General features: G+C 55.1%; 52 protein-coding genes, 1 tRNA gene and 1 pseudogene (2 of these 54 running past the window's edge). 21 read left to right on the top strand and 33 right to left on the bottom strand.

The window, feature by feature from the left end:
• The 3 genes in view from MWU61_RS14820 to MWU61_RS14810 are tightly spaced (at most 2 nt apart) and all read left to right on the top strand, a layout consistent with a single transcriptional unit that may run on beyond the window.
• Positions 1-230, top strand: partial view of a TRAP transporter small permease subunit gene (locus MWU61_RS14820; RefSeq protein WP_247129158.1) — the 3' portion only. The gene continues 463 nt to the left of window position 1, outside the view; 230 of the gene's 693 nt are visible here — the last part of the coding sequence; the start codon falls outside the window, past its left edge; its stop codon occupies positions 228-230.
• The gene (locus MWU61_RS14815) at positions 227-1,528 is read left to right on the top strand and encodes a TRAP transporter large permease subunit (RefSeq protein WP_247129157.1); all 1,302 of its coding nucleotides are present in this window, start codon (positions 227-229) and stop codon (positions 1,526-1,528) included. Before MWU61_RS14820 ends, MWU61_RS14815 begins: the two co-directional genes overlap by 4 nt.
• A 2-nt stretch (positions 1,529-1,530) precedes the next feature.
• On the top strand, positions 1,531-2,202 hold the full coding sequence (locus MWU61_RS14810) for an aspartate/glutamate racemase family protein (RefSeq protein WP_247129156.1): 672 nt from the start codon (positions 1,531-1,533) through the stop codon (positions 2,200-2,202).
• Here MWU61_RS14810 and arsJ read toward each other — a convergent pair.
• From arsJ to MWU61_RS14785, 5 genes are all read right to left on the bottom strand, one after another.
• On the bottom strand, positions 2,199-3,455 hold the full coding sequence (gene arsJ / locus MWU61_RS14805; protein WP_247129155.1) for an organoarsenical effux MFS transporter ArsJ: 1,257 nt from the start codon (positions 3,453-3,455) through the stop codon (positions 2,199-2,201). The two genes, MWU61_RS14810 and arsJ, sit on opposite strands and share 4 nt — an antisense overlap.
• On the bottom strand, positions 3,452-4,450 hold the full coding sequence (locus MWU61_RS14800; protein WP_247129154.1) for an ArsJ-associated glyceraldehyde-3-phosphate dehydrogenase: 999 nt from the start codon (positions 4,448-4,450) through the stop codon (positions 3,452-3,454). Before MWU61_RS14800 ends, arsJ begins: the two co-directional genes overlap by 4 nt.
• Positions 4,447-5,298 carry a helix-turn-helix domain-containing protein gene (locus tag MWU61_RS14795; protein WP_247129177.1) on the bottom strand — a complete coding sequence of 284 codons (852 nt, stop codon included), beginning with the start codon at positions 5,296-5,298 and terminating at the stop codon, positions 4,447-4,449. The genes MWU61_RS14800 and MWU61_RS14795 overlap by 4 nt, the downstream gene beginning before the upstream one ends.
• An 88-nt stretch (positions 5,299-5,386) precedes the next feature.
• The gene (locus MWU61_RS14790; RefSeq protein ID WP_247129153.1) at positions 5,387-6,160 is read right to left on the bottom strand and encodes an L-iditol 2-dehydrogenase; all 774 of its coding nucleotides are present in this window, start codon (positions 6,158-6,160) and stop codon (positions 5,387-5,389) included.
• A gap of 87 nt (positions 6,161-6,247) precedes the next feature.
• Positions 6,248-7,159, bottom strand: coding sequence for a LysR family transcriptional regulator (locus MWU61_RS14785; RefSeq protein ID WP_247129152.1), 912 nt, complete (start codon positions 7,157-7,159; stop codon positions 6,248-6,250).
• Positions 7,160-7,255: 96 nt separating this feature from the next.
• Here MWU61_RS14785 and MWU61_RS14780 point away from each other — a divergent pair, with 96 nt between their 5' ends.
• From MWU61_RS14780 to MWU61_RS14770, 3 genes are read left to right on the top strand one after another with little or no spacing between them, the layout of a single operon-like run.
• On the top strand, positions 7,256-8,035 hold the full coding sequence (locus tag MWU61_RS14780) for a CmcJ/NvfI family oxidoreductase (RefSeq protein WP_247129151.1): 780 nt from the start codon (positions 7,256-7,258) through the stop codon (positions 8,033-8,035).
• A 59-nt stretch (positions 8,036-8,094) separates the two neighbouring features.
• On the top strand, positions 8,095-8,898 hold the full coding sequence (locus MWU61_RS14775; protein WP_247129150.1) for an SDR family NAD(P)-dependent oxidoreductase: 804 nt from the start codon (positions 8,095-8,097) through the stop codon (positions 8,896-8,898).
• A gap of 16 nt (positions 8,899-8,914) precedes the next feature.
• Positions 8,915-9,826: a 2OG-Fe(II) oxygenase gene (locus MWU61_RS14770; protein ID WP_247129149.1), complete on the top strand. Its 912-nt coding sequence runs from the start codon at positions 8,915-8,917 to the stop codon at positions 9,824-9,826.
• Between the two features lie 75 nt (positions 9,827-9,901).
• Here the strand turns inward: MWU61_RS14770 and MWU61_RS14765 are convergent, their stop codons facing one another.
• Together MWU61_RS14765 and MWU61_RS14760 are read right to left on the bottom strand one after the other, a co-directional pair.
• Positions 9,902-10,606 (bottom strand): hypothetical protein, encoded by a 705-nt coding sequence (locus MWU61_RS14765; RefSeq protein WP_247129148.1) that lies wholly within the window; start codon positions 10,604-10,606, stop codon positions 9,902-9,904.
• A gap of 156 nt (positions 10,607-10,762) precedes the next feature.
• The gene (locus MWU61_RS14760) at positions 10,763-12,052 is read right to left on the bottom strand and encodes an ammonium transporter (RefSeq protein ID WP_247129147.1); all 1,290 of its coding nucleotides are present in this window, start codon (positions 12,050-12,052) and stop codon (positions 10,763-10,765) included.
• 92 nt (positions 12,053-12,144) lie between these two features.
• Here MWU61_RS14760 and MWU61_RS14755 point away from each other — a divergent pair, with 92 nt between their 5' ends.
• A complete protein-coding gene (locus tag MWU61_RS14755) occupies positions 12,145-12,318 on the top strand; it encodes a hypothetical protein (protein ID WP_247129146.1) in 174 nt (57 codons plus the stop codon).
• 54 nt (positions 12,319-12,372) lie between these two features.
• Here MWU61_RS14755 and MWU61_RS14750 read toward each other — a convergent pair whose 3' ends face one another.
• From MWU61_RS14750 to MWU61_RS14700, 11 genes and pseudogenes are all read right to left on the bottom strand, one after another.
• Entirely contained in the window at positions 12,373-15,537 is a 3,165-nt protein-coding gene (locus tag MWU61_RS14750) for a Hint domain-containing protein (protein WP_247129145.1), read from the bottom strand.
• Positions 15,538-15,943: 406 nt separating this feature from the next.
• Complete coding sequence (locus MWU61_RS14745) at positions 15,944-16,633, bottom strand: SGNH/GDSL hydrolase family protein (protein ID WP_247129143.1); 690 nt, start codon at positions 16,631-16,633, stop codon at positions 15,944-15,946.
• A 234-nt stretch (positions 16,634-16,867) separates the two neighbouring features.
• Positions 16,868-19,099, bottom strand: a complete 2,232-nt coding sequence (locus MWU61_RS14740) for a response regulator (protein ID WP_247129142.1) — start codon at positions 19,097-19,099, stop codon at positions 16,868-16,870.
• Entirely contained in the window at positions 19,099-19,947 is an 849-nt protein-coding gene (locus tag MWU61_RS14735; protein WP_247129141.1) for a phosphate/phosphite/phosphonate ABC transporter substrate-binding protein, read from the bottom strand. The genes MWU61_RS14740 and MWU61_RS14735 overlap by 1 nt, the downstream gene beginning before the upstream one ends.
• Before the next feature lie 161 nt (positions 19,948-20,108).
• Positions 20,109-20,975 (bottom strand): Hint domain-containing protein, encoded by an 867-nt coding sequence (locus MWU61_RS19885; protein ID WP_348645588.1) that lies wholly within the window; start codon positions 20,973-20,975, stop codon positions 20,109-20,111.
• Positions 20,976-20,984: 9 nt separating this feature from the next.
• A pseudogene (locus MWU61_RS14725) lies at positions 20,985-21,611 on the bottom strand (choice-of-anchor L domain-containing protein); the annotation flags it as partial.
• A gap of 455 nt (positions 21,612-22,066) precedes the next feature.
• Positions 22,067-22,141: transfer RNA gene (locus MWU61_RS14720), tRNA-Gln, on the bottom strand.
• Positions 22,142-22,203: 62 nt separating this feature from the next.
• Complete coding sequence (locus MWU61_RS14715; RefSeq protein ID WP_247129140.1) at positions 22,204-23,496, bottom strand: mechanosensitive ion channel domain-containing protein; 1,293 nt, start codon at positions 23,494-23,496, stop codon at positions 22,204-22,206.
• 74 nt (positions 23,497-23,570) lie between these two features.
• Positions 23,571-25,199, bottom strand: a complete 1,629-nt coding sequence (locus MWU61_RS14710) for a capsule biosynthesis protein (protein WP_247129139.1) — start codon at positions 25,197-25,199, stop codon at positions 23,571-23,573.
• A complete protein-coding gene (locus MWU61_RS14705) occupies positions 25,177-25,836 on the bottom strand; it encodes an ATP-binding cassette domain-containing protein (RefSeq protein WP_247129138.1) in 660 nt (219 codons plus the stop codon). The genes MWU61_RS14710 and MWU61_RS14705 overlap by 23 nt, the downstream gene beginning before the upstream one ends.
• 160 nt (positions 25,837-25,996) lie before the next feature.
• Positions 25,997-26,596 carry a uracil-DNA glycosylase family protein gene (locus tag MWU61_RS14700; RefSeq protein WP_247129137.1) on the bottom strand — a complete coding sequence of 200 codons (600 nt, stop codon included), beginning with the start codon at positions 26,594-26,596 and terminating at the stop codon, positions 25,997-25,999.
• Between the two features lie 98 nt (positions 26,597-26,694).
• On the opposite strand from MWU61_RS14700, the gene MWU61_RS14695 reads away from it, so the two are divergent.
• Positions 26,695-27,471, top strand: a complete 777-nt coding sequence (locus tag MWU61_RS14695) for an SseB family protein (protein ID WP_247129136.1) — start codon at positions 26,695-26,697, stop codon at positions 27,469-27,471.
• Here the strand turns inward: MWU61_RS14695 and MWU61_RS14690 are convergent.
• From MWU61_RS14690 to MWU61_RS14660, 7 genes are all read right to left on the bottom strand, one after another.
• On the bottom strand, positions 27,468-28,400 hold the full coding sequence (locus MWU61_RS14690) for a glyoxylate/hydroxypyruvate reductase A (protein ID WP_247129135.1): 933 nt from the start codon (positions 28,398-28,400) through the stop codon (positions 27,468-27,470). The two genes, MWU61_RS14695 and MWU61_RS14690, sit on opposite strands and share 4 nt — an antisense overlap.
• Positions 28,400-29,539, bottom strand: coding sequence for a rod shape-determining protein RodA (gene rodA, locus MWU61_RS14685; RefSeq protein WP_247129134.1), 1,140 nt, complete (start codon positions 29,537-29,539; stop codon positions 28,400-28,402). Before rodA ends, MWU61_RS14690 begins: the two co-directional genes overlap by 1 nt.
• Positions 29,536-31,482, bottom strand: a complete 1,947-nt coding sequence (mrdA, locus tag MWU61_RS14680) for a penicillin-binding protein 2 (RefSeq protein ID WP_247129133.1) — start codon at positions 31,480-31,482, stop codon at positions 29,536-29,538. Before mrdA ends, rodA begins: the two co-directional genes overlap by 4 nt.
• 13 nt (positions 31,483-31,495) lie before the next feature.
• Positions 31,496-32,035 (bottom strand): rod shape-determining protein MreD, encoded by a 540-nt coding sequence (locus tag MWU61_RS14675; RefSeq protein WP_247129132.1) that lies wholly within the window; start codon positions 32,033-32,035, stop codon positions 31,496-31,498.
• Entirely contained in the window at positions 32,028-32,927 is a 900-nt protein-coding gene (gene mreC, locus MWU61_RS14670) for a rod shape-determining protein MreC (protein WP_247129131.1), read from the bottom strand. The genes MWU61_RS14675 and mreC overlap by 8 nt, the downstream gene beginning before the upstream one ends.
• Before the next feature lie 51 nt (positions 32,928-32,978).
• Entirely contained in the window at positions 32,979-34,016 is a 1,038-nt protein-coding gene (locus MWU61_RS14665; protein WP_247129130.1) for a rod shape-determining protein, read from the bottom strand.
• Between the two features lie 310 nt (positions 34,017-34,326).
• On the bottom strand, positions 34,327-35,883 hold the full coding sequence (locus MWU61_RS14660; protein WP_247129129.1) for a 2-isopropylmalate synthase: 1,557 nt from the start codon (positions 35,881-35,883) through the stop codon (positions 34,327-34,329).
• A gap of 369 nt (positions 35,884-36,252) precedes the next feature.
• On the opposite strand from MWU61_RS14660, the gene MWU61_RS14655 reads away from it, so the two are divergent.
• The 3 genes from MWU61_RS14655 to MWU61_RS14645 are packed head-to-tail and all read left to right on the top strand — an operon-like array spanning position 36,253 to position 38,975.
• On the top strand, positions 36,253-36,915 hold the full coding sequence (locus MWU61_RS14655) for an SDR family NAD(P)-dependent oxidoreductase (protein WP_247129128.1): 663 nt from the start codon (positions 36,253-36,255) through the stop codon (positions 36,913-36,915).
• A complete protein-coding gene (locus MWU61_RS14650; RefSeq protein ID WP_247129127.1) occupies positions 36,909-38,435 on the top strand; it encodes a cryptochrome/photolyase family protein in 1,527 nt (508 codons plus the stop codon). The genes MWU61_RS14655 and MWU61_RS14650 overlap by 7 nt, the downstream gene beginning before the upstream one ends.
• A 24-nt stretch (positions 38,436-38,459) precedes the next feature.
• Positions 38,460-38,975, top strand: coding sequence for a redoxin domain-containing protein (locus MWU61_RS14645; RefSeq protein ID WP_247129126.1), 516 nt, complete (start codon positions 38,460-38,462; stop codon positions 38,973-38,975).
• 55 nt (positions 38,976-39,030) lie between these two features.
• Here the strand turns inward: MWU61_RS14645 and MWU61_RS14640 are convergent, their stop codons facing one another.
• A complete protein-coding gene (locus MWU61_RS14640) occupies positions 39,031-40,413 on the bottom strand; it encodes a 2-isopropylmalate synthase (protein ID WP_247129175.1) in 1,383 nt (460 codons plus the stop codon).
• Positions 40,414-40,647: 234 nt separating this feature from the next.
• Here MWU61_RS14640 and MWU61_RS14635 point away from each other — a divergent pair, with 234 nt between their 5' ends.
• From MWU61_RS14635 to gltX, 4 genes are all read left to right on the top strand, one after another.
• Positions 40,648-42,309, top strand: coding sequence for an NAD+ synthase (locus MWU61_RS14635; protein WP_247129125.1), 1,662 nt, complete (start codon positions 40,648-40,650; stop codon positions 42,307-42,309).
• Positions 42,306-42,497: a hypothetical protein gene (locus MWU61_RS14630; RefSeq protein WP_247129124.1), complete on the top strand. Its 192-nt coding sequence runs from the start codon at positions 42,306-42,308 to the stop codon at positions 42,495-42,497. The genes MWU61_RS14635 and MWU61_RS14630 overlap by 4 nt, the downstream gene beginning before the upstream one ends.
• Before the next feature lie 105 nt (positions 42,498-42,602).
• On the top strand, positions 42,603-43,031 hold the full coding sequence (locus tag MWU61_RS14625; protein WP_247129123.1) for a DUF1801 domain-containing protein: 429 nt from the start codon (positions 42,603-42,605) through the stop codon (positions 43,029-43,031).
• Positions 43,032-43,082: 51 nt separating this feature from the next.
• The gene (gltX, locus tag MWU61_RS14620) at positions 43,083-44,402 is read left to right on the top strand and encodes a glutamate--tRNA ligase (protein ID WP_247129122.1); all 1,320 of its coding nucleotides are present in this window, start codon (positions 43,083-43,085) and stop codon (positions 44,400-44,402) included.
• Here the strand turns inward: gltX and MWU61_RS14615 are convergent.
• From MWU61_RS14615 to MWU61_RS14605, 3 genes are read right to left on the bottom strand one after another with little or no spacing between them, the layout of a single operon-like run.
• Complete coding sequence (locus MWU61_RS14615; RefSeq protein ID WP_247129121.1) at positions 44,399-44,920, bottom strand: gamma-glutamylcyclotransferase family protein; 522 nt, start codon at positions 44,918-44,920, stop codon at positions 44,399-44,401. The two genes, gltX and MWU61_RS14615, sit on opposite strands and share 4 nt — an antisense overlap.
• Positions 44,917-47,424, bottom strand: coding sequence for an FtsX-like permease family protein (locus MWU61_RS14610; protein WP_247129120.1), 2,508 nt, complete (start codon positions 47,422-47,424; stop codon positions 44,917-44,919). The genes MWU61_RS14615 and MWU61_RS14610 overlap by 4 nt, the downstream gene beginning before the upstream one ends.
• A complete protein-coding gene (locus MWU61_RS14605) occupies positions 47,421-48,107 on the bottom strand; it encodes an ABC transporter ATP-binding protein (RefSeq protein WP_247129119.1) in 687 nt (228 codons plus the stop codon). Before MWU61_RS14605 ends, MWU61_RS14610 begins: the two co-directional genes overlap by 4 nt.
• Here MWU61_RS14605 and MWU61_RS14600 point away from each other — a divergent pair.
• The gene (locus MWU61_RS14600; protein WP_247129118.1) at positions 48,106-48,792 is read left to right on the top strand and encodes an arylesterase; all 687 of its coding nucleotides are present in this window, start codon (positions 48,106-48,108) and stop codon (positions 48,790-48,792) included. The two genes, MWU61_RS14605 and MWU61_RS14600, sit on opposite strands and share 2 nt — an antisense overlap.
• Positions 48,793-48,843: 51 nt before the next feature.
• Here MWU61_RS14600 and MWU61_RS14595 read toward each other — a convergent pair whose 3' ends face one another.
• Positions 48,844-49,053 (bottom strand): cold-shock protein, encoded by a 210-nt coding sequence (locus MWU61_RS14595; protein WP_247129117.1) that lies wholly within the window; start codon positions 49,051-49,053, stop codon positions 48,844-48,846.
• Between the two features lie 249 nt (positions 49,054-49,302).
• Positions 49,303-49,509: a cold-shock protein gene (locus tag MWU61_RS14590; RefSeq protein WP_090195363.1), complete on the bottom strand. Its 207-nt coding sequence runs from the start codon at positions 49,507-49,509 to the stop codon at positions 49,303-49,305.
• Between the two features lie 224 nt (positions 49,510-49,733).
• Between MWU61_RS14590 and MWU61_RS14585 the strand changes: the two genes are divergently transcribed.
• Positions 49,734-50,252 (top strand): alkylphosphonate utilization protein, encoded by a 519-nt coding sequence (locus MWU61_RS14585; protein WP_247129116.1) that lies wholly within the window; start codon positions 49,734-49,736, stop codon positions 50,250-50,252.
• A gap of 34 nt (positions 50,253-50,286) precedes the next feature.
• Here MWU61_RS14585 and ettA read toward each other — a convergent pair whose 3' ends face one another.
• Entirely contained in the window at positions 50,287-51,942 is a 1,656-nt protein-coding gene (ettA, locus tag MWU61_RS14580; protein WP_247129115.1) for an energy-dependent translational throttle protein EttA, read from the bottom strand.
• A 30-nt stretch (positions 51,943-51,972) separates the two neighbouring features.
• Positions 51,973-53,811 (bottom strand): EAL domain-containing protein, encoded by a 1,839-nt coding sequence (locus MWU61_RS14575; protein WP_247129114.1) that lies wholly within the window; start codon positions 53,809-53,811, stop codon positions 51,973-51,975.
• 156 nt (positions 53,812-53,967) lie between these two features.
• Between MWU61_RS14575 and mgrA the strand changes: the two genes are divergently transcribed.
• The 4 genes in view from mgrA to dacB are tightly spaced (at most 51 nt apart) and all read left to right on the top strand, a layout consistent with a single transcriptional unit that may run on beyond the window.
• The gene (mgrA, locus tag MWU61_RS14570; RefSeq protein ID WP_247129113.1) at positions 53,968-55,002 is read left to right on the top strand and encodes an L-glyceraldehyde 3-phosphate reductase; all 1,035 of its coding nucleotides are present in this window, start codon (positions 53,968-53,970) and stop codon (positions 55,000-55,002) included.
• Positions 54,956-55,828: a hypothetical protein gene (locus MWU61_RS14565; RefSeq protein WP_247129112.1), complete on the top strand. Its 873-nt coding sequence runs from the start codon at positions 54,956-54,958 to the stop codon at positions 55,826-55,828. The genes mgrA and MWU61_RS14565 overlap by 47 nt, the downstream gene beginning before the upstream one ends.
• A complete protein-coding gene (locus tag MWU61_RS14560; protein ID WP_247129111.1) occupies positions 55,829-56,422 on the top strand; it encodes a nicotinate-nucleotide adenylyltransferase in 594 nt (197 codons plus the stop codon). It begins immediately after the preceding gene.
• Positions 56,423-56,473: 51 nt separating this feature from the next.
• On the top strand, positions 56,474-57,671 hold the 5' portion of the coding sequence (dacB, locus tag MWU61_RS14555) for a D-alanyl-D-alanine carboxypeptidase/D-alanyl-D-alanine-endopeptidase (protein ID WP_247129110.1). Its footprint extends 305 nt past the window's final position; only the first 1,198 of its 1,503 coding nucleotides appear in the window; its start codon is at positions 56,474-56,476; the stop codon falls past the right edge of the window.

Below are 57,671 nucleotides of genomic sequence, written 5' to 3'. Positions count from 1 at the left end.
ATGACCGGACACAGGGGCAAGACCAAATCCCGCAATGGCTCGTCTCATTGTTCCAACTGGATTTTGCAGGTGCCGCGGCGGGCGATAGCACGTTGGTCTACACGCCCGTCTGGATCCCACAATTGGCCATGTCCATCGGCACCGTCCTGTTGGCAGTCGCCCTTTGGGACACGCTTTACCGGATGCTAATCACCGGCGTGAACCCCATCGTGTCGGAGGCAGTCGAATGACCGAAGCCTACGCCACCATCGTTTTTCTCTTTGTTCTCTTTACCTTACTCGGTTCATCCATTTGGATTGGCCTCGCATTGATGGGCGTCGCGTGGGTCGGGATGGAACTGTTCACAACCCGCCCAGCAGGCGACGCGATGATCACCACGATCTGGACAGGGGCCAGCAGTTGGACCCTGACCGCACTGCCGCTGTTTATCTGGATGGGCGAAATCCTGTACCGCACACGATTATCCCAAGACATGTTCCGCGGCCTTGCCCCATGGATGCGGTTCCTGCCGGGTGGCCTGTTGCATACCAACATTGCGGGCTGCACAATTTTCGCAGCGGTTTCAGGGTCTTCGGCGGCGACGCTGACCACCGTCGGTAAAATGTCGATCCCCGAACTGCGCAAACGCGGCTACCCAGAATACATGATTGTGGGCACATTGGCGGGGGCGGCAACGCTTGGCCTGATGATCCCGCCGTCGCTGACGCTGATCGTCTACGGCGTCTCAATCAACGAAAGCATCATCAAACTCTTCATGGCGGGCATCCTGCCGGGCCTCGTGCTGGCGGGCCTATTCATGTCCTACATCATGGTCTGGCATTTCGTGAAACCGGACCAACGCCCAGCGCCAGAACCCGCGATGCGCTTTGGTGAAATGCTCGCCGAAAGCCGGTTCCTGATCCCCGTGCTCTGCCTCGTCTTCGCGGTCATCGGGTCGATGTATTTCGGCTGGGCGACAGCAACAGAGGCGGCGGCGGTCGGTGTTCTCGGATCGCTCATCCTTGCGATGTTCCAACGATCCCTGACACTTAGCGCATTCTTCGAAAGCCTGATGGGGGCCACACGTACCTCCGCCATGATCGCGCTCATTCTAATGGGGGCGGCGTTCTTGTCGCTGTCGATGGGCTTTACCGGCCTGCCACGTGCCTTGGCCGCTTGGATCGACGAAATGCAGCTATCGCCCATCACCCTGATTGCGGCGCTCACCCTTTTCTACGTCATCCTCGGCATGTTCCTTGACGGTATTTCATCGGTCGTTCTGACCATGGCCATCGTAGAACCGATGATCCGCCAAGCAGGTATCGATGTCATCTGGTTCGGCATTTTCATCGTTGTGGTCGTGGAAATGGCGCAGGTCACACCGCCCATCGGGTTCAACCTGTTCGTCCTTCAGGGCATGACGCGGCACGAAATCGGCTATATCTCGAAAACTGCTATCCCGATGGTTGGACTGATGTTGTTGATGGTTGTGATCCTCGTCGCGTTCCCACAACTGGCGACGTGGCTGCCCAACAATATCAGGCAATAGATATGCGGCCCGCTGTCACGATCTTACAGCTCGACACGCATTTTCCGCGCATACCAGGCGATGTAGGATGTCTGCAGACCTATACGGCAATGGCCGAAATCATCCGTATCCCCCAAGCGACGGTCGCGGGTATCGTCACGGACAAGCCCGACCAGATCAACATCGCGCCATTTGCGGAAGCCAGTCAGCACGCAAAAGGCGACGTCATCGTCACGTCCTGCGGTTTTCTATCGTTCTGGCAGGATCATCTTGCGGGCCTGACATCTAAGCCTTTTATCAGTTCGGCCCTGATCGGCCTAAACGATTTGGCACAGCGTTACGCACCCGCCGAGATCCTGATACTGACATTCGATGCGGACAGTTTGACGCCCGCCCATCTAGGCGCGTTCGCGGATCATGAGACCAACATCGTTGGCTTGCCAAAGGATTCGCATCTGCGGCAGGTGATCGCGGGCGATCAGCCTAATCTTGATCCTGATGTGGCACGTGCAGACGTCGTGGAAACCGTGCGCAGGGCCTTAACTCCGCACCACAAACATATCCTGCTCGAATGCACCAATCTGCCGCCCTACAAGGCGGCGCTGGTGGCCGCCTTTGGGCTTCCGGTGATGGACATACTGAGCTTGATCGAAAATGTCCGCCCAAACACCGTGCATCCGGATTTCTTAGGTTAAGCCATTTGCGGAGCTGGGCGCGCCCGCAATTGTCCTGCACAAAGCATGCTCAACAAAATCATGACCGCCGCCGTTCCCAGACAGAGGGACAAGCCGCCGATCTGATAGGTAAGCCCTGATAGAACCGTACCAATCAATCGGCCCGCCGCATTCGCCATGTAGTAAAACCCGACGTCCATTGTGACCCGTCCCGTGTCGGTGAAGCTGAGGATCAGGTAAGAATGTAACGCGGAATTCACGGCAAAGATGGCGCCAAAAACAAGCAATCCCAGCACAACGCATATCGTCAACGCGGGGCTTGGCGGCATCCAGACGAAAACGGCCAAGACAACTGGTACAACGGCCAAAAAACCGACCCAGCGTCGCGCCAAACCCAGCATATCCGTCTCGGACCGTGATGCAGCTTTCAGGATGCGGGGGGCCGCGCCTTGCACAATCCCATACAGGATCGTCCAGACCGCCATAAACGACCCGATCATAAAGAACGCGGCGCGGTTGCCTGCTTCGCTACCATCGGACAGCACGGCATAGAAATAGATCGGAATGCCGACCACGAACCAGACGTCGCGTGCCCCAAACAGAAAGACGCGGGCGGCGCTCAGCCAGTTAATATTGCTGTTCTTCGATAAAACCTCGGAAAACTTCGCGTCCTTGCGGCCCACGGGCAGCCCCTTGGGCATTGTCAGGACAACTACAATTAAGATCAGGAACAGGATCGCGGCCATGCTCAAAACGGACGGAATGAACCCGAACACCCCAAGCACCACAGCACCCAGTAAAAATCCGCATCCTTTCACCGCGTTCTTTGATCCGGTCAGCACCGCGACCCAGCGGAAAAGCCCAGCGCCTTCGGTCGGGGCGAGGATTTTGACGGCACTTTTCGAACTCATCTTCGCAAGGTCTTTGGCAACGCCAGACAGCCCTTGCACCAACATCACAAAAACCACGGATGCGGTGATGGTCCAAGCGGGGTCAAGCTGCGTCAGGGCGAGCAGGGCAATCACTTGCAACGACAGTCCCGCGTATAGCGTCGACGTTAAACCGAACCGCGCGGCGAACCAGCCAGCGGACAGGTTCGTCACCACGCCCGCTATTTCGTACAGGACGAACAGATAAGCCAGTTGAACAGGTGAAAATCCGATCGTGTGAAAGTGCAAAAGCACCAGCATCCGCAACGCGCCATCGGTCAACATAAAGGCCCAATAGGCCGCCGTGACCGTGACGTAGGCCGCAAACCCCGCGGGACGTGTCATAGCTTGCCGCCCACCATCAACGCCACGTCCACCAAACGGTGCGCATAGCCATATTCGTTGTCGTACCACGCGTAGACCTTCAGCTGCGTGCCGTTCACAACCATTGTGGATGGCGCATCAACGATGCTGCTGCGTTTGTCATTGGTGTAATCGGACGACACGAGCGGCCGAGTCTCATACCCCAAAATACCTTTCAGTGGGCCTTCTGAGGCGGCTTTGAAAAGGCCGTTCACTTCTTCGACGGTTGTCTCGCGGGCCATTTCGAATACGCAATCCGTGATGGACGCGTTCAACAGCGGGACGCGCACAGCATGGCCGTTCAATTTACCCTTCAATTCCGGATAGATCAGCGTGATCGCCGTGGCCGATCCGGTTGTCGTGGGGATCAGGTTCGTCAGGGCAGATCGCGCGCGACGCAAATCTTTTGCGGGGCGGTCCACAATGGTCTGCGTGTTGGTCACGTCGTGGATCGTCGTGATCGATCCGTGTTTGATGCCGATCCCATCAAGAAGAACTTTGACGACAGGGGCTAAGCAGTTCGTCGTGCAGCTTGCTGCGGTGACGATGTCGTGCTGCGCGGGATCATAGATATCGTCGTTTACGCCGTAGACAACATTTGCGGTCGGGCCGTCCTTCACAGGGGCAGATACGACCACCTTTTTGATGCCAGCGGCGAAATAGGGGGCCAGCGCGGATTCTGTCTTGAACGCCCCGGTGCAGTCGATCATGACGTCAACGCCATCTAGCGGTAGGTCGTCCAGATTGCGGGTCTTGGTCACGGGGATTGTTTGGCCGTCAATCGTGATCGATTGGTCATCTGCGGCAAATTCCGCAGGCCACCGTCCGTGAACAGAATCGAATTCCAACAGATGGGCGTGCATTTCGGGATCACCCACAGCGTCGTTGATAAACGCAATCTTCGCACCGCTTTCCAACAATGGGCGCAGCGCCAGTTTCCCGATACGGCCGAGGCCGTTCAATGCATATGTGGTCATTGGTTTTCGTCCTGTTTAATAATGTCTGCGCCGATCTGATCGACAGTTTTTTGCAGTGATCCGCGATCCAAAGACGCGAACGATAATGATGTGAACGCGCGCAGCCGGTGGTGCAACGCGCCATATGTTTCATGAAAAGCGAGCCGTTTTTCCGCGTCCGTTCCCACAGCTTTCACGGGATCAGGCATGCCCCAGTGACCGGACACAGGCTGGCCGGGCCAAGTTGGGCAATCTTCATTCGCAGCGTGGTCACAAACTGTGAACACAAAATCCATCTGCGGCGCGTCAGCACCTTGATAAACGGACACGTTCTTGGACCGTAACTGTGTGGTGTCGTGGCCTTTGCCATTCAGCATCTCTACCGCAATCGGGTTCAGGTCCGACCGATGGGCCGTGCCTGCGGAATAGGCGTTAAACCGATCACCTGCGATATCGCGCAGAATAGTTTCAGCAATGATCGAACGGGCAGAATTGCCGGTACAGACAAAAAGTACGTTGAATTTCTGGTCATTGGGGCGCGGTTGGTCTGCATCCGTTTGCGGAAATCTGGGCGGGCACAGATCAGCGCGACCACGACAACAGTCCATAAAGAGGCCAGACACAACGTCACGGGCGGCATCAAGGTTCACGGCATACAGCAAACTCGTGCCGCGCCGTTGTTGTGTGATCAAACCCGATTGGGTCAGGGCAGACAGATAAACGGATGCAGTGCTGGCCTTTAACTCTAAAACGTCGGCAATCTCACCTGCGGGCAGGGCGTCCGGACAACGCCGCATCAGCAGACGAAAGACGGCCATCCGTTGCGGATGGCTTAGGGTCGAGAGGCGCGTGATCAGTATATCTTCCATAATTTCATGAATATTGGAAATAAAGATTCGGTCAATCAATTTCGACGCCTTCAGCGGAGGTTGGTTTAAACTGACAGACGGGCGTCTATCAGCTCATCCATTGTCCACCATCAACGTTATAGGTTTGTGACACGACATAATCTGAATCCGATGAGGCAAGAAAAACAGCCATTGGCGCCAGATCATCGGGCACGGCGAACCGACCAGCAGGCACGCTCGCCGCGACCTCGGCTTTTTTCTGGCCAAGCGGTTTACCTTCCAACTTGGCGAACATCGAATCCACGTGTTCCCAATGCGCCCCGTCCACAACACCGGGGGCGATTGCATTCACGTTGATCCCGTGGCGGATCAGATCAAGCCCAGCCGACTGCGTCATCGAAATCACGGCCGCCTTGGTCGAACAATAGACCAGCACCAACGGTTCACCCCGTCGTCCTGCCTGCGACGCCATGTTGATGATCTTGCCGCCATGTCCCTGTTTGATCATCTGTGCGGCGGCAGCCTGCATCGTGAACAACGTCCCCGCAACGTTCACGGCATAAAGCTTGTCATAGGTCGTCCGCGTTATGTCGACGGTTTCGCTGGCATCAAACAGGGCAGCGTTGTTCACAAGGATATCCAGCTTTCCCGCATGATCCACGACACGTGCAATCGCGGCATCAATACTGTCTTGCTGGCTGACATCAATCTGAACGGGGTAGGCGGCTTCGCCCAGCTCTTTCGCAGTCTGGCTTGCCAGATCGTAGTCGATGTCAGCAATCCCGACGGTCGCACCTTCCGCGATATAGCTTTCCGCAAAGCCGCGCCCAATTCCGCGCCCGGCCCCTGTGATCAGAGCAGATTTTCCAGTAAGTCGTGTCATGAATTTATATACCTTGTTGGTCGCCAGCGCGTTTCGCGTGATCGATGTAACCACGCGAAACGGGATCGGGCAAACACTATCGCAGCGCTATTGATCAATGCGCCAGACGGGCGCGTTGCCGATATGCTTGATCAGGAAATCCATAAACACGCGGACCTTGGTCGAGACGATATTGCTTTTCGGATAGATCAGCCAAAGCGCGGGTTTTCGGGCGACTTCGTAGTCGGGCAGCACGCGGATCAATGTACCATCCGCAATCGCGTCGTGCACAAGCCACATCGAATTGATCGATATCCCGGCACCGTCCAACGTGGCCCGCTTTTGGGTCAAGCCGTCGTTCAGAACCAAACGGTGCGCCGCGCGTTTCGGTTCGAATTCAGCCTGCGTGCCATCCGCCGCGATCAACCCTTTGGGATCGAGGTTTTGAAACGCGATCAGCCGATGCGCCACAAGGTCGTCCGCATTTTGCGGCACGCCGTACCGGTCCAGATATGCTGGAGAGGCGCACAAAACGCGCGCATCGTCAGCCAATTTGCGCGCGGTCAAGCTGCTGTCGGCCAAAACCGCGTTGCGCAGGGCCAGATCGTAGCTGCCTTCGATCAAGTCGAATTGCGCGTCTGACAGGTGCAAATCCAGCGTCAGGTCGGGGTGTTGGTCCATGAATTCGGGCAGCAGGGGTGCGATGTATCTTTGTGCAAATGTACTGGGTGCGGTAAAACGCAATGTGCCGCTGATCTGCGCCTGACCTTTCCCAAGGGCCGCGACGGCGGCTTCTTCTTGGGCGATCATCTCACGGGCATATGGCAGGAAATCCTGTCCCTCTACGGACAAAGACACCTTGCGGGTTGATCGGTGCAGCAACTCAACTCCCAAGAAACGTTCGAGTTTGGCAATGCGTGTACTCGCCACAGCAGGCGCCATCCCCAAGGTGCGCCCGGCAGCGCTGATGTTCAGGGTCTCACTGGCAAGCACAAACAGACGCAGGCTTTGTGTGTCCATTGTATTCATTTCCTGAATAGTGAATTCATTTACGGCTAGTTTTTATATTTTTTAGAAAGGGTATGTCAAAGGTCAAGACGCACAAAGGAATATCCCATGACCCAGACAGCGACAGTAAACTATCATGTCCACAAACCGGAACGGCAGGCGTTTGAACTGGACGCAGGTGGGATCGTGGGTAACCTAATTTCGCCTGAACTCGCACCAACGCAGGTGATTGTTTTTGACGAACGCGCAGTTGGCGTTGATGCAACTTTCGACGATGCGTCGGTCGGTTTCACCAATTACCCAACGGTTGTGCGGTCATTTGACGACAGCGTCGATTGGCGGCCCGCATACGATGCTGAATTGACGGAGCTTCTAAAGACCGAAGTCGCCGCGAAAGAGGTTATCATTTTCGATCACACAGTGCGTGTGGACGACCCCGACGCCGATCGTAAACCGGCACGCAACGTGCACAGCGACTATAGCCTGCACGGTGCCAAGCAACGGTTGGTTGATATCTTGGGCGAAGACCGCGCCGCCGACTGGAGCGCTGGGCACTATGCCTTCATCAACGTTTGGCGGCCCGTTGGCGCAGCCATCAACTCTGCGCCGTTGGGCTTCATCCTGCCTGAAAGCGTGGCAGACGAAGACTGGATACTGCTCGACCTGATCTACCCTGACCGAAAAGGGCAGATCATGGGATTGGCTGCAAACGATGATCACGAATGGATTTACATGTCCAAAATGACGCCGGACGACGTGGCCTATTTCAACATCTTTGACAATCGCGGGCGACCGTCCGTCGCGCATAGCGCCTTGGATATGGTCGAAGACCCGACAATTCACACGATCCGCAAAAGCATCGAGAGCCGCACATTGGTGCGCTACTAAAATTCGAAACAGAACAAAAACATGCAGTTGCGTGATGCGCTGCGTTGAGAGGAACGATCATGACCAAGACTATTCTTATCACAGGGGCCACTGACGGCATCGGCCTGTTGACCGCACAAACACTGGCTGCCGAAGGCCACACGATCCTGCTGCACGGGCGCAGCACCGCCAAACTCGAAGCGGCAGCACAGAAGGTGGGCGGCAAAAACGAAACATATGCGGCGGACCTGTCGCGCATCAGCGATGTGCAAGCGTTGGCTAATGACATTCGCAAGAACCACGACCAGATTGATGTGATCATCAACAACGCTGGTGTGTTGAAAACCAAAGACGTGATGACCGCTGACGGCTACGACGTGCGTTTCATGGTAAACACGTTTGCACCTTACGTTCTGACAACTGACCTGTTGGATTTGCTGCCAAAAGACGGACGCGTCGTGAACTTGTCGTCAGCCGCCCAAGCACCGGTTGATAACGATGCCATGTATGGCCGCACGCAGCTGGACGACATGGGTGCCTATGCGCAAAGCAAACTGGCGATCACGATCTGGACACGCGAACTGGCGAAAACCCGTCCGGATGGACCGGTAATTGTTGCGGTGAACCCCGGATCGCTGCTGGCCTCCAAAATGGTCAAAGAAGGATTTGGCGTGGCGGGCAATGACCTGCAAATCGGCGCGGACATTCTGAAAGAAGCCGCACTTGGCGCGCCCTTTGCCGATGCCTCTGGCAAATATTTCGACAACGACGCCCAGCGCTTTGCGCTACCTCATGCGGCGGCACTTGATGCGCAGCACAGCGCTGCCGTGATGGCGGGTATCACAGATATCACAACACAGCTCACCGCCAGCGACGGCGTTTGAAAAGAGAGATAAGACAATGACAAACCTCGCACTTGATCAGGCACGCACGGTGGAAAGACCATCCCGCGCGCAGATGCTGCAACGCGATTTCACGGTCCAACGGTTTTGGGACGAAAATCAGGACGTGTTCGCAAACGCTTGGGCGGAATGGGAACAAACCCAAGCCGGCAAAGTCAACCAGTTGGACGCATCCCTGTACGATCCGAAACTACGCGCAGCAGTGGAACAGGCTTGGGCGGACCCAAGTCAGGAAGCCGCAGTTCACGACCTTTGGACCGAAGTCTTCCCCGGCGTTTATAAAACCCAGTTTTTCGATCCGGAAAAGCTGTCGACACTGCGCAACTACATGGCTGCGACCGCGGATGCGGGCATTCCGTTACGTCCACCATATGGCATTTCGTTGAACCGTGGCGGTGCGATGCTTGACCCGCGATCAGAAGGGTACCTAGCGGCACCGAATTTCCAAGACTTCTACAAGGGGTTGATGGATAGCTACATGCGGCCGATTTCGCGTCTCTTGTTCCCTGATGTGATGGGATACGATACGCAAACCTTCGGATTTTCGATCCAATGGCAAGCGGATGCTGATACGTCGTTGCGGGCCCATACAGATGCGTCATCGGTCACGTTGAACATCAACCTGAACCTACCGGGTGAAGAATTCTCTGGCTCGGGTGTGCGGTTCTTCGACCGTGAAACGCGCCAAGTCAGCGAACTGACGTTCGAACCGGGGACCGCGTTGATCCACCATGGCAGTGTTGCGCATGAATCGATGCCCATCACGCAAGGCGAACGGTCAAACTTCGTGCTTTGGCTCTATGGTGATCAGGGCCAGATCCCGCCGCTTGGTGGGTCAACAACGCCAATTGATCCACATATCCGTTGGGTGAAAACGCCAAGCCAATCTGACGGGTTCGCACCGTTCTAAAATGCAAAAAGCGCGCCGGACTTGCATCGGCGCGCTTTGCCATTCCAGCTCCGTCATCGGACGCAATGATGCATATCACCTGCGACAGGCGCTAACATATGCTTCGAACGCGGCCATGATATCGGACCCGTCTTGGGCGCGTTCAGGATGCACAAGAACAAAGTCAAAGCTTTGGCTTTCTTGTGGTGTCAGCTCCGCGACGACCTCCATCGCATAGGCGTCAATGCTTGTCCGCGCTGATTTCGCTGAGAAGTTGTTTTCGTTCGAATCCAGCCCCATCCCGCCGAACAAAGCGGCCTGCGCCCCGTCGTCCATCAGCGCGTTCAGCAACGGGGCAGAGGCGCCACGCACTTCGCTGATCTGGTCAAACTGCAGTTTCGACGCGTCGAATTTTGCACTGAACAGGTCGATGGTCGACACGTTACGGCGGCTGATATGAAAGTAATTCGCGTAATAAACAAACTGGATATCGCAGCCCGCGCCGTCGATAAGCAGACCGGTTTCGCCATCTTGATACGCCGCGATGGTCCGCAGGGCTTCTAATGCTTCACTGATCGCTGTTTCATCTGTTTGGGTGTCAGAGGACTGGCTTTTCAGCAACTCAGAAAGCGCATTAAAACAAGACACTTTCGCTTCTGGTTCCCCGACCATGCTTTGGCAGTTTTCCAATAGGGTGGACATCGGAATGTCGGTTCCATCGACATTCACCGTCACCTCGGCCTGCAATCCGCTGGCCAAGACCGCAAGAGACATCGCAAGACTAATGAACTGCAATTTCATCTGCTTTACTCCGAACAAGTCGCTGGACAACAATCAGCGACGAAAAATGGTTAAATATATATTGTAGGCAACTCGTAGGTGACGGGGGACCGCCGTGACCAAGGCAAGGGTGTTTGGCTTGCCTTGGTCGTACTCGTAAGGGATTAATGCGGGGTATCAGTTGCTAAGAACGTAATCGCTTTGGTCGATACCAGCATTTTCGGTGTCCGTTGTGACCCGCAGACCAAAGGTCTCTTTCAGCGCGAACCACACAAGGCTTGTCGCAACGGCAACGTAGACGATGATGATCAGAACCGAAGACAATTGCCCCAGAACGGTCGCATCAGGGTTGGAAATCGCAACTGCAAGGGTGCCCCAGATACCGCAGAACAGGTGAACCGGAATGGCACCAACGACGTCATCGACTTGGAAGTAATCAAGCAGCTGTGTGGCCCAGAACAGGATCAAACCGCCAGCCATACCGATCAGGAAAGCTGTGGACGGGGATGGGAACAGTGGCTCTGCAGTGATTGATACCAAACCCGCAAGCGCGCCGTTCAGCATAAAGCCAAGATCAAAACGGCTCTCGCGGAAGTAAGAAACGAAAGCGGCGACAATCACACCACCAGCAGCGGCCAAGTTTGTGTTCAGGAAGATACGCGACACGTTTGCGGCGTCTGCATCTGTTGAAAAGCTCAGGTAAGAGCCGGCGTTAAAACCATACCAGCCCATCCACAAAATCAGCGCACCGATTGTGGCCAGCGGCATGGAATAGTTGCCCAGTGGCATCTTCTTACCGTCAACAAAACGGCCGGACCGCGCTCCGACAAACAGCGCACCCGTCAAAGCAGCTACACCACCCACGACGTGAACAACGGAACTACCTGCAAGGTCAATAAAGCCAAGATCGGACGCTAAGAAACCACCACCCCAAGTCCAAGACGCTTGGATCGGATAGATGACGGCGGTCAGCATGGCTGTGAAGATGAAGAACGGTGCAAGTTTCATGCGTTCGGCAATTGTGCCGGACACGATAGACGCAACCGCGACGCAGAACATGGACTGGAAGAAGATATCGCCAGCGCCTGCGTGGCCACGTCCGATGAAGTCAGCATTGCTTTCGACCACATCTGTGATTTCAATCGCACCCTCAAAGCCCAAGATGCCGGACACGATCCAGCCACCGTTCGGGAACATGAAGCCGTAACCGCTTAGAACGAAGGCTGTCGAAGCAATCGCAAAAAGACCGATGTTCTTTGCGCACTGATTAACGACGTTCTTTTCACGTACAAAACCTGCTTCGACCATCGCGAAACCTGCGGTCATCCACATGCAAAGCACGCCGCAGAAAACGATGAACAAAGTATTCATGACAAATGGTGAAACGCCAGAAGAGGCCTGCTGTGCCGCGGCGGGTCCTGCGAACAGGACGGCCAATAGGGCGGCTCCGATAACTGATTTTCTCATCTTCAACTCTCTAAAAAATGGATCAGGAACATGGATGGTCTAAATTTCAGGCAAATTTATGTCGAAATGCAAAAAAGACGGTCAATTTGAGAATGGCAGTCTTGATTTTGACGCCGAAAATGTTCCGGTCTGCAACCGCAACGATCCCTCGTGGCGAACCACAAGGGATTGGTTATGATCTTGTTTTGGATGGCGAACCGCGACTTCTGACCGCAGAACTAGCGCTGCGTTCATTTGCGCCACCGGATCAAGGCTTGGCACGCTAAGGTTGACCTCGAAGTTTTCGTTTCTCGGTCCCCAACCGCCTACTTTTGCTGACTCTACGCCGCTACCACGGTGCGCATTCTGCCATTTTCACGGTCAACCAACGCGATCTGGTTCTTGTGATGCCGGAATGCCAGCTGCCGCCCTTTGCGACCTGATGCCAGTTCGCGGCAGGACTGTGCCAAATAGTCGGGTGCGACAAGTTCGGGGAACAGTGCCATGATTTCCGCGCGCGCATCTGGTCCGACGGATTTGAGCGCCTGCGGCCCTGTGAACAGGCTTTCTGTCCATGCGCCGTTCGACCGGACCACTTCATGACGATCAAACAAGAGGTGGAAGTATTCGACACCGTCACAATCCGTCACCTCGGACACGCCATCGACTGCCAAAAGGAATTTGGCTGCGACAAGCACCTCAGGTTGATCGTACATTCTCATCGCGATTTTGGAACGCACAAGGACGCGGTGCTGCGGCGATACCACAAGATCGCATGACGGTGTGTTGTCACCCAGCGCACCTTTACGGATGCGGATAGGACGCAAGTTCGGCTCGTCTACCAATCGATCGGATGACACTTTCTGGCTCCCGATCCAGCGCAACTGCTGGTGACCGTTGTCTGCTGTTAAGATCATGTCACCTTCGGACAGGTCTTCGACAGCCTTTTCGCCCTGTTCGGTCATGATCAATGTGCCACGGGAAAAACAGATGATGTCGCGGTAATCGAGATCGCTGGCCAGCGGGACCGCATCTGAACCATTGGCGGCTGTATCGTTATCACTGTCTGCCAGTGTGAAGTTACCGGACGCATCAACGTCGGCGTCGTTGGCGTCAAAACCCGCGACGTCGTCCACGGCATCCGCAATGCCGTCACCGTCTGCGTCGGCAGACCCATCAATGGCCGCTTGGCTGACACCATGGCCAGCCTCAACGACGTCATTGATCCCGTCATTATCGCTGTCCGTGTCGAGAACATCGGCAGTGCCGTCACTGTCGGTATCGACCGGCGTCAGGCCACCCGCGCCATATGCGTCGTCGACACCGTCATTATCATTATCTACGCCCGTCGGCGCAACGTAGCCAGCCGTGGTCTGTGCTTCGACGTTGTCGGTGATGCCGTCGTTGTCGCTGTCCAGATCCAGATGATCGGCAATGCCGTCGTTATCGCTGTCCTGAACGCCTTCAAGCGTGAGGAACAGATCATCGAACGCCAGCGTGTTGTCGGTCGCATAGTTGTTCTGTTCGTCGAACAGATAGAAACGCAACGTATACGTCTCGCCAGCTTCCAAGGCGTAAGGTTCGATTGTGACGTTGCTGATACCGTAAGAGCCGTTTGGAGGGCTGTTCTGATACCCGTCATCGTAAAGCGTTGTCGAAGACGCAAAGCCGTCATTGGAAACGCTAAGCGCGACGTTGTAATTACCAGCCGCCGTACCACCCCAATCCTGCGGGATAATACCGTGCTGGATTTCGGTTAGGTATGCATCTTGGGCGAGGGTGAAAGAAACCTCGACATATTCGTTCTGATCAATCGCTTGGTCGAGCGTCGTAGCATCCGAACCCTGCAGGATATGTTCAAAGGTGCTGTTGGGCTGCACAAAACCAGAACCGAACGAAATCGCGCTTGTGGAGCTCAAGATCGAACCGGCGTCGCCGTTGGTATTCGCAGCGTAAGAGCTTCCATTAACGCCGTTTTCGGTGTCGTTATGGTCCCAGTAGACCTGCCCTGTGGTCACACCTTCGTTGACGTCCAGAATACCATCGTTGTCGTCGTCAGCGTCCAGGCTGTCTTCAATACCATCCGAGTCTGTATCAATGACGCTGCTATCGTCACGGTAATCGAAGTCTGTGCCGCTTGGTGACGCGTTGCTGCCGTCGGCAAGGGTATCGCCGTCTGTATCAGCGAGTGTGAAGTTACCGGACGCGTCAATGTCGGCATCATTGGCATCGAATCCAACCACGTCATCAACGACATCCGCAATGCCGTCACCATCTGTATCAGCAGACGCATCAATAGCGGCTTGGGATACACCATGACCGGCCTCGACAACATCGTCGATGCCGTCGTTGTCGCTGTCCGTGTCGATGAAATCGGCCGTACCGTCATTGTCTGTATCAACAGGTGTCAGGCCACCGGTTTCGTATGCGTTATCCAGACCGTCGCCATCACTATCCACACCCGTTGGCGCAACGTAGCCAGCCGTCGTCTGTGCTTCGACGTTGTCAGTGATGCCGTCATTATCGCTATCCGAGTCCAGATAATCTGCGATGCCGTCTCCGTCGGTGTCGCGCGCAGTAACAACCGCCTCGACCGGGAATGTGTAATCAAACTGTGTACCAAAGTTAAAGTTGGTCCCGGAATCGTAAATCTGGGTGCCGTCGACCGCAATCTGAAAACTGCCATCGGTGCCACCGCTCATACCGTCGCCGAAGCTGTCGTAGACAGTGAACGTGTAATTACCCAAATCGGTGACATCGACATCAGTCACGGTGGCAACAAAGTTCGCGGGGTTACCGCTTGCGATGACTGTGCCGCTTGCGTCTCTCAGTTCCCACGTGTTTTCCGCACCTGACCAATCGTCACCGTCAAAGGTGATTGTCACCGTGCTTGGTGTGGTTTCGGTAAGGCCTTCGTCAACGTTCAGAATGCCGTCGCCATCAGCGTCCGCATCTTCAGAATCGATTTTCCCGTCGCCGTCGGTATCAACGTAAGTGAATTCCAGCACGTAACGGTCGGCCGTCATCCCGTATGTGTCGGTCCCCGCTGAAGGCGTGGCAGTGCCCAGCGTCACGGATTCAATCGGTTTTGCCTCTAAGGCGTCCGAATATGCGCTTGGCCCAGTTGTCGGTGGCAGCAAATACAGATTTCCGTCCGTGTCCTGCATCACGATCGCATTCACAGTCGCGGTTGTGCCGTCGGTATATTGAATGACGGTCCCGCTGTAGAGCATAGTCGCATCGTGCGTTTGCTCAGCACCACCATCAATCACAAACGTTTCGGTCTCTGTCGCGTTGTCCGCGCCATAGGACGTAGCATCCACGCCGCCGGTGTAAGAATTCGTCGGATCGGGCGACAACGATTGTAGTTTGCCGGAAATTACATCAGCCGGTCCCCCAAAGACCAAACCGTTTAATGCGTTATGGTTCTCTGACGTCAGGTTGCCTTCAGTCAGGTCAATTTCTGGCGCTACGCCGAGATAGAACAATGAAAATGTCGTCGCCATATTACCAACTAATTCCTCAAATTTTTGCCGATGATCTTCATCAAGCACAACAATCGAGGCGGTCGCGGATGGCGTGGTGGTGCGGTGCTGAACTCCGGTTCTGCCTCGCCACTTAGTTAACATTTCGTTGACGGTCGGACGTACCCGCCGGAAGGTTAGGCGGCGGCGCAAAAGGATAAGCGTCCCATGCGTCGGTATCAAATCTGGGGCAAAATTGGTGATTTTCGGGAAGTAGGGGCGCTGCTAGGGCGCTAGGCTAGACCGTTTCCACCGCATCGTCGCGGGGTCAGATTCGCAAGCGAAACACGATCGCTTTTGTGGACTTTGGGCCAAAAGTCGGCTGGCAAAACAGCCATTTTCACCAGATTTCAGTGTGCCAATCGAGACGCTGCAATGATTGCGGCCGTCATGCCCCGTCGCTTCTGATCAACTCTGCAATTCGCCGGCCAATCGCTGTACTCGCTTTCGCAGAAGGGTGGATCATATCTTGAGTGTGGAATGTACGATCCCCGTTCGGCACGAGATCTTCCAGCGACAAAAAGTAGAACCCCGGGTCAGCGGCCGCCATGTTCCGTATGCGCCGTTCAAGCTCAGCGCCTTCATCACGGCAGTGATCAATCGGGGTTTCGACGCCCGGTGTCCGTAAATACCCGACATAAATCACGCGCATGCCGCTCCGTCTGAGATTGTTCACAACACGCGGGATTTCACCATGCGGCCCGTAAGGCGCGATCAACCGCGCCATCGTTGCTTCACAGCGGTTGCATCCACATCCCAACCAAAGGTCATTGCCGCCGCCGTTTAGAACGACCCAATCCCAAGGGCCGGATTGATATTGCTTTGACACATTCAGCCCCAACCCACCGGTGATTGGTAAGTCATATAGAAATCGTGCACCGCGAACGGAACGATCAATGACTTCTTCACCAAGTGCGGCCTCGATCACCTGTGCGACTGATTGGCCCGACAATGAATTGGTCGCAAGCAGTGAATCTCCCATAGCCAAAATGCGCGATTTAGAATTGCGCGTGACGGTTTCTGTGCACGCCACCAATGCGATAAATAAAATGCCGAACAGAAATATAGAACGCTTCATTGGAAATCTCCGATATGGAAAAAGAGGCACTAAAACGACTAACTCAAACGAACGCCAAGTTTCCTGATGCTTAATGTGATCAGGAAACGTGTAATGTACATAATCCTAGCCCTTACGCTAATGCCCGCCAGTGCGTTCTTGCAAGTAATTGAAACGAAAAGCATGAGGTTAAAGGAATGCCTGTTTGGAATCTGAAATCTGTCGGTGTTGTCTGCACTGCGCGACGGCTTGAATTTACGGTATGGAATCGACCAAAGTCTTAATTTTCGCCCGCGTCAGCGGTTTCGAAATGAAGCTGTCCATACCGGCGTCATAACACTGTTGCGCGTCATCTTCGGTCGCACTTGCGCTTAAGCCGACAATGTTAATTTCGTCTGGCTTTTCTACGCTCGCCCGTATCAGACTTGTGGCCTCAAGCCCGTCCATCGTTGGCATCTGAATATCCATCAAGACGAGGTCGAACTGGTCTTGCATCACTTTATCAACCGCCTCTTGGCCATTGTTCGCAACGACACACTGATGACCAAACGTTTTCAGAATCGCGGCTGCAACTTCCTGATTGATGGTGTTGTCGTCGGCGATCAGAATATGAAGCTGACGATGATCAGAGGTATTGTCAGGCGATTGCATCTGCTTTGTTCGCTGACACTGATCAGGCTTCTTGTGATGCGTCTCAAAGCAATCAAGCAAATCGTAACTATGGATCGGTTTGATCAGCCATTTGTTGTGCTCGACCGACTTAGCAGCGCTTTTGTCTTGATCTGATTGGGCGGACAGCACGATCTTTTCGATAGCGGCAAACGGTCCCTTCGCCAGTTCGTCCATCCACAACGCAAGAACGTCATGACCACCGACAGGAGTGTTTAGGACGATGTGGTTTAGCTTGCGCGCCTCAAGCGAACACTGCGCGTGCATCTCTTGAACGCTACTGAAGGTACAAAGATCATGGCCGAATTCGGATAACGTCCGCCCGATTAATTCCCCTTCGGTGCTGTTCGCTCCTGCGTCAATCAAAGCGATGGATTTTGGTGCAAGGGTCTTTATCGGACGCACTTCATCGACGTCGCTGACATGGACGATAGGGATCGTGAACCAAAACGTGCTGCCGACACCAACTTGACTGTTCACGCCGATCTCACCGCCCATTTGGTCGATCAACATGTGACTGATGGAAAGGCCAAGACCGCTACCGCCAAATTTTTTGGTAGCGCCGGTTTCGACCTGCGTGAAACGATCAAAAATATTCACCAAATCTTCGGCGGAAATACCAATCCCGGAATCGGTAATTTCGACATGTAACTGCTCTGTGCCGTCTGCGCGGATCAATTGCTCGGCCGTAATGCCAATGCCGCCCACTTCGGTGAATTTCGATGCATTTCCAGCAAGGTTTAGAATAACCTGACGAAGGCGCTCACCATCTCCCAACAACTTACCGTTCAGGGCAGGGTCAATATAACTTTGGATCGAAATGTTCCGCTTTAACGTGCTTGGGCCCAAGATATCGCAGACGTTCTCGATCAGATCGGTCAGAACGTAGGGTTCTGATCGCAAAGACATACGACCAGCATCTAGGCGGGAAAAGTCCAGTATGTCATCAATGATGGACTTGAGCGCTGATCCGGAAATCTCGATTGTATCGGTCAATCGCTTTTGATTTTCATCGAGATCGGTTGCGGACAACAGTTCAACCACCGGAATAACGCCGTTCAAAGGCGTCCGAATTTCGTGCGACATCGTGGCGAGGAACTGGGATTTTGCAACCGTCGCGTCCTGTGCCTTCTGCATTGCACGTTTCAGCTCAATTTCGTTGGCATGAATATTTTCCCGCATCTTTCGAAAGTCAGAAGTAAGAGCCCCAACTTCGTCTTTACCTTCGGGTGGCAATACAGCGGCATAATTGCCATCGGAAAGCTCACGTGACGCATCGGCTAGAATTTTCAGCCGCCGGATCACGAGGCTTTCGATCAGCATCCAGATCGTCAACATCGTGAACAAGAAAAGCGTCAGACCGATAAGCCCGATGTTCCGCACCTCTGTCGTCAAGATTCCCAGATCAGACGAAAAGTCCACGGTCAAATGAAGTTCGCCGATTTCCTTGTCCTGCAACATGATGGCCTTTGAAGACGACCAAAACTGATCACTTTCGGGTGCGCTTGTGACTTCGATTGGGAAAATCTGACGGCCATCGGATTCGTGCAGCGTGATGTCGATCCAATTCTCGTTGTTGTTCAGAAGCGCGTTAAGCGTTTCGTGGATCGCGGCAAATTGGTTGTTCAGAATAAATGGTTTTAGGCTGTCAGCGATAACGTCTAATTGGCGGTCAACTTCACGCGATAAGGCCGCGACGCTCAATGCATTCAAACGCGGCACCCAAACCTTTGCAAATATCAGCCCTGACGCCACTCCAACTAAACACATGGACCCTAAAATTGTGGCCCGTAGATTCAGCCGAAACTTCTTTGGCATTAATCTTCCCTCACGAGGACCACATAATCGTTCAAATTCAAATCGCGCAGCGGTTCAAAGTCAATCTCTGTTGCAACTGCAATTTGCCTGATCGGAATCTGAGCAAGCAGCGCTTGACCTTCTTCACTTTCACCCAGCTTCAAAAATGCAGCGCGGACTGCCTCTTGCACGTCGAGCGGCACACGCGGGTGTACAACAACTGGATGCGGGGCAACCTCTTGTGTGCGGTGCAGTATTCTCAGCTTTTCCTTAATTTCGTCTTCCTGCCGGTTAAATGTACCCATAACGCCGGACGCTGCGTCTGTTTCATGTAAAATGGCGTTCAAATAGGCAGACGTATGCGTCGCCACAAAACGCGCATCAAAGTCGATGCCGTATACAATATCCAACTCAGACCGCATCAACAGCGATGCGCCAAGCGCATTTGGGGCAGGGAATGCGATTGCTTTCCCATTCAAATCTTCGACCGACTGGATCGGACTATCGACAGGGACAGTCAGAATACCAAAAAGCCGACGACCAGCGTCATTGACCAACGGCGTGTAGCCTTGGGAATCCATTGCCATGATGGAATGAAACGGATTCACGTAGGCAAAATCAAAATCACCACTGGTAAAGCCCATTTCAAATTCTGGGATATTCGGCGATCCGACCATTTCAAAATTATGGCCTGTCTCTGCTGACAATTCTTCTAGGATTGGTGCCCAGATCATGTTCAGCCGTAGCGCTTCAAATTGAGGAACGACGCCGAACGTATACGTTTCTTGGGCGGTCGCGTTCGATACCGCGAACGTGCCAAGGAAAGCAGCCAAGCCGAGGCTTTGGAGTAATTTCGTACATTTTAACATTTTGCGTCACCATTCAATTCGAACTACGTGCCGATCAGGGATAACGTAGAATTTGAGGTAATTCGTATTTATTTAGGGTATATCACACTCTCTTCGGTATAGGCATCACGCCAATCGAATATGGATCAGGAACGCAGGTTGTCGGGGGCTCCCTCTTTGGCTCAAGCGCTTACGAGTGTCAGCGCTTCATGGGCCCGCAAGTCCATACGCGCAGTGCTCCCGTATCCTTTGATTGCATCTAAGCATGGAAAGAAGCGGTGAAGTTCTTCTGCAGTTTCTGGATCAAAGCCCGCCATACCAACGGCACCAGGATGGAAACTCTCGCTTTCTAACCCGTTCACAGTGACGATCTCATTCTGATCAAAGAGCAGATGCACATAGGTCACCGAAGCGTCATCAACCCGCCGACCGATGGTTGCGTCATTCACGAGATGTTTCGCTTTTACAAAGACTTCCAGACTGCCAAACAGCAGCTCTGCAAAGCCATCACGAACCAAAACCCGATGATTGGGGGAAACCTCGATCTCCTCATGGTTTCCAAGTGCCCCTTTCCGGAACCGAATTGGGGCGTCTCTGCCTTTGGCCAACCGCGTCGTCGACCCGATCCATCGCAGAACTTGTGGACCATTGTCGGAGGTCAGTACTTCGTCACCAACTTCCAACTGCTCAATCTTGACAGGCCCAGAGGGCGTATCAATCAGCGATCCCGCCAAAAAACATGCAACAGAGGTTGTGGCAGTGATGTATCCAACGTCAGTGTTGCCTGCTGAGTCAGCAATTGTGTACGAAAAGCTGTCGCTGCCGAGTGCGCCGTCGCTCTCCAAAGTGAGCGTACCGTTGGCATTCAAGGTAATAGTTTCGCCGGTGGCCAGCACGATGCTCCCACCCGGTACGATTGGCTGGCCATTGATTTCGGTAATCGTAAGAGACGGATCTCCGGATTCGTCATTTGCCAGCGCATCTATCGTACCTGGATTAGTCCCAAACAATTCAATAGTATCGTCATTCGCGATCAGGCTGGTCTGCAACGAATCCGCTACAATCAGCAAATTACTGTCATAGACGCCGTCGCCACCGTCTGCGATCCCAATACGGATAGTGTTTTCTTCGTCCGGAGTGACTGGTGCTTTGAGGGAAAGCGTGATCGTCAAACCGTCCATTTCGGTATTCACAACTGGCGTGACGCCAGTGTTGTCCAAGAACAGGTTCGACGTCATAGTATCGTTGATCTCATCGATCGAAATGTTGCCATCTGTAATCGACAATTCCGCCTTAACGCCGTTGACCCAGATCCCGACAGCGTCATTGACGCCAGAGTTGACGTACTCCAGATATTCCTCGGACGAGAAGACTACCTGCATCGTCAAAACATCCCCATCTGGGATAAACGCGCTTTCGAGAATTGCAGCGTCAAAAGTGGTGATGCCTGGAATTGAGGTCAGCCCTGCATCTCCTGGCAAGGCGTGGTCGGTACTGGTCGATGGCTATACGTTCTCAGCGCCGGTGCTGTTTGTTACGTCGGTCGCCAAACCAGTTGACAGAATGACGCCGCTGTCTGATGGAGTAAGAACTGGCGCGGTCACGTCACCACCGGTGTAAATTCCCGACGCTGTGTTCGCCCCAGTGTATGTCGCCGAAACGACCGTGACACCTGATCCAAACATCGTGTCAGCCATCTCAAGCGCAGTTGCGGTGGTATCAATATTCAATTCTGAAGCTGCCAATGTCTTCTCCTCGTTAATACTCGGGTTACCATGTTGCCCTAGCCAACACGTCGTTTCGAGCAATGGGAGGAATAGTGCGAGCACGCATTCTAGAGAGCGGGGCCCAAATGAAGGGCCCGGCTATTCTTACGGATATCCAGTGTGAAAGTGGACTAGGCCCGTTCGGTCGTGCGCCATCGCTTGTGCATGAACCCCGACCACCTGACCGACGGAACGCGAGCGGACAACAAGCGAGACGATCGAGACCACTGGGCGAACGGGACTGGCCATCAACTGCTCTAGGACGGTGGCAGAGGCCCGCCCGCATGGTGTGCGAAACACCCGTGGGGCACTTTTGGGGGCATTCTGGACGTCAGAGTGCCTCGTTGTCTCTTATTCTACTGGAGGGAAGGTGTTGGCTGGGGTGGTAGGATTCGAACCTACGGTGCACGCTACCAAAAAGCGTTGCCTTACCACTTGGCTACACCCCATCAACGAGGCGGTATTTACGACGAAGCTGCAGCGGCTTCAAGCCCCTCAAACAGAAAAAGTGCTATTCTTTTAGCGCGTCGTCCCGCAGCAGGTCTTCGCTGCTTTCGGCCTCTCTTTCGGCGTCGATGATGCGGTCCAGATCGCTGTCTGTTGCGGGGGTGACTGGAGCGACTTCGGGCGCTTCTTGCGGGGCTGCGGCCATCGCTTCGGCCTGCGATTTCCGGTCCAGCACAACCACTTGCGAACTGTCGGTCATGACGACACTTGCGTCAGATAAGGCCTGTTTTACTTGGCGGATAGCTTCGCCTTTGGCCAAAACGATCGAGGTTTCGTTCTGATCGACCCATCCTGTGATGACAAGGCTGGCACCCGACGTTTCAAATGTGTCGATCCATGTGGCCGCGGCTGGATGTTCCAAAACAAACGGCAATTTCTGCACTGTCGCTTCGACCAAAGCGCGGGCGGCCCCAAGGTCCGCGTCCCGATCAATCAGCAGCGAAAACATAAATCGGCGTTCCGCGTGTTGGCTGTAATTGATGATCCGGCTCTTAAACACCGTCGCGTTGGGAATGCGAATGTGGTTGCCATCAAATGACAATAGAATCGTTGCGCGGCTGGTCAGGCGAATGACTTTGCCTTGATCGCCGTTGATCTCAACCGTGTCGTTCGGGCGAAAAGGTTGGCGGATCGACAGCATCACCGATGCAATGAAATTTTCAACAGTGTCACGGACAGCAAAGCCAAGCGCGAGGCCGATGATACCGGCAGCGCCAAGGATCGTCGACAAAAGTGCAGTGGCATTCAGGATATCCAAAGCGATTACTAAAGCACCGATGACAAACACGATGCGGACGATTTGTCGGTAAAGCTCTGCGATGAACAGGTTAGGGGCCAAGCGTTCCCACGGCTGGCGGGCACGGGCAATGCGCAGGCCGATCCAAACGATCAAGGCACCGGCCACAGCAGCAATCAACGCGAGCGGCAGGAACGTCATGAATTGTTCAATACGCGTCCTGAAACGCGCTATGGCGGGGTCAAGCCTGCGGGCAATATCCGCCGTTTCGGTCACCTCGTTCTTGACCGCGACAACGCCTTCCACGCGATTGGCGAGATCGCCAAGTTCGGATGCTTCAAGCGACGACGTCGCGGTGCCGCGGAAGGTGACGATGCCTTCCGATACTGTGACGGTAATATCGTCGTAGTTTCCAAGTTCAGACAGGATATCGCGGATACGGATCGCTATATCCGCATCGTTCTGGTCGGTGTTGATCGCGGCAATTGTACCGCCGTCGTTTTGTGCCGCAACAGGACCAGCAAATAGAAGGACGAGGCAAAGGAGCTTGAAAATACGCATATCACAATCTGCTTAATAAGAATGACTTATCCTAAGCAGATGGCGATGCGCGGGCCAAGCCCTTTGCCCGATTTTTAGGTCGAAACCTGTTCGCGCAGGATTGATGCGGTCAGCGAAATCATCAGATAGATACCTGCGAAAATGAGGAACGCCAGCACAGTGTTTTCAAACGCGCGCGGGTAGGTGGCCTCATCAGGGGCAACGGGTTCAACGCCCAGCGACAGGTAACGCACCTGACGATTTGCTTCGATTTGCGCGGCTTCAAGTTGGGCCAATGCGGCCTGCACTTGAAGGGTCTGGAACGCGTAATCTTCTTCAGCAAGCCGCAAACGCGTGTTGCTTTCAGCCAATGAACGACCACTATTCGTGGCGTTACTGATCTGGCCACGCACGTCCGCAATCAGGCTCTCGATACTTGAAATCTGACCTTGCAGTGCTTCCACTTGCGCTTGGTTCGGACGCCGTACGCCGAGACGTTCAGCAAGTGTTAACTGCAATTGTTGGCGTTGCTGTTCGAGCGCCGAAATCTGTGCCGTCAGTGCGGCGGTTTCACCAGCGGGATCGGCAACTTGCAATTCTTGCTGGATTGACAACAAGTTATCCAGCGCATCGGTCCGGCTTTGGACCGTATTGTCGTAGTTTTCACGCGCGCCTTTCATGGCTTCGGTGCGCGGGCGCTGCGTCAATTGGTCGATCTGTTCTTCGGCATATCCAATCAGGGCCTCTGAATAGGTCTGGCTGGTTTCAGGATCAGCGGCGATCACTTCCATCCGCAAAATACCTTCGGTCGGATCATAGCTGACCTTGACTTTGTCAGTGTAAACGCCAAACGCAGCTTCATTTGTGGCTTCTGGATCAAGGCGTTGAATCTGATCGATATTGTCAGCGCTAAAGTGTGCCTTGAACCCATGATCTTCGTTCAGACGTAACATCGCAGCGCGCGACGCAAGGTAGGATTGCACCGCAATACTGTCCTGCTGGGTCGCAAGCGACGTTCCTTGGAACAGGCCGCCAAGCCCGCCGGGGGCAGATGTCGCTTCGGCTTGCTGGATCACGAATTCCGAATTGGTGGCATACATGGGCGTCGCCATCATGTAGAAATACCAGCCCACCAAAATCGTTGGCAAAAACACGAACGTCGCCAGACGTGTGAAAAGCAGCGCCAGCTTGCGCCGCCGCCGTTTCGCCAGATCCCGTTGGATGCGCATAATCTCGCCCGCGCGACGGTCTGCGGGGCTCGCGGTTTCCGTTGATGGCAGGTTCTGACCCTGTTGCACTGTCTGCGGTAGTTGGATTTGACCAATCGGTTTTTGGCCGTTCTGCTTGGCCTGACCACCGCCGTCAGCACCGTTCCCGCCTTCGGGCGTCACCAGCTCAAGGATCGTGTTGCGCTGGAACGGATCAATTCCCATCCCGCGCAACTGCCTTACGGCATCAAAATCAGACGTCACGGCTAGGCCGTTCTTCTGGGCCACGCGACGCGCCATACGCAACTGGCGACCAGTCAGACCTTCCTTGCGGATATCATCTAGTGACACCTCTGCCGATACCTGCGCAGGGGACGCGACATTGGCGTCTGCGGCCGGGGCAGGTTTCTGGGGTGCCGCTTCAGGCGTCGCCGCTGGTTCAGATGCGGGGGTAGGCTTAGCCCCGTTGTCATCTTGGCGGATGCGGAATTTTCTAGCCTTGGGTTTCGTAGTCATACAACTGTTTCGCTTCTTCCAAGGTGTCAAACATTTGAAAATGACCATCGCGCAGCACGGCGGCAGAACGGGCAAACCGTTCAAGCGTCGCTGCTTGGTGTGAAACGATGATCACTGTCGTACTTTCTAATCTCTCGCGCAGAATTTCACCGGCTTTGCGGTTGAATTCCACATCTGTCGTCTGCGGCATGCCTTCGTCAATCAGGTACATATCAAAATCAAGCGCCAGCATCAGCGAAAATGTAAATCGCGATCGCATCCCTTGGCTATATGTCCCGATGGGCAGGTCAAAGTATTCTTGAATGTCGCACAGCCAACGGCAGAAGGATTCGACGTAATCCGGATCCAAACCGTAAAGCCGCGCAATATAGCGACAGTTCTCTTTTGCGGTGTGTTTCCCAACAACCCCGCCCATAAAACCAAGCGGGAACGAGATCTTGCAACCGCGGTAAATCTGGCCTTCGTCGGGCTTCTCCAAACCCGCCATCATGTTAATCAACGTCGTCTTGCCGGTGCCGTTTGGTGCCAGAATGCCCAAAGAATTTCCCAATTCCACGCGAAAAGAAGCCCTATCAAGGATCACTTTGCGTTGCGTTCCGGTCCAGAACGACTTGGAAACATTCGTAAATTCTAACATCTGCCTGCGTCGGTATCCCGTGATGGGCTTCGCCATTGTTGACGAAATAGGTTAACATCCCCCTGTGGGGCGCATCCTTTGTCTAAATTATGAAGCGAAACGGCCATAAAAGACAGGGGAAATTGCGGGGCGATGTGACTTCCAATGGAAGTGTGACCCCTTAGGTAGGGTCCCGCATCGTCAACAACAACCCGACCTGTTCGCGCAAAACGGGTAGAATTTCGGTTTCAAAAACAGGATTTTTCTTCAGCCAACCGGAATTCCGCCAAGACGGATGCGGCAAAACAAATGTGCCATCGGGAAAGCTACGCCAATCCGCAATCACCGATCCCAGCGATCCGGATCGCCCCAAATGACGCTTGATCGCATATTGCCCGATAATGATCCGCAACTGCGGCGGACCGATATGATCCAGCACATCTGCGTGCCACGTGTCCCAACACACTGTCGGCGGCGGTAGATCTGCACCCTTTGCATCATAGCCTGGAAAACAAAATGCTGTCGGGACAAATGACACAAAATCAGTGTCATAGAACGCATCACGGTCCAGCCCCAGCCAGTCACGCAACCGATCACCGGACCTGTCATCAAACGGCTTGCCTGATTGCTGAACACGCATGCCCGGCGCTTGCCCCGCGATCAGGATCGGCGTCCCTTTGGCAAACCACGCGACAGGGCGGGGCCTGTGCTGCGTTTTCGTTGCAGCAAAGCGCGCCGCGCAAATCCGGCAGGCGCTGATGTCCTTGGCGATGTGTGACACGGCCTATCCTTCACGTTCCGGCAACAACGCTACGCCCTGTCACTTGTCGCGGCAAGCACATCAGGCTACCTGATCGTGACGCAGACGAAGGACGCAAAATGACCGATCTCGATACAGCCCACGCCGCCATGGAAGCAGCCCCAGATGATGATGCGCAGCGTCTGCGGTTCTATGAACGTTTGGCCGACACCGAAGTGTTCCTTCTGTTGGCAGCGGAACCCGAAGGGGACCAAATCCAGCCAGAGATTTTCGACATTGCCGATGGCCGTTTTGCCCTGATTTTCGACCGCGAAGAACGTCTGTCTGAATTCGTCGGGCGTCCGGTGCCCTATGCAGGCATTCCGGGGCGCGGTTTGGCGGGGATGCTCGCGGGGCAGGGAATCGGGCTTGCCCTGAACCTTCAGGTAGCCCCCTCCGAAATGCTGATCCCTGCCGAAGCGGTGGACTGGCTGGTCGAAACGCTTGCCAACAACCCAGAAGAGGCCGAGGCCCGATTGACCGAAGTTAACGCACCAGGCGGATTGCCAGAGGCGGTTGTCACAGGTCTTGACCGCAAACTCGCCATCGCGGCAGGTCTTGCGCGGTTCGCCTATCTGGCGGCTGCCGTCTACGACGACGGATCACGCGGGCACGTTCTGGCGTTCGTCGATGCCGTTCCCGGTGCCGAAGGATCACTGGCAAAAGCAGCAGGCGAAGCACTAACATTTTCAGGGATCGAAGCAGGCACCATGGACGTCCTGTTCGTCAAAGCGACCGATCAATTGGCTGGGCATCTGGCAAAAGTCGGATTGCGGTTCGACCTACCAGAATTGGAAACTCCGCAAGAACCCAGCGCACCCGGCATGGACCCCGAAAAACCACCGCGCCTGCGCTAGTAACCCGCGCCGCGATCCACAAGGTTGTGCATTGGCTCTCCGGCTTCACAGCGTTTGATATTTGCCGCGATCACAGCGGCGGCTGTTTCTGGCCGCGTCTCTGCCGCGATATGCGGTGTGACGGTCACACGCGGATGTGCCCAATACGGATGATCCGCAGGTAACGGTTCAACGCGGAAAACGTCCAACGTGGCATGCGCGACCTGACCGCTATCCAATGCCGCCAATAGCGCGTCATCATCAATCAATGGCCCGCGTCCGGGGTTCACAATGAACGCACCTTTGGCCAACAAAGCCAAAGTATCAGCGTTCAATGCGTTTTCCGTATCAGTTGTATTGGGCAGCAACAGCACGACAATTTCTGCGTCCTTCAACGCATCAGTCATACCTGCATCGCCTGCAAAACAGGTCACGCCCGCTATGGATTTTTGTGACCGGCTCCACCCCGACACGTTAAACCCGAGCGCAGCAATCGCTTCTGCACAGGCCGCACCCAACGCGCCAAGACCCAAGGCGCAGACTTTGCGTTCGGGCGCCAACGGCGGCACCGTCTGATCCCATGTGCCGTCTTGCGTATGGATATGGCGATCCATGCCAAGGTGGTGTCGCAAAACGTGTCCGGTCACCCATTCGACCATACCTTGCGTCAGGCCCGGGTTCACCATCCGCGCAAGCGGTTGCGTCAGCGTTTCATTCGTCACGATTGTCTCAACGCCGGCCCAAAGGCTCAACACAGCCTTGGTGCGGGTGAAAGGCGTGAAGTCGGTCAAAGCGGGATGGGGGGCAAAGACGATGTAATCGACGTTGGCAGGGGGATGATCGCGGGACAAATCCACACCAAGGCCAGCATCGGCAAACGCGACAGGCAGATGATCTTTATAATCGGCCCAAAGCCCGTCACGGGCGGCAAACAGAACGTTCAAAGCCATCAGCGCGGCTTATGCACATGTGCGCTTTGGACCATGCCAAACGCGATTAACAACACGACCATCGCAGAGCCTCCATAACTGACCAGCGGAAGAGGGACCCCAACAACTGGGGCCAGTCCAGTCACCATCGCCATATTGACCGAGAAGAACAAGAAGAACGTCATCGCAACGCCCAACGTCAGCAACGCGGCAAAACGGTCGCGGTTGGTCACTGCAGAGGCCACGCAGAAAAACACGATCAGCACGTAAAGCACCAGTAGCGACGTCGCACCAACAAAGCCGAATTCCTCGGCCAGTGTGGTGAAGATAAAGTCGGTGTGTTTCTCGGGCAAGAAATTCAAACGGCTCTGCGTGCCCTGCATAAACCCGCGTCCGGTCCAGCCACCAGACCCCAACGCAATCTTGGCCTGCGTGATGTGATAGCCCGCACCCAACGGATCATTCGCAGGGTCCAAAAAGGTATCAATCCGGCGATACTGATAGTCCTTCAAAATCTGCCACGGCTGCCCCTGCGATTTCAAAACAGCGACAACAGTCGCAACGCCCGCCGAAATAACGGTCGCAAAATACGCCCAATGCACGCCCGCTACAAACATCACCGTAGCGCCGCCCATAATCAGCAGCAGCGACGTGCCTAGATCAGGTTGGCTCAGCACGAAATATGTCGGCAGCAGGATCATCAGGACAGGCACCAACACCCAAAACGGGCGCGACGTCTTATTGGTCGGCAGCCAGTCGTAATACGCAGCCAATAGCATCACCAGCGTGATTTTCATCAGCTCCGACGGCTGTAGATCCATCGGACCAAGATCCAGCCAGCGTTGCGACCCGTTCCGTTCGACACCCACAAATTCAACCGCGATCAGTAGCAAAAGCGAAACGCCGTAAGCCACGCCCGCCATGTTGCGCCAGAACCAAATCGGCACCATCGCGACAATCAACATCAATGCCATACCAAGGCCGAACCGCTTGACCTGCGGTTCCATCCAAGGGGTCGCTGACCCGCCCGCGACGGAAAACAGCATGATGAAACCGGCGCAGGACACAGCCGTCAGCAAGATGATGACAGGCCAGTTCAAATACATCAGCTTGCGGAAACCGGTGGGGACGTATTTGGCGTTATATTCAAGATAACTCACGCGCGATCACCTCCTGCACGTGTTTTCACCGCAGCCAGCTTTTCGGCGATACGCGCCTGCTGGTCTGCAATGCGACCGCGCACATTCGATGGATACGCGGACAGTGGTGGGGTGCCACCATAAAGCGCCTGCAACGTGATATCGCGTCCAATCGGGGCAGCCGCTGTCGATCCGCCGCCGCCATGTTCGACAACAACAGCAACCGCAAAACGCGGGTTTTCAATCGGGGCAAAGTTCACAAACAGCGCGTGATCCCGCCGTTCCCATGGCAGATCAGCGTTGCTCGTGACGCCGCGCGCGCGTTCTTCTGCGGTAATGCGGCGGACCTGCGACGTTCCGGTTTTACCCGCCATTTGGTATTCAGACGCGACGATCCGCGACCGATAACCGGTGCCGCGCGAATGGTTCGACACAGCGCCCATCGCCGCGCGAATACGGCGCAGCAGGTTTTCATTCACACCCATTGGCGACCCAGCGCCCGTCGCAGTTTCAACACCGTCAATCGCACGGATCAAACGGGGTTCAACCGAACGGCCCGTCGCCAAACGCGCAGTCATAATCGCAAGCTGCAGCGGAGACGACAGCACATACCCCTGACCAATCGACGCGTTCACCGTATCCCCGATCCGCCAGTCTTCGCCGCGAACACGGGTCTTCCATTCCTTGTCAGGGGCAAGGCCCGACGCAACAGCGGACACAGGAATATCGTGCTTGATCCCAAGGCCGAACCGGCGGGCCATATCAGCAATCTTGTCGATGCCAACGCGTTGGGAAATCTCGTAATAATAACAGTCGCAGGATTGCTTCAGGCTTTCGTGCAGGTTCATATTCCCGTGCCCACCACGTTTCCAACAATGGAAACGCGTTCCGAAAACCTCAACAAAGCCGCGACAGTTCACAGTCTCATCGACTGTGACTTGGCCATCCTCAAGGGCCGCCAAAGCCGTGATCATCTTGAACGTCGATCCGGGCGGGTAGGCACCTTGCACGGCTTTTGCGGCGAGCGGGCGGTATTTGTTTTCGTTTAGGTCAGTCCAGTCTTTGACGGAAATGCCCCGCACAAACAGGTTCGGATCAAACGTCGGGGCAGAGGCAATCGCGCGCAGATCGCCATCTTTCAGGTCCATGACAACTGCACCGGCACTTTCGCCGTCCAGCCGCGCCTGCACATAACTTTGCAAGTCGGCATCAATCGTCAACTGCACGTCTTTGCCGGAAAGGCCCTGTTGGCGATCCAACTCGCGCATCACACGGCCAATCGCGTTCACTTCGATCCGCTTTGTTCCGGCCGATCCGCGCAGCATCCGCTCCATCTTATTCTCAACACCGGTCTTGCCGATTTGGAACTTGGGAATCTGCAACAGCGGGTCTTGGTCGTCGATCTTGCTCAGATCGTAATCACTGACGGGACCGACATAACCGGTCACATGACCCAGCTCTGCCCCCCAAGGGTAGACGCGGCTTAGGCCGACTTCGGCAGTGATGCCGGGCAGGGCGGGCGCGTTGATATTAATCTTCGCCATGTCTTCCCAAGACAAACGGTCTGCGATGGTCACCTGCACAAAAGGCGACCGGCGAAAGATATCTTCTTTGGCCTTTGCAATCGTTTCTTCAGGAATATCAACAATCGTCAAAAGCTTGGCGAGAACCTCATCCACGTCACCCGCATCTTCGCGGACCATCACAACGCGGTAGTTCTGTTCGTTGTCGGCTAACGCCTTGCCGTTACGATCAAAAATCAAACCGCGGGCGGGCGGAATCAAGCGGATGTTGATCCGGTTTTCCTCAGCCAACAGGCGAAACTGATCAGCCTGTTCGACCTGCATCGACTGCAAACGCACGCCAAGTGCCGCAACCACAGACAGCTGCACGCCGCCCAAAAGCATCGCGCGGCGGCTCATTTTGCGGGTGGAACGGCCACCGTCTTTTGCAGGTTTCTTCATCGGCCCAAATCTTTCACAAGCGGTGCCCAAGGCTATCGGTTTGGCCGGGTGCAGGGCGCGACACACCAAAGATGAAGTGCGCGATCACCACCACCAGCGGGTATATGGCAATTGTCATCACCATTTGGATCAAGGTCAAACCCAAAGGCGGTTGCGGGGTCATCACAATAGTGAGTGACACGCGATAAATCAGGGTAATCGCCACAATGCCAGCAGCCACCGTGCCCCATTCGAACATCAGCGGAACGTTGCGCATCCGGCGGGCACGGGCGCGCATCATTTCAGTGCCGATCACCATCAAACCCGTCCACAAACCGGGCGGACGTTGAAATAATAGGTCAGCCAACAGGAATAGCGTCGCAATCAAAATGACGGGCGCAAAATCAGGACGACGCGCAGTCCATGCCAACGCGACGGTGAGCATCAGATCAGGGGCAGCCCAGCTATCGGGGCGCGTATCCAAAGGCAGCAATTGGATAAAGATGATCGCAACCATGATGAACGCAAAGACCGCTCGACCGACCCAAACTTGTGTTGCTGGTGTTTCAGCCATCGGCTGCCTCGGCAGTTGGGACTACAACAGGCCCGTTGATCGGGGCCAGCAATCCACCGGGATCGTTGATCACCTCGTGGCCACGGGCACGCAGTACGCGCAAGAACTTCAACCGTTCGTAATCCGCAGAAAGGCGGACACGCAGACGGCCATCGGTGCCACGCGCCACCTGACCAACCTGCAAATCAGGAGGGAACACACCGCCGTCGCCAGACGTGACAACCAGATCACCTGGACGCACAACATCAGCGTCATCCAGAAATTCAATCGGCGGGTTCAGGGTATTGTCGCCAGCCAAAATCGCCCGTTGGCCAGACGGCTGAACGGTCACAGGAATACGGCTCGACGTATCGGTCAGCAAAATCACGCGGCTAATCTCTTGGCCAACACCGGAAATGCGGCCAACAAGCCCGATCCCGTCCATCGTCGCCCAGCCGTCCACGATCCCATCGCGCATCCCGACGTTCACCAGCACAGACTGGCGAAACGGCGACCCGCTATCGGTCATCACAACGCCGGTCACATAGGTCAGCTGCGGATCAAGACGGACGTTGTTCAAATCCAACAGCTTCGCGTTTTCCTGCTGTAGCTGGGCTGCGGCTTCTTTCCACGCCTTCATCTGCTGCAACTCGCGGCGCAGATCATTGTTCTGCTCGGCAAGCTGTTGATAGCTTTGGAAATCTTGAACAAGGTTCACAAGGCCTGTCACCGGCGCAAAAGCCCAATCAAAAGACGGGACCACGCGGTCAATCACGGCGGCGCGGAACCGTTCGACGCGAGGGCTGTCGATCCGCCAGACCAAGAAAACGCCAAACAGAACCAACACCAAAAGCCCCACGAAAAGACGTCGCAGGGGCGTGATATAATCTTCTGATTGTCTATCGCGTGCCACGGGTTACGCAAACTCCGGTCGTGAAAACAATGACCGACCCAACGGGGCGGATCAGCTATCGTAGTCTATGACATGCCGCAGCTGTTTTTCATACTCCAACGCCTTACCGGTGCCCATTGCGACACAATTCAGCGATTCATCGGCGACTGATATCGCAAGACCAGTCTGTTCGCGCAGCGCGAGGTCCAATTGACCCAACAATGCACCACCACCGGTCAGCATCACGCCGCGATCAACGATGTCAGCCGCAAGATCCGGTGGTGTCGCTTCAAGCGCTGTCATCACAGCTTCGCAAATCTGTTGGACGGGCTCGGCTAGTGCTTCCGCGACTTGCGCCTGCGAAATCTCGGTTTCTTTTGGAACGCCGTTCAACAGGTCACGGCCACGGATCATCATGGATGACCCACGTCCGTCATCAGGCATACGGGCAGTCCCGATAGATGTCTTAATCCGTTCGGCGGTTGATTCACCGATCAGCAGGTTATGCTGACGACGCAGATAGTTAATGATCGCCTCGTCCATACGGTCGCCACCAACGCGAACGGACCGGGCATAAACAATGTCGCCCAGCGACAGCACAGCCACCTCGGTCGTACCACCACCGATATCAACAACCATGTTACCCGTCGGATCAGTGATCGGCATGCCTGCACCAATGGCCGCAGCAATCGGTTCGGCAATCAGACCAGCGCGGCGGGCGCCTGCAGACAAAACAGACTGACGGATCGCGCGTTTTTCAACGGGGGTCGCACCGTGCGGGACACAAACGATAATCTTCGGCTTGGAAAACGTGGACCGTTTCGCAACCTTGCGAATGAAATGTTTGATCATTTCTTCGGCGGTATCAAAGTCGGCAATGACGCCGTCACGCATCGGGCGGATCGCCTCGATGGAACCGGGTGTACGGCCCAGCATCAACTTCGCATCTTCGCCAACGGCCAGAACTTTTTTCACGCCGTCTTTGACGTGGTAGGCAACAACAGAAGGTTCGGACAGGATAACGCCCCGACCTTTGACGTAGACCAGCGTGTTCGCTGTCCCAAGGTCAATCGCCATGTCTGACGAAAACAAACTGCCCCAAATTGCCATGCCGCTGGCCTTCCCATTGCAAAACTACGTGCTGCGCCACGACTCCCCCACGGGTCGGGCCTGAGGCCTTATAGATGCAGGGCTTAAGGGAAGAAACCCCTTGATTACAAGGTTTCGGCGCGTTCTTGCTGCTTGAATATTTGCAATCTGAATTGTGAATTTTTTACCGGTTTTCCGGTCAAAATTTACATTTTCGAACATATCGGGGCTCGATGATGGCGAAATCTGCTGATTTTGAGGATTTTCGCAACCGCAGCGCGTCAATCGGTCATGAAGCGCGGAACCCAAAGGATTCCGCGCTCTCAAGGGGTTAACTATCTTTGTAGCTTACGCCTTTGATGTCTTCACCCGGCGCTGATTTTTCCCGCTTCACGATCAGGCGGTTCAGCGCGTTAATGTACGCCTTTGCACTGGCAACGACAGTGTCGGTATCCGCAGAAGTACCCGTCGCGATGCGGCCTTCTTCTTCCATACGGACCGATACGGTCGCTTGCGCATCGGTGCCTTCGGTCACCGCATTCACCTGATAAAGCTGCAAGCGAGCAGAGTGTTCGAACAAGCCTTTGACCGCATTAAACGTCGCATCAACAGGGCCATCGCCGGTCGCCGTGATTTCTTTCACGTCGCCATCAATCTCAAGCGCCATCTTGGCTTCCTGTGGACCGTCAGTGCCGCATACGACGCGCAAGGATTTCAGTTTCAGACGGTCCTCAACGGCATCATTCTGCTGGATCAATGCAATTAGGTCGTCGTCGAAAACTTCCTTTTTCCGATCTGCGAGGTCCTTAAACCGCACAAACAGGTCCTTCAGTTCATTATCTGCAACATCGTAGCCCAATTCGGCCAGCTTCGCGCGCAGCGCGGCACGGCCCGAATGTTTGCCCAGCGGCAGGGACGTACCGGACAGACCAACATCCTCAGGACGCATAATTTCGAACGTCTCGGCGTTCTTTAGCATCCCGTCTTGGTGGATACCGCTTTCATGCGCAAACGCGTTCTTACCAACGATCGCTTTGTTGTGCTGCACAGCAAAGCCTGAAACCGTCGCAACACGCCGTGAAATGTGCATGATCTTGCGCGTATCAATGCCCGTTTCGAAAGGCATGATATCTCCGCGAATTTTCAGCGCCATGACAACTTCTTCAAGTGCGGTGTTACCAGCACGTTCGCCCAAGCCGTTGATTGTGCATTCAATCTGACGCGCGCCGCCTTCGACAGCAGCCAGCGAATTGGCGGTCGCCATGCCGAGGTCGTTATGGCAGTGGGTCGCGAAAATTACCTCGTCGGCGCCGGGGACTTTGTTGATCAACATCCGGATCAAATCAGCAGATTCGACAGGAGCGGTGTAACCCACGGTGTCAGGCACGTTGATCGTCGTGGCGCCTGCCTTGATCGCAATTTCAACCGTCCGGCACAGGTAATCTTCTTCCGTCCGTGTGGCATCCATCGGCGACCATTGCACATTATCGCACAGGTTCCGCGCATGCGTAACCGTGTCGTGAATCCGCTCAGCCATTTCGTCCTTGTTCAGGTTCGGAATCGCGCGGTGCAGCGGGGATGTACCGATAAACGTATGAATACGCGGCGATTTCGCGTGCTTCACCGCCTCCCAACAACGGTCGATGTCTTTGTAATTGGCACGGGCCAGCCCACAGATCGTGGACCGTTTCGCAAGCCGTGCAATTTCGGACACGGCGTTAAAATCACCCTCAGATGCGATCGGGAAACCGGCTTCGATAATATCGACGCCCATCTCGTCCAGCAGTTCAGCGATTTCCAACTTCTCAGCATGGGTCATTGTCGCACCGGGTGATTGTTCGCCGTCGCGCAGTGTCGTGTCGAAGATCAGGACTTTATCTTTGGTCATCGTTTTGTGCCCTTGCTTGAAATTGGGAAAATGCGGGTTGGTGTCGCGTTAACCTGTTGGCAGCGCGACGTCAAAGTGCGGGCAGGGGCCCGGCGAGTCATTAGCAGTATCATGTGAATTCCTTAGCTTGCGTATCTTGGCGCTGGTCACCCCTGAGCGGTCGCGCCGGATGGCACGCTCAGAGGCAGCTAAGTAGGAGAACGGCGCACGCCAAACGCGGCATCGGCGCGCGAGAAATGATATGTGCGGTTCTATCCATAGCGCGACCATACAACAGCGGATATGAATGAAAAGTGTTTTTTGAAATGTTTCCGCGAAATCCGGCAGCAGGCCGCTGGACCTCCCTGCATCTGGTTCTAGCTGTAGGGTATGAAAAATGCATTGATCATCGGCGCTTCGGGCGGCATCGGCCGCGCAGTTGCCGCGGAATTGGCAGGGCAGGGTGTCGCCGTCACGGGACTGTCACGGGCGGACGGTTTGGACGTCACGCGCCCTGAAACGGTGGATGATGTGCTCGGGCAAATCACCGATCAGTTCGATTTAATCTTTACGGCCATCGGCATCCTCTCCGGCAAATCCCACACGCCCGAAAAATCGCTTTCCGCGATTTCGGCAGAGGCGATGCACGAAACTTATGCGGTCAACGCCGTTGGGCCAGCGTTGATCTTGAAACATGTGCCGCGATTGATCCCAAAAGACCGACGTAGCGTGGTCGCGACCTTATCAGCGCGGGTCGGATCAATCGGCGACAACCGCATCGGCGGGTGGCATTCATATCGGGCGTCCAAGGCGGCGTTGAACCAGATCGTACACGGCGCGGCCATCGAATTGGGACGGTCTCACAAACAATCGATTTGCGTCGCACTCCACCCCGGGACCGTCGAAACACCGTTCACCGCGAAATACGCAGGCCGGCACAAAACCACCCCCGCACCAGATGCGGCGGCATCTTTGGTCAATGTCATCAATGCATTAGAGGTTTCGCAGTCCGGCGGGTTCTTCGATTATGCTGGGCAGGAAATTCCATGGTAAGACTGGTTCTAGTCCTCGGCGACCAACTGTCGGATGACCTATCCGCGCTGCGCAAAACTGACAAATCCAGCGACATTGTCGTCATGGCAGAGGTTATGGATGAAGCGACCTATGTATCGCACCACCCTAAGAAAATCGCGTTTATCTTCGCGGCGATGCGCAAATTTGCGAACCGGCTCCGCGATGATGGCTGGACGGTGTGTTACACAAAGCTGGATGATCCCGACACAACCGGATCGATCACTGGTGAGCTGATCCGGCGCGCATCCGAACACGATGCGACTGGGGTCGTTTACACCGAACCGGGTGAATGGCGGTTGATCTCAGCTTTGGCTGATATGCCGTTGAAAACCCACAGCCTTCCTGATGATCGGTTCATCGCTTCGCATCGCGATTTTGAAACCTGGGCCGATGGGCGCAAACAATTGCGGATGGAATATTTCTACCGCGACATGCGCCGGAAAACCGGTCTGTTGATGAACGGCGACGACCCTGAAGGCGGCAAATGGAACTATGATCACGACAACAGAAAAGCTGCGCCAGACAGCATTGATTTCAACGGGCCAATGCATTTCCAACCCGATGAAATTGTTGAAGATGTTCTGACTTTAGTCGCTGACCGGTTCGGCGACAATTTTGGTGATCTGCACCCCTTTTGGTTCGCGACGGATCAGGGGCAAGCGCGGCGTCACCTGACGCATTGGATCAAGAACGGCTTGCCGCAGTTCGGTGATTTCCAAGATGCGATGGTGACGGACCAGCGGTTTATGTACCACGCGATTGTGGGTCTTTACATCAATGCGGGCCTCCTGAACCCGCTTGAAGTTTGCCAAGCTGTTGAAGAAGCATACAAAAAGGGCGATGCGCCGCTGAATGCCGTCGAAGGTTTCATTCGCCAAATCATCGGCTGGCGGGAATACGTGCGCGGCATCTACTTTCTGGAAGGCCCTGACTATACGGCACGCAACATCCTGAAACATGACCGCGATCTGCCCGCGATGTATTGGGGTGCAGACACGAAAATGAAATGCATGTCGCAGGCGATCACCCAAACCAAAGAAGAGGCCTACGCCCACCATATCCAACGCCTTATGGTCACTGGAAACTTTGCGCTTCTTGCAGGAATCGAACCTCAGCAGGTCCACGAATGGTATCTCGCGGTTTACGCCGACGCGTTTGAATGGGTCGAAGCCCCGAACACAATCGGGATGAGCCAGTTTGCCGACGGCGGTATCATTGCGTCAAAACCCTATGTCTCTAGCGGCAATTACATCGCGAAAATGTCGGATTACTGCAAATCCTGCGCCTATAAGGTGAAGGACAAAACCGGCCCAGATGCCTGCCCATTCAATCTGCTGTACTGGCATTTCTTGAATCGACACAAAGATCACTTTTCGAACAATCCGCGGATGGGGCAAATGTACGCCACGTGGAACCGTATGGATCAGGGTAAACGGGATGTGATCATTGCAGAGGCGGATGCATGGTTGGGTCGTCTTGACGCAGGTGATAAGGTTTAGGTCTGATCTGTTTAAGGAAATTCAATGACCCATTCTAAACCTGCCGTTGGCGTTGCCGTGCCGGAAATGACATTTGCGAAACTTGGCGGCGGACAGCTGACGTTCGGCGGCACGCGTGATCGCTGGTCCCTGCTGGTCGTCTATCGTGGCAAGCATTGCCCACGTTGCAAAAGATACCTGAACAAATTCAACGACATGCTGGCTGATTGGACGGAATTGATGGACGTGATGGTCGTGTCCGCTGATACAGCTGAAAAGGCGCAAGCAGACGTCGACGAATTCGGTTGGACCTTTGATGTTGGCTACGGGATGACAGTCGATCAGATGCGGGCGCTGGGCCTGTATGTGTCTGATCCTTTGTCAGAGGCCGAAACGACTGATCTGTTTGCCGAGCCAGGCACATTCGCGGTTCGCCCAAATGGTGAACTGATGTTGGTTGATATTTCCAACGGTCCGGCGTCGCGTCCTGACCTAGATGAATTGTTGGATGGTATGCGTTTCAACATCGAAAACGACCGTCCGACACGCGGAAACGCTTGATCCAAAACGACAAAGGGCAGCCAATTGGCTGCCCATTCTCATTCATGTCGTCCGATTATTCGGCGGCGGGTGCGTCTTCCAGCTCAGGTTCTTGTGCCAGTGCACCGTCTTCCCAATCGCCAGAGATTTCCTGACCTGATGCGTAACGCATTGTGCCAACGCCCTGACGACGACCGCTTTCGAACTGGCCTTCGTAAACGTCGCCATTCGCATAAGTTGCGACACCTTCGCCGTTAATTTCACCTTCAGCCCACGCACCTGTGTAGGTGAAACCGTCTGGCAAAGTGATCGTACCGGTACCGTCGCGCTGACCGTCCACAAACGTACCCTCATAGACTGTACCGTCTGCATACGTAGCAGTGCCTTGACCGTTGCGCTGACCTTCGACCCATTCACCTTCGTAAACATAGCCGTCAGGGTAGGTCATCTTGCCCATCCCGTGGTTCTTCGCGTTCAGGAATTCACCTTCATAAACAAGGCCGTTCTCAAAAATCGCAACGCCCGTGCCGTTGATCACACCGTTCTGCCAGTCACCTTCGTAGGATGACCCGTCCGGATATACGATCTTGCCAGTCCCATCAGCCAGATCAGCCGAGAACGTGCCAGTATAGACAGACCCGTCAGGATAGGTGACTTCACCATTGCCTTCGTTCTGGCCATCGACCCAATCGCCAACGTATTTATAGCCGCGCGTATCTGTAAACGTGCCAGTACCGCTGCGTTTGTCATCAACAAACCCGCCTTCGTACACGTCTCCATTTGCGTAGGTGACTTTGCCTTCACCCTGACGACGACCTGCGACAAGCGTGCCTTCGTAAATATCGCCATTCGGCTGCGTCAGCTTGCCGGACCCTTCGATCTGGCCATCAACCCATGTGCCTGCATAGATCAGGCCATCAGCTGCTTTCAGCGTACCTTCACCGTCGCGTTCGCCTGCTTTCAGGTTACCTTCGTAAACGGCGCCATCAGGGTAGGTCACTTTGCCCACGCCTTCTTTCACGCCGTTGATCCAAGGACCTTCGTAGATATACCCGTTCGGGCTGCGCATCGTCCCAACACCGTGGTGCTGCGCGTTGCGGAATTCGCCTTCGTAGATCACGCCATTCGCGTAATTCGCTACGCCTTGGCCCGTGATATTGCCGTCGGTCCAGTCACCTTCATAGGTGCCGCCATCGGCAAATGTAATCTTGCCAGTGCCTTCGGGCTTACCGCTTGCAAAGGTACCTTCGTAGATAGACCCGTTCGGGAAGGTCGCAGTACCCGTTCCGCGAATTTCGCCATCGACCCATTCGCCAGAGTATTCGTAGCCGTTGGGCAACCGATAGGTGCCTTGGCCGTGCTGTTTGCCGTCACGAAACTCGCCTTCGTAAACGCCGCCATCGTCGTATTGCTTGGTTTGGGTTTGCGCATGTGCCACGCCGGAAAGGGCGACCCCCATCCCAAGTGTCAGTGCGATTGCTGTGCCTTTAGGCCATCCGAATGTCATATTCGTTTCCTGTCTCGTGCTCTTTGTTTTACGCAAAGTTAAACCAACTTAACGCAATCGAACAATCATTAATCAATCACATGTCATTTGTGAGAAGCGGATGCGGCATCCTTGTGACCTGTTATCACCTTCCCTTAGGCCGACATTCTGCTACATCGGGGGCAAGACCCAAAGGGAAAATGCACGATGACGACGACATTCCGCCTGACTATGGCTCAGTTGAACCCAACCGTTGGCGACCTTGCCGGAAACGCGGCGAAAGCCCGTAAAGCATGGGACGCAGCCAAGGACGCAGGCGCGGATATGGTCGCTTTGCCTGAGATGTTCATCACCGGATATTCGACGCAGGATCTGGTGATGAAACCGGTCTTCCATCAAGCTGCCGAAGCCGCCATTGAAGCGCTCGCCGCTGAATGCGCAGACGGGCCAACCATCGGAATCGGTGGGCCATATTTTACCGATGATCGGCTTTATAATGCCTATTATATCTGTCGGGGCGGTAAGATCGTCGCGCGTCAGCTCAAGCATTTCTTGCCTAATTACAATGTCTTCGACGAAGTGCGGCAGTTCCGGCGCGGCCCGATCCAAGGCCCGTACGCAATCCCGAATGGTCCACGCATCGGCAGCCCGATCTGCGAAGACGCATGGTATGAAGACGTCGCCGAAGCCATGGTCGAAAGCGGCGCTGAAATCCTTGTGGTGCCAAACGGGTCCCCATTCCGCCGTGAAAAATTCGACGTGCGCATGTCCAAAATGGTGGCCCGCGTAATCGAAAACGAAGTGCCACTTGTCTACGTCAACATGGTTGGCGGTCAGGACGATCAGGTCTTTGACGGTGGGTCATTCGTCCTGAACAAGGGCGGAAAACTGGCCGTGCAATTGCCATTATTCGACGAAGTTTTGGCGCACGTCGATTTCGAACAAACCGATGACGGCTGGGAAGCCATCGCTGGCGAAAAAGCAATTTTCCCCGACGATTTGGAACAAGATTATCGCGCAATGGTCGAAAGCCTGCGTGATTATTGCGGTAAAACCGGCTTCAAAAAGGTCCTGTTGGGCCTGTCCGGCGGTATCGACAGTGCGATTGTTGCGGTCATTGCCGCCGATGCGCTGGGTCCCGAAAACGTGCGCGGTGTCATGTTGCCGTCCGAATATACCTCCCAATCGTCGCTCGATGATGCGCAAGGCGTGGTCGATGCGCTGGGCTGCAATTACGACACGGTGTCCATCGCAGGGCCTCGCGCGGCAGTGACAGACGCGCTCGCGCCGCTATTCGCGGGCCGCGACGAAGACCTGACAGAAGAGAATATTCAATCCCGTTTGCGCGGCGTTCTTCTCATGGCGCAGTCCAACAAATTTGGTGAAATGCTCCTGACGACGGGCAATAAATCCGAAGTCGCCGTCGGCTACGCCACGATCTACGGCGACATGAACGGTGGCTACAACCCGATCAAGGACATGTACAAGACGCGGGTTTTCGATGCCTGCCGCTGGCGCAATGCCAACCACCGCCCTTGGATGAAAGCGCCGGCAGGCGAAATGATTCCCGTCTCGATCATCGACAAACCGCCGTCAGCCGAACTGCGCCCTGATCAACGCGACGACGACAGCTTGCCGCCCTACGATATCCTCGATGGTATCCTCAAAATGCTCGTGGACGAAGAACGGTCCGTCGCAGATTGCGTGGCGGCAGGTTACGAACGCGAGACCGTGAAACGCGTCGAACACCTGCTCTACATTTCCGAATACAAGCGATTCCAATCCGCGCCGGGCACACGTCTGTCGAACCGCGCCTTCTGGCTGGATCGCCGTTACCCAATCGTCAACGGTTTCCGAGATCAAAGTTGACGAACCAGACAAAGCGCGGCGTGGCGGCTTTGGTCGTCGCGTTTTGCGTGGTGTGTTCGATTTGCCTTTTGGCGATTGGGCGACTGGCTCCACAAACCTTTACCCCTGCAATTTGGATCACCGTCCTTGGCCTTCTGCTGGTGGTCTTCGGTGCGGCGGTTGTCGTGTTGCGCAAGGTAAAAGGTTAACGCCGCGCCAGTGCACGCCTTGTGCACAGGTTGTGCACGCCTTGTGACAATCAATTTTGTCATTTTGGGCGGCTCTGTTAACCTTGTTTTCAAGCGGAGGACATCATGGCTGACAACAAGACTCAGGTGACCGAAATCTCGCCCGCAGCCTTCATCGCGGGGATCGACCACCCGACACGCAGGGCCGATGCCGAAACGCTGGACGCTTTATTTCGCGACATCACAGGCTGGCAACCGCGCATGTGGGGGCCGACGATTATCGGCTACGGCGCATATCATTACACATACGACAGCGGGCGCGAAGGCGACATGTGCGCGACCGGATTTAGTCCGCGCAAGGCAAACCTGTCGCTCTATATTATGCCGGGATATCAAGACTTTGGACACATCCTTGACCGCCTCGGGAAACACAAATTGGGGAAGGCTTGTCTTTATATAAACAAACTCGCTGACGTGGATATCGATGTCGTCGCCGAGATTATTCAAGCAGGGCTAGATGATCTTGGCGCGCGTTGGCCCGTAAAGCCTAGCTAAACTGGACAATTGCGACCTGTCATGGTCAATGGCCCTAACAGGAGATTTCCAATGACTACGACTCGTTTCGCCCCTTCGCCCACTGGCTGGCTACATATCGGTAACCTGCGCGCTGCCTTGTTCAACTACGCCATCGCCCGCAAGGCCGGCGGCACCTTCATCCTGCGGATCGACGATACGGATCAGGAACGGTCAAAAGACGAATATATTCAAGGCATTAAAGACGACCTGACATGGCTTGGTATCGAATGGGATCGGGTTGAACATCAATCCGCTCGCATGGATCGCTACCTTGATGCGAAGCAGCGGCTGATCGATATGGGGCGTCTGTATGAATGCTTTGAAACGCCAGTTGAGCTTGATCTGAAACGGAAAAAGCAGCTCAACATGGGTAAGCCGCCGGTTTATGATCGCGGGGCGCTTGCCCTGTCCGAAGACGAAAAGAACAAACTGCGCGAAGAACGCGGATCGCATTGGCGGTTCAAGCTGGACCACGAACGCATCGAATGGACGGATGGCATCATCGGTGACATTTCGATTGATGCGGCGTCGGTGTCGGATCCGGTTCTTTTCAAGAACGACGGTCAGATTTTGTACACGTTGGCGTCCGTTGTCGATGACACAGAAATGGGCCTTTCCCACGTTGTACGCGGGTCCGATCACGTGACCAACACGGCGACACAAATCCAGATTATTCAAGCACTTGGCGGCACGGTTCCAACGTTTTCACACCATTCATTGTTGACTGGTCCACAGGGCGAGGCTTTGTCGAAACGGCTGGGCACATTGGCCTTGAAAGACTTGCGCGAGGCAGGGATTGCGCCGATGGCGATCCTGTCGCTAATGGCGCGTTTGGGGTCATCCGATCCGGTAGAGCTGCGCGCGAACATTGGCGAAATCGTCGAAGGTTTCGACATTTCCAAATTCGGATCAGCACCGACGAAATTCGACGCAGAGGACCTGAAACCGCTGACAGCGCGGTATCTGGCAACCTTGGATCATACGGCAGTTGCAGCCGAGATCGAAGCCGCTGGTGTTCCCGCTAATTTGGCCGCGCCTTTCTGGGACGTCGTGAAGGGCAATATCGCGACCTTGGACGATCTGCCGGGGTGGTGGGCGTTGTTCCGCAACGGGGCTACGCCGCTTGTCGCGGATGAGGATAAAGAATTTATCGCGCAGGCCTTTGATATGTTGGGCGAACCTCCCTACGCAGCCGACACGTGGTCCACATGGACGGCAGCGGTGAAAGAGGCGACTGGCCGTAAAGGCAAACAGTTGTTCATGCCGCTGCGCCAAGCCGTGACTGGCTTGCAGCGTGGGCCAGAAATGGCGGATGTGATGCCGTTGCTGCAGACGAAACCAAAGGTCTAAGCGCGGACCAGTTTTGAAAGCTGGTCATCAACGAACCGCGTTTCATCGGGGGATAATACCTGATGGCGCGGATAAATGGGGGCGGCTCTGTCGTCTTTGATCGGCCCCCAATTATCTGTTGTTGCAAAGAAATTCGCGGCGCCTTCCTGCCCGAATTCACGTAGATATCCCTGAATGACGACATCAAGATAGCTGCGCAAAATGGGGTGGGGGCCGTCTGCTGGATAAATGATGTTATCCTGAACTTCGTAAATCGCGGTCCGGTCCGGCAAAAGCTGGCGACGATATGCAAATTCACGATCATCCAGCGCGGCCCAATCGGCGTTCGGAACCTGCGCGCTAATGCCATCAAGTGTCGTGCCATGATCGGGCGTCACCGATAGAATCGCAAAATCGCGCAACGTGGTGCTGCGCCAAACGCGCCGCCATCCGTCGATTTTTCTGCGCTGCGGTTGGCGATAATCGTGCGTGTTCAGATTCACGAGGCTTCCGTAGCCGAAGAAAGTCGGGTCGGTCATTCGCGGGCTCTTAATATTTGCGCGGGCGGTGCTGTCAGCGGTCTTATTGCAAAAGCCAGCCCCGCAACAAGCGACGCGGCGACGCCACCCCCGATGATCAGCAATGCGTTGGACCAGACAATGGCGTAATCCGTTTCCATGATGAAAGTCGAAACGGCCCATCCGCCCAAGATACCTGTGCCAAGTGCTACGGCACCCGCCGCAAAACCCAGCAATGCGGCGCGCAAAGCAAAACTGGTCAAGATGCGACCGCGTGAAGCGCCGAGCGTTTTGAGGACCGCAGCCTCGTAGGTGCGGCTGCGTTCTCCGGCGGCTGCCGCGCCAATGAGAACCAGAAATCCGGTCAACAAAGTTGCCAAAGCGCCGTATCGCGTTGCCGCAGATATGCCACTGATCAAGGTGACAACTTGATCGATGGCATCGCGAATGCGGATTGCTGTAATGTTGGGGTATGCCGTGGCAAGATCGCGTAGGATCTGCGCCTCGGCTGCTTCTTCAGCGAAAACCGTTGAAATCCAACTGTGGGGCGCGCCTGCGAGCGCCGACTGGTTGAGCGCTATGACAAAGCCCATGCCTGCGTCTTCGAAGCTGACATCGCGAAAACTGGCGATGGTACCAGTGATGTCGCGGCCCAAGATATTGATCACCATGTCGTCGCCAATCGACAGCCCAATTTCGCGCGCTTCTTCGTCCGCAAAGCTGATCAACGGCGGCCCGTCGTAATCTTCTGGCCACCATGCGCCTTCGGTGATCGTCGTGCCGTCTGGCATGGCGTTGGCATAAGTCACCCCGCGATCGCCACGCACGACCCAATGTCCGTCCGCGAAAGTGGTCGCGTCTTGTCCGTTAATGGTGGTGATGACGCCGCGCAACATTGGTGCAGTTTCCATGTTGCTGACGGCAGGATCGTTTGCCAGACGTTCGGTGTAGCCATCGATTTGATCCGGCTGGATATCGACAAAGAAATAGGACGGCGCGTTTTGCGGCAGTTCTTCGGACAAAGAACTGCGTAAATTCGCATCGATCTGACCCACGCTCGCCAGTACAGAGAGGCCCAGCCCCAGCGACAGAACGACGGCCGTCGCTTCGCCGCCACGTGATCCGATCGCGCCAAGGGCCAGTCGCAGGGCGGGTCTGCCGCGCGTTGGCCGCTGCAGGCGTCGCGCGATGAAGCGGATGATGACGGCTGCGACAATCAAGATCACGAGCGCCGCGATGATGCCACCAGTTGTCCAGAGCGTTAGAAATACGTCACCCGAAAAGACAATCGCAAGCCCTACAAGTGCGGCAAGCAACGCGGCGGTTATGATGAGATATCCCAAACGGGGCAGGGCCTTACCAGCGCCGAAAGCATCGCGAAACAGGGTGGCAGCGCGGATATCTTCGGTTTTTGCAAGCGGCCAAAGCGTAAAGATCAACGCAGCCAAGATGCCGTAGATCGCAGCTTCGCCAAGTGGACGTGGATCGAACGTAAATTCGGCTGGTATCGGAAGGCGTGCTTCGATGAATGGTGCGAAGATAACCGGGATTGCGCCGCCGATGATGACGCCAAGTGCGACGCCAAGAATGGTGAGAACGCCAATCTGAAAAAAGTACGTCAGAAAGATTGTGCGACTGGTTGCCCCAAGCGTTTTCAATGTGGCAATAACGTTAGTTTTGCCGGCTAGGTAGGACTGCACGGCTGCTGATACGCCGACCCCACCCACAGCGAGCCCCGCCAGCCCCATCAGGATCAGGAATGATCCGATCTGTTCGACAAACCGTTCTGTCCCGCCAGCGCCACGCCTGCTGTCGCGCCACCTGAGGCCTGCGTCGGACAGGGTCGCTTTGGTCTGATCTTCTGCAGCTTGTAGGTCCGTACCGTCAGGCAGGTCCAGTCGGTATTGCGTTGAAAACAATGTACCTTCTGCGATCAAGCCCGACCCCGCTAGCGCGTCGGTCAGGACAATCGTGCGTGGCCCAAGCCCGAAACCGCCGGACGCGTTGTCGGGGTATTTTGTGAGCACCGCCCGTAGGGTGAACTCCTGCGTGCCCAAGCGAAAGGTATCACCGATGGTCAAGCCGAGCCTGTCCACCAGCACCCGTTCCATGACAGCACCACTGTCCGCCAGTGCGTCGGCAAGCGGCATATCGGGCGTCAGCTGCACTTGTCCAATCAACGGGTAAACACCGTCGACAGCGCGGATTTGCGTCAATGCGCGGTCTTCGGTGCCCGTGACGGCCATGGACCGGAAATCCACGGTTTCGGACACGACGTCAGCGATATCGTTCAGGTACGCCAATTCGTCATCACGCGCGAAACGGTAGGTCAGTTCGACCTCTGCGTCTCCACCAAGTAGTGCTGCACCTTCGCGGTCCAGTCCCGCTTGAATGCCAGCCCTGACTGTTCCGACGGCTGCAATCGCAGCGACTCCTAACGCGAGGCACGCGAGAAAAATGCGAAAGCCACGCAAACCGCCCCGGAGTTCCCGCCGTGCAAATTTCGCGGCGACAGCGATGCTCATGCTGCGGCCTTCGCAGGGTCGATCCTGCCATCACGCAAACGCACAACACGGTCACAACGCGCAGCAAGATCAGCGGAATGTGTGACCATGATCAATGTGGCACCTTGGCGATCACGCAGATCAAACAGCAGGTCCATAATCGCGCGGCCATTGGTTTCATCAAGGTTCCCAGTGGGTTCATCGGCCAGCAGAATACGCGGGCGCGGTGCTGATGCGCGGGCAAGTGCGACACGCTGTTGTTCGCCTCCGGACATTTGGCTGGGGTAATGATCGGCGCGGTCGGCTAGACCAACGGCGGCAAGTTCGGCGGCCGCTTTGGTAAACGCATCCTTATCGCCCGCCAGTTCCAGCGGTGTAGCGACGTTTTCAAGCGCAGTCATTGTCGGGATAAGGTGGAAAGATTGAAAGACCACCCCCATATGATCCCTACGAAAGCGGGCCAACTGGTCTTCGTTCATTGCGGTAAGGTCCTGATTAAGCGACAGAACCGATCCGGATGATGCCATTTCCAAGCCGCCCATCACCATAAGGAGCGATGATTTGCCCGACCCACTAGGCCCGACGAGACCGACGGTTTCCCCTTGGCTGACATCCAACACAATGTCGTGCAGGATATCGACAGGACCGGCGTTGCCCATCAAGGTCAGTGAAACATTCGAAAGCGAGAGTACGGGATCAGTCATGGCCACAGCCTTTAGCAAAATCTTCTCCTTTGGATATGGGGCACTTGGGGTGTTGCGCAACCTCTCTATCGTCACAGTCCTGACAACTGGTTACGCGGCGGCCGACGAAATCGTCATTGCGGCCTTAGGTGATAGCCTGACGGCGGGGTATGGCGTGGCGCAGGGCGATGGATTTGTTCCACAGCTTGATGCGTGGTTGGAAAAGCAGGGCCTGCAGGTCGATCTACAAAATGCAGGCGTGTCAGGCGATACAACTGCGGGCGGGTTGTCGCGGGTCGACTGGACCCTGACCCCGGATGTGGACGGAATGATTGTGACGCTGGGCGGCAACGATTATTTGCGGGGGATCGATCCGGCGGTGAGCAGAGCCAATTTGCGCGGCGTCTTGGAAGCCGCAGAGGCAAAAGGCGTCGATGTGATGATGGTCGGGCTGCGGGCCGGCAGTAATTATGGGCTGGATTATAAAACCGCATTCGAAGCGATGTATTCGGACCTGGCTGCCGAATTCGATGTCCCGCTTTTCCCCAGTTTTTTCCAAGGGTTGCAAGCGGCAGCGGGCATGCAGGACGGGTTAGCTGAATTCATGCAGCGCGATGGCATTCATCCCAACGCCGAAGGTGTTCGGGTGATCGTCGCGGCCATGGGGCCAGATGTGCTGGCATTTGCGAAAGGCCTGCAGCAGTAAAACCTGTGGGCAAGGGCATTCGCGAACGCCCCCACCAGCGCTATGTGGGGTTTAGTCTGCTACGGTCAGATTAACCGCATTTTCGCGACCATCACGGCCGGATTCGATGTCAAAATTGACCTTCTGATCGTCGCGCAGGCCGGTAAGACCAGACCGTTCGACTGCTGAAATATGTACAAAAACATCCTTATCGCCACCGTCTGGCGCGATGAAGCCGTAACCTTTGGTTGTGTTGAACCATTTGACAGTGCCTGAAGCCATGTCGTTCTTCCTTTATTGCTCCCGCTCGCGGCATTGCAGCGGAATGGCGTGCGACGCATTCATCGCAGCATTAGGCCCGAGTGGCGTAATGATTGATGAGGTCAACACGCGCGTGGATGTTACGCGGGGCAAATCAGAAATCAAGAAATTTTGGGGATTTTTTGACTGGCTATGCAATCATAAGCTGATTTGCGCCAAATCTGGATTGGGGCGCCCGCAGACGCGCGCCCCTGTGTCGTAAGCCGTAGCTTATGCGAGTGCGAGATTAACCGCAGATTCGCGACCGTCGCGGCCAGCTTCGATGTCGAAAGTAACTTTCTGATCGTCGCGCAGGCCAGTCAGGCCGGAACGCTCAACAGCGGAGATGTGAACGAATACGTCCTTGGAGCCGCCATCAGGAGCGATAAAGCCGAAGCCTTTAGTTGTGTTGAACCATTTCACGGTGCCAGTAGCCATCGTGTTTTCCTTCATGTTTTCAATGCCATCCGCGGATTTGCGATAGCGTGGCGTGGTCAGTGCTAGATCGAAAGACTGTAGCCGTTTGGAAAACAGTGGGTCGAGATAGAATAACGTCTGCCTTATCTACATGCGCTTTTGTCGCCCTAGTTGCAAGGAAAATCGCGGGTTGCCTTTGTGCCAATGCAGTGCGACAGGCGGTTAAACACCTAAGGAGTAGCGGCATGCGTTGGGATGAATTGATGGATCGGGCAGGTTCGGTCTGCGAGTTTTGCGGCGCGGCAGAACAACTTAGCGGTGTAGAGATCACGAGCGAAGATCACGTCCTTTTATGCGAAACGTGCCGGTCTGACGACGCCCCTTCGGTTCATTGGCGCTGCCTTGAAGGTGCGGTCTGGTCTGTTGTGCCTGCTGTCCAAATCGCAGTTTGGCGCAAACTTGGGGGAATCGATGAGGTTTGGGCCATGGAGGCCCGCGAAAACCTGATGATGGAACCTGACGTGATGGCGCGGGCAGTCGGCGAGGTCCAAGTTGTACACAAAGACAGCAACGGAATGGTGCTGGAACATGGCGACACGGTCGTGCTGATCAAAGATTTGCCCGTGAAAGGTGCCGGATTTACCGCGAAGCGCGGAACGGCGGCGCGCAATATTTCGCTGGTGCCGGACAACGCGGGCCATATCGAAGGCAAAGTCGAAGGTCAGCGGATTGTCATTTTGACGGAATTCGTCAAACGAAAGTAGTGGTGCCCGGCCGGAGCCGGACACCTCGCATCGTTTAGCGCACGAATTTCTTGTGTTTCATGCGCTTTGGTTCCATCGCATCGGCGCCGAGGCGTTTTTTCTTGTCTTCTTCGTAATCCGAAAACGCGCCTTGGAACCATTCCACATGCGCGTCGCCTTCAAAGGCCAAGATGTGCGTACAAATCCGGTCGAGGAAGAAACGGTCGTGGGAAATGACGACTGCGCAGCCTGCGAAATCGACCAGCGCATCTTCCAAAGCCCGCAGTGTTTCGACGTCCAGATCGTTTGTCGGTTCATCGAGCAGCAGTACGTTACCGCCTGATTTCAATAGCTTAGCCATGTGAACGCGGTTGCGTTCACCGCCTGACAGCAGGCCGACCTTTTTCTGTTGATCCCCGCCTTTGAAGTTAAAGGCAGAGCAGTAAGCGCGGGAATTCATCGACGCGTCGCCGAGTTCGATGATTTCGGCACCACCGGAGATTTCTTCCCAAACAGTTGTGTCTTCCGACAGGGCATCGCGTGATTGGTCCACGTAGGACAGTTTAACTGTGTCGCCAAATTCAACGGTGCCTTCGTCCGGCTGGTTCTGACCCGTCAGCATTGAGAAAAGCGTGGATTTACCCGCGCCGTTTGGCCCGATCACACCGACGATGCCACCGGGTGGCAGGTCAAATGACAGGCCTTCGACCAACAGTTTGTCGCCCATCGCCTTTTTCAGATCAGTGACTTCGATCACTTTGGACCCGAGACGCGGACCGTTTGGAATAATGATCTGGGCACGGCCGACTTTTTCACGCTCGGACTGGTTCGCCATTTCGTTGTAGGATGCGATCCGTGCTTTGGATTTTGCCTGACGGGCCTTTGCGCCTTGGCGCATCCATTCGAGTTCGCGTTCCAGGGTTTTCTGCTTGGATTTGTCGTCTTTGGCTTCGCGTTCCATACGCTTGGCTTTGGCTTCGAGCCAAGAGGAATAGTTGCCTTCGTGCGGGATACCCGCGCCACGGTCGAGTTCCAAAATCCAGCCGGTGATCGCATCAAGGAAGTAGCGATCGTGGGTGACGATCAGGATTGTGCCTTTGTAATCAATAAGGTGCTGTTGCAGCCATGCGATCGTTTCGGCGTCAAGGTGGTTGGTTGGTTCGTCGAGCAGCAACATGTCAGGTGCTTCAAGCAACAGCTTACACAGCGCCACGCGACGACGTTCACCGCCCGAAAGCGTCGTAACGTCGGCGTCATCTGGCGGGCAGCGCAGCGCCTCCATCGACACGTCAATTTGTGCGTCCAGATCCCAGAGGTTCAGCGCGTCAATCTCATCCTGAAGCTTCGCCATCTCGTCGGCGGTTTCTTCGGAGTAGTTCATTGCGACTTCGTTGTAGCGATCAAGGATCGCTTTCTTGTCGGCAACACCCAGCATCACGTTTTCACGGACGGTTAGGTTTTCGTCCAGATGCGGTTCCTGCGGCAAGTAACCGACGCGCGCGCCTTCGGCGGCCCATGCTTCACCCGCGAAATCTTTGTCCTGACCGGCCATAATCCGCATCAGGGTCGATTTACCGGTGCCGTTGACACCGACAACACCGATTTTCACGCCGGGCAGAAAGTTAAGGCGAATGTTTTCAAACACCTTCTTGCCGCCCGGATATGTTTTGGACACGCCGTCCATGAAGTAGACGAATTGATTGCTGGCCATGATGGACGCTCCGCTAGAAAAGTTTGTCCCTCAATAGCGGGGTGCGGCGGCGGCGGCAATTGGTGAACGTGCGATCTGCGATACGATATTCGCCCGATTTGCGAGCCAATCGAGCACGTCAGTCGCGGGCATCGCTTTCGCAAGCCAATAACCTTGCATCACGCTACCGCCCATATCGACGATGGCCTGTGCCTGGTCGGTTGTTTCAATGCCTTCCGTGACTACGACCAGACCAAGATCACGGCAAAGTTCGTACATGACAGAGATGATTTTGGCACTGGTTGGGTCGGTCAGGACATTTTTGGTTAACGTTCGATCAATCTTAACACCGTCCACCGCTAAGGTCGCCAAGTGCGTTAGTCCTGCATGGCCGGTTCCGAAGTCATCTAGCAGCGTCGCGATGCCTGCGTCATGAAGTTTCTGCACGGTTTGTACTAACGGATTGGACTTGCTTATATCGTCGAAAACGACAGTTTCGAGGACTTCAATCAAGACGTCTTTTGGGTCGAGGTTTCGGTCCGCGAGTTCGGTCATCATGGTTTGGAAGAATGCAGGATGACCCAGCAATTCGGCTGAACCGTTCAGGCCGATTTTGATATTGGGATGGCCATTTTCGTTGAGTTTGACCTTCAGGTCCAAGGCCGCACGAAGGGCTGCAAAGTCGATGTCGGCCATTAGCCCTAAATTTTTGGCGAGCGGCAAGAAATCGGCGGGTGAAATAAGCCCCAATCGTGGGTTCTGCCAACGCACGAGCGTTTCAAAGCCGCAGATCACACCCGACTTTAGGTCCATCGTCGGCTGAAACTGAAACGAAATCATGTCGTTGTCGACAGCCGCACATAGTTCATCACCCAATCGGGCTTGTTCAACTTGTCTTGCATGCAACGATTTGTCGTATGTCGCGACGCGTCCACGCCCGCCATTTTTGGCTTCATACAGGGCGAAATCCGCACGTCTGAGCAAATCTTCGGGGCTTAGATTTTTTTCACTGGCGAAGGCTGCGCCGATGCTGAGCCCACAATGCAGGGACCCACCATTTAGATGCCGCCCGTCATCATTCGCTTTGATGATTTTCTGGCCGATCAATTCGATCGCATCAAGCGATTGGGCATTAGGGCAGAGAACAAGGAATTCATCGCCACCGATCCGCGCGGCGATATCATCGTCGGTAATCACCTGTCGTAAGGTATCGGCAATCCCGTTGAGTATCTTGTCTCCAGCCGAATGGCCAAAACTGTCGTTAATGGTTTTGAAGTGATCGAGGTCAATTTCAAGAAGGCCGACGCCCGTTTGACCGTCATCCGCATCGCTTAAGGCTTGCGACATGCGACGCATCACATTCAGTCGATTGGATAGCCCTGTCAGGCTATCGGTTGCTGCGATTTGAGAGAGTTTTCTGGACGTTGCCGTAAGTTCCATTTGGCGCGTGATGTGATCGCTGATGTCGCGCGCTACGACAATCGCGACTTCGCCAAATTCGCGAATTGTGTCGAAAGCGACGTGAAGTTCGACCCAAAAGCTTTCCCCGTTGCCGCGCCGGTTCTCGAAGATGGCAATCTGCGATTTTTCATTTTGTTCATTGCGGTAACGGAACGCGGCAATGTCAGCTGCGCTTGGCGTGTCTTTGATCGGTAACGCATAGGACAGCGGGTTTTGCCCAATGATCTGATCCAACGGGATCATCATCATTTCAGCGTAGATTTCATTGGCCCACAAAACGATGCCATCCATGGATTGCACGACAAGTCCGACATCGGCAGCCGTGCCTACCGCGCGATAGAACGCGGCATCCGGAATTCCCGAAAATGCAGCACTGGTTATATCTGAGTTGAAACGTCGATCTGCGACGGCATTTGAATGTTTCGTCATACCCTTGGATTCCGGTGCTTCGGGAGACTTACACGGTTCGAATGGAAATGGTGTTAATACGTGCGAGAAATTTTGAGGTGCATTGATTTACGAGTCTATTGGTTTGACAATCCGCATTGCCTAACGTCCCTATGCGTATCTTAAAAGGAGACTCTGATGACTTATATGCCCGCCGAAAATCGCTACGAAAACATGACATATCGTCGGTGTGGCAATTCGGGATTGAAGCTGCCTGCGGTATCGCTGGGCCTTTGGCATAATTTTGGCCATGACACGCCACATGATACGAAGACAGCAATTTGCCGGACAGCGTTTGATCACGGGATCACGCATTTTGACTTGGCAAACAACTATGGTCCGCCTGCTGGTTCTGCCGAACACGCGTTCGGGTCCATCCTGAAGGAAGATTTCCAGAACCATCGTGATGAACTGATCATCAGCTCAAAAGCCGGATATCACATGTGGGACGGTCCTTACGGGGAATGGGGAAGCCGGAAGTATCTGATTTCGTCTTGTGATCAGTCGCTTAAGCGTATGGGTCTTGATTACGTCGATATCTTCTATTCGCACCGCTTTGACCCCGATACGCCATTGGAAGAAACAATGGGTGCATTGGATCACATCGTTCGGTCCGGGCGTGCGTTGTATGTCGGTATTTCGTCGTACAATACCGAACGGACGAAAGAAGCAGCGGCCATTCTAAAAGACCTTGGGACGCCCTGTTTGATTCACCAGCCATCTTACAACATGTTGAACCGTTGGGTCGAAACGGACGGTTTGAAGGACACGTTGAAGGATCTTGGTATTGGTTCGATCGCCTTTACGCCTTTGGCGCAGGGGATGCTGACAAAGAAATATCTGGGCGGCATTCCCGAAGATTCCCGTGCCGCGCAGGATAAATCTTTGTCTACGTCGATGTTGACGGACAAAGCGCTGTCAAACATCCGCAAGCTCAATGAAATTGCGGAAGGTCGCGGTCAAACGCTGGCACAAATGGCGATTGCGTGGGTCTTGCGTGACGGGGGCATCACAACCGCCTTGATTGGCGCGTCTAAGCCGAGCCAAGTGATCGATTGTGCTGGTGCCGTTGGCAATCTGGACTTCACAGCTGATGAACTCGCCGAGATCGACAAATACGCTGACGATGAGGCGATTAACCTGTGGGCCAAATCGTCTGAAACGGACAATTGATCCTGTGATTAGCGAAGTCTGTATCTGTGGCCTAGACGGTGAGGCGACTGTTGTTTTGCGCCATGATGGCCATCTGGAAGCCCCGAACTGGCATCCCGATGGTTATCTGATCGTGAACGGCGGCGGTCGGTTGTACCGCCTAGATTTGAACGATCCGACCTTAGTTCCGATCGATACGGGCTTTGCTGTGACCTGCAACAATGACCACGGCATATCGCCAGACGGCAAGCGGCTTGTGATCAGCGATGCGACGCAGACCAAGGGGTCGTGCATCTATATGCTTCCGATTGAAGGCGGCACCCCTGAGAAGGTGACGTCGCAAACACCGTCTTGGTGGCATGGCTGGTCGCCTGGCGGTGGGCGCTTGGCCTATGCTGCGGCCCGTCCGGCTGGCACCCCGATTGGGCTATATACCTGCGCTTTGGATGGCAGCGATGAAGTCTGCGTCACTGATGCGTTTGATCATGTGGATGGGCCGGATTACGCGCCTTATGGCGATTGGATCTGGTTTAATGGCGAACGTGAAGGAAAGGTTGATCTGTGGCGCGTACGGCCTGATGGCGCCGACCTTCAGCGGATGACTGACGATGCTGCTGTGAACTGGTTCCCGCATCCGTCACCAGATGGGGCGCATGTTGTCTACTTGGCTTATCCTGAAGGGACGCTGGGCCATCCCGGCGGCTTGAACGTGAGCCTGCGGATAATGCCTGCTGATGGTGGGGATACCCATCATTTGATTGATCTGTTTGGTGGGCAGGGGACGATCAATGTGCCGTCGTGGGCACCCGATAGCCAGCAATTCGCGTTTGTGGGGTACGTGAGCTAGATGACGCATCCTGTCGCAAAACGCGGTCAAGTCATCGGCCTATTGGGCGGGTCGTTTGATCCGGCGCATGCAGGACATGTGCATATCACGACGACCGCACTGAAACGGTTTCAGTTGGACCGTATTTGGTGGATGGTCAGCCCAGGTAACCCGCTGAAAGAAAACGGTCCCGCACCGATGGCGGAAAGACTGCAAGCCGCGCGCGCAGTCATGCAGCATCCGAAGGTTGATATCACGGACATCGAAGCGACGCTTGGCACGCGCTATACCGCTGATACGCTGGCCGCATTGCAGCGCCGCTACCACGGCGTTCAGTTTGTCTGGCTTATGGGGGCTGATAACCTGACGCAATTCCATCACTGGCAAGACTGGCGGTGGATTATGGATAACGTCCCTGTTGGGGTTGTCGCCCGCCCTGGCGATCGGATCGCGGCGCGGCTTTCCAAAACAGCACGGGTTTATGCGAACGCCCGTATTCCCGGTCGGGCCGCGCATACGTTACGCGATTATGCGGCACCGGCGTGGAGCTTTATCAATCTGCCGATGTCGTCCCAATCTTCCAGCGCTATCCGTGCAAGAGGGGAATGGCGCTAACGTGTTCTATGCGGGCTGGTGCGTCTGCAAGAATCTTTTTAAAGGTTACGCATGACACATCATTTTACGCGCCGCGCCCTTTTAACTTCTGCATTGTCGAGTGTTGCTACTGTTGCTTTTGCCGAGGCGCCGCTGACGTCATTGCGCCCAACCGCACGGCCTGATCTTGATCCGAAAACGTCCCCATTGGCGCAAGTTACCACTGCTGAAATTATCGCGGATGCGGACCTGAACGGTGTTGTCGGCTTTATGTTGGCTGACGCGAAGACGGGGCAACTGCTTGAAGCGACTGACGCCGATATTGGCCTGCCGCCTGCCAGTGTGACCAAGGCCATGACGGCGTTGTTTGCGATAAAAACACTTGGTCCTGATTATTCGTTCCGTACGCGTCTTTTGGCGACGGGCCCTGTTGTTGATGGTGTTCTGCAGGGTGATCTTATTCTTGCGGGCGGTGGGAATCCGAACTTTGTGACGGACGAGTTGAGCGCGCTTGTGAAGCAGTTTGTCGACCTTGGGATTACAAAGATCACAGGCGCCTTTCAGGTATGGGGCGACGCGTTGCCGTATCGCGAAGAGATTGATCCACCGCAGTTGGATCACCTTGGCTACAACCCGTCGGTCGGTGGTCTGAACCTGAATTTCAACCGTGTGCATTTCGAATGGCGTCGCGCGAACGGGCGTTACACGATCGCGATGGATGCACGCAGCGAAACGCAACGCCCGCTGGTCTATACGTCACGCATGCGGATCGTGGATCGTGCGGTGCCGATTTATACATATGCGCGGGCTGGCAAGATTGATGAATGGACAGTCGCCCGCGGTGCGCTGGGCGATTCAGGGTCGCGGTGGCTGCCTGTGCGCAACCCTGCGCTCTATGCAGGCGATGTGTTTCAGACGATGGCGCGGGCGCTGGGTGTTCCATTACCGAACCCCGAAAAGATCGCCGAATTGCCAGAGGCGGACGAAATCGCGGCACATGAAAGCGAAGACCTGACCAAGATGATGCGGTCCATGCTGCGGTTTAGCACAAACCTGACGGCTGAGGGGGCGGGTCTGACGGCCACAAAGACGATCGTCGGCAAACCGTTTGAACTGCCCGAATCGGCGGCCTGTATGACGCGCTGGGCTGAACAACGGTCGAACGTGCGGGCAAACTTTGCGGATCATTCCGGTTTAAGTGATGTTTCGCGAGTGTCAGCGCAGGACATGGTTGCGATTTTGCGCGATCCGGATGCGATTGGGACGTTGC

The sequence above is a fragment of the Loktanella sp. F6476L genome, from assembly GCF_023015725.1.
In the GTDB taxonomy this organism is placed as follows: domain Bacteria; phylum Pseudomonadota; class Alphaproteobacteria; order Rhodobacterales; family Rhodobacteraceae; genus Yoonia.
This window is presented reverse-complemented; position numbering and strand designations above follow the sequence as displayed.

Coding starts and splice junctions, on each gene's coding strand:
- MWU61_RS14815 (WP_247129157.1), top strand. CDS start 227: ATGACCGAAGCCTACGCCACCATCGTTTTTCTCTTTGTTCTCTTTACC.
- MWU61_RS14810 (WP_247129156.1), top strand. CDS start 1,531: ATGCGGCCCGCTGTCACGATCTTACAGCTCGACACGCATTTTCCGCGC.
- arsJ (WP_247129155.1), bottom strand. CDS start 3,455: ATGACACGTCCCGCGGGGTTTGCGGCCTACGTCACGGTCACGGCGGCC.
- MWU61_RS14800 (WP_247129154.1), bottom strand. CDS start 4,450: ATGACCACATATGCATTGAACGGCCTCGGCCGTATCGGGAAACTGGCG.
- MWU61_RS14795 (WP_247129177.1), bottom strand. CDS start 5,298: ATGGAAGATATACTGATCACGCGCCTCTCGACCCTAAGCCATCCGCAA.
- MWU61_RS14790 (WP_247129153.1), bottom strand. CDS start 6,160: ATGACACGACTTACTGGAAAATCTGCTCTGATCACAGGGGCCGGGCGC.
- MWU61_RS14785 (WP_247129152.1), bottom strand. CDS start 7,159: ATGGACACACAAAGCCTGCGTCTGTTTGTGCTTGCCAGTGAGACCCTG.
- MWU61_RS14780 (WP_247129151.1), top strand. CDS start 7,256: ATGACCCAGACAGCGACAGTAAACTATCATGTCCACAAACCGGAACGG.
- MWU61_RS14775 (WP_247129150.1), top strand. CDS start 8,095: ATGACCAAGACTATTCTTATCACAGGGGCCACTGACGGCATCGGCCTG.
- MWU61_RS14770 (WP_247129149.1), top strand. CDS start 8,915: ATGACAAACCTCGCACTTGATCAGGCACGCACGGTGGAAAGACCATCC.
- MWU61_RS14765 (WP_247129148.1), bottom strand. CDS start 10,606: ATGAAATTGCAGTTCATTAGTCTTGCGATGTCTCTTGCGGTCTTGGCC.
- MWU61_RS14760 (WP_247129147.1), bottom strand. CDS start 12,052: ATGAGAAAATCAGTTATCGGAGCCGCCCTATTGGCCGTCCTGTTCGCA.
- MWU61_RS14755 (WP_247129146.1), top strand. CDS start 12,145: ATGGCAGTCTTGATTTTGACGCCGAAAATGTTCCGGTCTGCAACCGCA.
- MWU61_RS14750 (WP_247129145.1), bottom strand. CDS start 15,537: ATGGCGACGACATTTTCATTGTTCTATCTCGGCGTAGCGCCAGAAATT.
- MWU61_RS14745 (WP_247129143.1), bottom strand. CDS start 16,633: ATGAAGCGTTCTATATTTCTGTTCGGCATTTTATTTATCGCATTGGTG.
- MWU61_RS14740 (WP_247129142.1), bottom strand. CDS start 19,099: ATGCCAAAGAAGTTTCGGCTGAATCTACGGGCCACAATTTTAGGGTCC.
- MWU61_RS14735 (WP_247129141.1), bottom strand. CDS start 19,947: ATGTTAAAATGTACGAAATTACTCCAAAGCCTCGGCTTGGCTGCTTTC.
- MWU61_RS14715 (WP_247129140.1), bottom strand. CDS start 23,496: ATGCGTATTTTCAAGCTCCTTTGCCTCGTCCTTCTATTTGCTGGTCCT.
- MWU61_RS14710 (WP_247129139.1), bottom strand. CDS start 25,199: ATGACTACGAAACCCAAGGCTAGAAAATTCCGCATCCGCCAAGATGAC.
- MWU61_RS14705 (WP_247129138.1), bottom strand. CDS start 25,836: ATGTTAGAATTTACGAATGTTTCCAAGTCGTTCTGGACCGGAACGCAA.
- MWU61_RS14695 (WP_247129136.1), top strand. CDS start 26,695: ATGACCGATCTCGATACAGCCCACGCCGCCATGGAAGCAGCCCCAGAT.
- MWU61_RS14690 (WP_247129135.1), bottom strand. CDS start 28,400: ATGGCTTTGAACGTTCTGTTTGCCGCCCGTGACGGGCTTTGGGCCGAT.
- mrdA (WP_247129133.1), bottom strand. CDS start 31,482: ATGAAGAAACCTGCAAAAGACGGTGGCCGTTCCACCCGCAAAATGAGC.
- MWU61_RS14675 (WP_247129132.1), bottom strand. CDS start 32,035: ATGGCTGAAACACCAGCAACACAAGTTTGGGTCGGTCGAGCGGTCTTT.
- MWU61_RS14665 (WP_247129130.1), bottom strand. CDS start 34,016: ATGGCAATTTGGGGCAGTTTGTTTTCGTCAGACATGGCGATTGACCTT.
- MWU61_RS14660 (WP_247129129.1), bottom strand. CDS start 35,883: ATGACCAAAGATAAAGTCCTGATCTTCGACACGACACTGCGCGACGGC.
- MWU61_RS14655 (WP_247129128.1), top strand. CDS start 36,253: ATGAAAAATGCATTGATCATCGGCGCTTCGGGCGGCATCGGCCGCGCA.
- MWU61_RS14650 (WP_247129127.1), top strand. CDS start 36,909: ATGGTAAGACTGGTTCTAGTCCTCGGCGACCAACTGTCGGATGACCTA.
- MWU61_RS14645 (WP_247129126.1), top strand. CDS start 38,460: ATGACCCATTCTAAACCTGCCGTTGGCGTTGCCGTGCCGGAAATGACA.
- MWU61_RS14640 (WP_247129175.1), bottom strand. CDS start 40,413: ATGGGGGTCGCCCTTTCCGGCGTGGCACATGCGCAAACCCAAACCAAG.
- MWU61_RS14635 (WP_247129125.1), top strand. CDS start 40,648: ATGACGACGACATTCCGCCTGACTATGGCTCAGTTGAACCCAACCGTT.
- MWU61_RS14625 (WP_247129123.1), top strand. CDS start 42,603: ATGGCTGACAACAAGACTCAGGTGACCGAAATCTCGCCCGCAGCCTTC.
- gltX (WP_247129122.1), top strand. CDS start 43,083: ATGACTACGACTCGTTTCGCCCCTTCGCCCACTGGCTGGCTACATATC.
- MWU61_RS14615 (WP_247129121.1), bottom strand. CDS start 44,920: ATGACCGACCCGACTTTCTTCGGCTACGGAAGCCTCGTGAATCTGAAC.
- MWU61_RS14610 (WP_247129120.1), bottom strand. CDS start 47,424: ATGAGCATCGCTGTCGCCGCGAAATTTGCACGGCGGGAACTCCGGGGC.
- MWU61_RS14600 (WP_247129118.1), top strand. CDS start 48,106: ATGGCCACAGCCTTTAGCAAAATCTTCTCCTTTGGATATGGGGCACTT.
- MWU61_RS14605 (WP_247129119.1), bottom strand. CDS start 48,107: ATGACTGATCCCGTACTCTCGCTTTCGAATGTTTCACTGACCTTGATG.
- MWU61_RS14595 (WP_247129117.1), bottom strand. CDS start 49,053: ATGGCTTCAGGCACTGTCAAATGGTTCAACACAACCAAAGGTTACGGC.
- MWU61_RS14590 (WP_090195363.1), bottom strand. CDS start 49,509: ATGGCTACTGGCACCGTGAAATGGTTCAACACAACTAAAGGCTTCGGC.
- MWU61_RS14585 (WP_247129116.1), top strand. CDS start 49,734: ATGCGTTGGGATGAATTGATGGATCGGGCAGGTTCGGTCTGCGAGTTT.
- ettA (WP_247129115.1), bottom strand. CDS start 51,942: ATGGCCAGCAATCAATTCGTCTACTTCATGGACGGCGTGTCCAAAACA.
- MWU61_RS14575 (WP_247129114.1), bottom strand. CDS start 53,811: ATGACGAAACATTCAAATGCCGTCGCAGATCGACGTTTCAACTCAGAT.
- mgrA (WP_247129113.1), top strand. CDS start 53,968: ATGACTTATATGCCCGCCGAAAATCGCTACGAAAACATGACATATCGT.
- MWU61_RS14565 (WP_247129112.1), top strand. CDS start 54,956: ATGAGGCGATTAACCTGTGGGCCAAATCGTCTGAAACGGACAATTGAT.
- MWU61_RS14560 (WP_247129111.1), top strand. CDS start 55,829: ATGACGCATCCTGTCGCAAAACGCGGTCAAGTCATCGGCCTATTGGGC.